This window comes from Lachnotalea glycerini, assembly GCF_003201285.1.
GTDB lineage: Bacteria > Bacillota > Clostridia > Lachnospirales > Lachnospiraceae > Lachnotalea > Lachnotalea glycerini.
The window spans coordinates 255,364-313,034 of the sequence record NZ_QICS01000001.1 but is presented as its reverse complement, the minus strand read 5'-3'; the positions used below and the strand labels follow the sequence as shown (position 1 = coordinate 313,034).

General features: G+C 36.6%; 22 protein-coding genes (2 of these 22 only partly in view). 2 read left to right on the top strand and 20 right to left on the bottom strand.

Annotation, left to right across the window (positions count from 1 at the left end; all coding sequences use genetic code 11):
- Both C8E03_RS01270 and C8E03_RS01260 read left to right on the top strand, forming a co-directional pair.
- Window positions 1-107 carry the 3' end of a TetR/AcrR family transcriptional regulator gene (locus tag C8E03_RS01270; protein ID WP_094376777.1) on the top strand. It extends 472 nt beyond the left edge of the window, so 107 of the gene's 579 nt are visible here — the last part of the coding sequence; the start codon falls outside the window, past its left edge; its stop codon occupies window positions 105-107.
- A gap of 210 nt (window positions 108-317) precedes the next feature.
- On the top strand, window positions 318-740 hold the full coding sequence (locus C8E03_RS01260) for a flavodoxin domain-containing protein (protein ID WP_094376775.1): 423 nt from the start codon (window positions 318-320) through the stop codon (window positions 738-740).
- A gap of 64 nt (window positions 741-804) precedes the next feature.
- On the opposite strand, the gene C8E03_RS01255 is transcribed toward C8E03_RS01260, so the two are convergent.
- From C8E03_RS01255 to C8E03_RS01160, 20 genes are all read right to left on the bottom strand, one after another.
- Complete coding sequence (locus C8E03_RS01255) at window positions 805-1,770, bottom strand: acyltransferase domain-containing protein (protein WP_170122858.1); 966 nt, start codon at window positions 1,768-1,770, stop codon at window positions 805-807.
- A 96-nt stretch (window positions 1,771-1,866) separates the two neighbouring features.
- Window positions 1,867-2,514 (bottom strand): HAD family hydrolase, encoded by a 648-nt coding sequence (locus tag C8E03_RS01250; RefSeq protein WP_094376773.1) that lies wholly within the window; start codon window positions 2,512-2,514, stop codon window positions 1,867-1,869.
- A complete protein-coding gene (locus tag C8E03_RS01245) occupies window positions 2,495-3,751 on the bottom strand; it encodes a 2-phospho-L-lactate transferase CofD family protein (protein WP_094376772.1) in 1,257 nt (418 codons plus the stop codon). Before C8E03_RS01245 ends, C8E03_RS01250 begins: the two co-directional genes overlap by 20 nt.
- 167 nt (window positions 3,752-3,918) lie before the next feature.
- Entirely contained in the window at window positions 3,919-4,776 is an 858-nt protein-coding gene (locus C8E03_RS01240; protein ID WP_110290065.1) for a GDP-D-glucose phosphorylase 1 family protein, read from the bottom strand.
- A gap of 26 nt (window positions 4,777-4,802) precedes the next feature.
- Complete coding sequence (locus C8E03_RS01235; protein ID WP_110290064.1) at window positions 4,803-14,048, bottom strand: SDR family NAD(P)-dependent oxidoreductase; 9,246 nt, start codon at window positions 14,046-14,048, stop codon at window positions 4,803-4,805.
- A 39-nt stretch (window positions 14,049-14,087) separates the two neighbouring features.
- On the bottom strand, window positions 14,088-23,954 hold the full coding sequence (locus tag C8E03_RS01230; protein ID WP_110290063.1) for an SDR family NAD(P)-dependent oxidoreductase: 9,867 nt from the start codon (window positions 23,952-23,954) through the stop codon (window positions 14,088-14,090).
- 13 nt (window positions 23,955-23,967) lie between these two features.
- Entirely contained in the window at window positions 23,968-29,016 is a 5,049-nt protein-coding gene (locus C8E03_RS01225) for an SDR family NAD(P)-dependent oxidoreductase (protein ID WP_110290062.1), read from the bottom strand.
- 20 nt (window positions 29,017-29,036) lie between these two features.
- Window positions 29,037-37,652: an SDR family NAD(P)-dependent oxidoreductase gene (locus C8E03_RS01220; protein ID WP_110290061.1), complete on the bottom strand. Its 8,616-nt coding sequence runs from the start codon at window positions 37,650-37,652 to the stop codon at window positions 29,037-29,039.
- Between the two features lie 140 nt (window positions 37,653-37,792).
- Window positions 37,793-47,905 (bottom strand): SDR family NAD(P)-dependent oxidoreductase, encoded by a 10,113-nt coding sequence (locus C8E03_RS01215; protein ID WP_170122857.1) that lies wholly within the window; start codon window positions 47,903-47,905, stop codon window positions 37,793-37,795.
- 23 nt (window positions 47,906-47,928) lie between these two features.
- Window positions 47,929-49,233 (bottom strand): beta-ketoacyl synthase N-terminal-like domain-containing protein, encoded by a 1,305-nt coding sequence (locus C8E03_RS01210; protein WP_170122856.1) that lies wholly within the window; start codon window positions 49,231-49,233, stop codon window positions 47,929-47,931.
- 1 nt (window position 49,234) lies between these two features.
- Window positions 49,235-49,477 carry a phosphopantetheine-binding protein gene (locus C8E03_RS01205; RefSeq protein ID WP_094376764.1) on the bottom strand — a complete coding sequence of 81 codons (243 nt, stop codon included), beginning with the start codon at window positions 49,475-49,477 and terminating at the stop codon, window positions 49,235-49,237.
- Window positions 49,478-49,562: 85 nt separating this feature from the next.
- Window positions 49,563-51,836: an ACP S-malonyltransferase gene (gene fabD / locus C8E03_RS01200; protein WP_110290058.1), complete on the bottom strand. Its 2,274-nt coding sequence runs from the start codon at window positions 51,834-51,836 to the stop codon at window positions 49,563-49,565.
- A gap of 150 nt (window positions 51,837-51,986) precedes the next feature.
- The gene (locus C8E03_RS01195) at window positions 51,987-53,333 is read right to left on the bottom strand and encodes an acetyl-CoA carboxylase biotin carboxylase subunit (protein WP_110290057.1); all 1,347 of its coding nucleotides are present in this window, start codon (window positions 53,331-53,333) and stop codon (window positions 51,987-51,989) included.
- A complete protein-coding gene (locus tag C8E03_RS01190) occupies window positions 53,326-53,835 on the bottom strand; it encodes an acetyl-CoA carboxylase biotin carboxyl carrier protein (RefSeq protein ID WP_170122855.1) in 510 nt (169 codons plus the stop codon). The genes C8E03_RS01195 and C8E03_RS01190 overlap by 8 nt, the downstream gene beginning before the upstream one ends.
- Before the next feature lie 179 nt (window positions 53,836-54,014).
- Entirely contained in the window at window positions 54,015-54,860 is an 846-nt protein-coding gene (accA, locus tag C8E03_RS01185) for a carboxyltransferase subunit alpha (RefSeq protein WP_110290055.1), read from the bottom strand.
- A gap of 31 nt (window positions 54,861-54,891) precedes the next feature.
- On the bottom strand, window positions 54,892-55,689 hold the full coding sequence (accD, locus tag C8E03_RS01180) for an acetyl-CoA carboxylase, carboxyltransferase subunit beta (protein ID WP_110290054.1): 798 nt from the start codon (window positions 55,687-55,689) through the stop codon (window positions 54,892-54,894).
- 144 nt (window positions 55,690-55,833) lie between these two features.
- Entirely contained in the window at window positions 55,834-56,001 is a 168-nt protein-coding gene (locus tag C8E03_RS01175; protein WP_094376758.1) for a cyclic lactone autoinducer peptide, read from the bottom strand.
- Window positions 56,002-56,430: 429 nt separating this feature from the next.
- Window positions 56,431-56,619 (bottom strand): hypothetical protein, encoded by a 189-nt coding sequence (locus C8E03_RS22910; RefSeq protein ID WP_408609906.1) that lies wholly within the window; start codon window positions 56,617-56,619, stop codon window positions 56,431-56,433.
- A 202-nt stretch (window positions 56,620-56,821) separates the two neighbouring features.
- Window positions 56,822-57,616, bottom strand: a complete 795-nt coding sequence (locus C8E03_RS01165; protein ID WP_110290052.1) for a hypothetical protein — start codon at window positions 57,614-57,616, stop codon at window positions 56,822-56,824.
- Window positions 57,613-57,671, bottom strand: the final stretch of a protein-coding gene (locus C8E03_RS01160; RefSeq protein WP_110290051.1) for a hypothetical protein. The gene runs 196 nt beyond the window's last position; only the last 59 of its 255 coding nucleotides appear in the window; its start codon lies off the right edge, out of view; it ends in the stop codon at window positions 57,613-57,615. The genes C8E03_RS01165 and C8E03_RS01160 overlap by 4 nt, the downstream gene beginning before the upstream one ends.

The window sequence follows — 57,671 nt, the reverse complement described above, 5'->3', positions numbered from 1 at the left end:
CAACAGCTTTTTGTATGTACAGCAGTTTTAATTTGTATGATAAAAAGGCAAGAAATCAATTCATTGACCAGTTGCTTGATAATTTAATTAACGAAAGAAAGGAGTAGATTCAAATGAAGATAGCGACAATTATTAGCTCAATTATTACATTATTACTTTTATTCTCTACTATGATATGTGGTTTATGGATCCATTCAGGTCAACCAGGCTCTATTAATTTCCACATAAATTGTGGTATTGCATCCGTAATTTTCTGCTTTATCACATTCATACTTACAATCATTAGTTTTCGCAGCATAAAGAAAGGGGCTTAAATTATGCAGACACTTATTTTATACGCAACAAAGTCTGGTGCAACCGAAGAATGCGCCAATATTTTAGCAAAAAAATTAGACAATTGTCCCATATACAATCTGAAGCAGAGTACCCCTGACATTTCGGGTTATGATACGATTATTATTGGGGCAGGTGTACATATGGGGAAAATATATAAACCGGTATTCAATTATATCAGGCAGAATTTAAATTTATTATTAACTAAGACAGTGAAGATTTACTTATGTAACGCTTACCCTGATACATTCCAAAAAACAATTGATAAAAATATACCAGTCGAACTGATCAGTCACTCAAGCTGTATCAAATCCTTTGGTGGTAAGCCAGCATTTACTAATCCACCACAAGAAACCTGGCTGAATAAGAAGAATCTAGAGGATTTTATTGAAACGCTTAACAAGTAATGCATATATATAACAGCAAGTAGAAAAGCGGATTGGAAATATCCGCTTTGACTACTATTTCTATCTATTTCTGCATGTCTAATTCCTTATATAATAAATCCAGATGTTTCATCGCCCCTCCATAAGGTGATAAAATAGTATATGGCAATATATTTTCTTCATTAAATATATATTTGCAGGAAGTAGCTAATGTACCGCTTGGACCAAGATCCACCAAAATGTTAATGTAATTTCTATCAATTGCCTTTTTCACTGTATTTTGAAAATCAATTGGCATTCTTACTACTTTCCAGAAATAATCCATTGAAAAATCATCTAATTGATCCACCAAGGCACTTGAATACTGTTTATATCGTATCTTTTCATTCCATGTTATATTCCTCTTGGCAAGGTATTTCTGGTATGGCTCTCTCCCATCGTCTATCAGGGAGGAGTGGAATCCATATTCAACTGCCAGTGGTACGTACGTAATCTGATTCATTTTTAAAAAATTATAAATTACTTTTTCTTTCTCTTCTGGAAATGCTATTGTAAAGTTATCCTTAAAATTATTCGAAACGATTTCAGAATTTAGATATAATTCTTTGGAACAATGATACAATTGTGAATCAGCCAGAATGGATAGCATTCTGGCTTTTGAACATGATTTGGTAATGATATGTGCCTGTTCATAGATCATTTCCATGCATTCTAAAAGACTGATTCGATTGTTTACAGCGGATGCAGTTAATTCACCCAGACTTACACCAACGATAGAGTCCGGATAGATTCCGTGTTTAAATAAAACCTGGGTAACAGCATATTCGACCATAAAAATGGCAAGATGAGTATGTGTTAATGTATTACTTTCTTTTTTTCCTTTATCCCCATACAACAGGTCAAACACGGAACTCCCTATGAATTTAATAAAATATTGATCTAATTGATTCATCCAGTATTGAAAGATGGGTTCCGAATAATATAAATCAAGTCCCATATTTTTATATTGAGAACCTTGTCCCGAATACATAAAGACTATGTTTCTTTTCACTGAGTACATTCCCCCTAAGATTTTTTAAGTTTACGTAACTAATCAGTACTTTCCTAATTTCCGCTGTAATATGGGTACTGATTAGTTACCAATTTATTACAAGTGAATCAGTTCATTTATCAGCTTTGAATAACTGGTAAAATAATAACTTTTTCCCATTTTACGATTATTTACGATTATAACTTCTATGTTTGCACGCTGTGCGGCTAACGCACCGCTTAATGAATCCTCAATCACTACTGCCTCATCTGCCTTTACATTTACAAGTTGTAGTGATTTCAAAAAAATCTCTGGATCAGGTTTAGCCATTTTGACATCATCGCCTGTCAGTATATAATCGAATTGTTCATAGATTCCTAATTTTTTAAGTCCTACACTGACCCCTTCTCTAGATGATGACGTAGCCAAAACTAAAATTTTTCCTTTCTGCTTTAGTAATTTTAAAAAACTAATTGCTCCATCATAGCTTACTAACTGCGTCAGCATTAGTTCTCTTGCTAACGATTGCTTTAGCTTTACCATCTGAACGATTTTGTCTTCAGAATAGTTCAGATTATGTGTATGAAAAAAATCTTTAAAAACCTCTATTGTCTTTCGCCCCATATACTCTTCATAATGAAAATTATCAATATATAATAATTCAAAAACCATTTGAAATGCTTTTGCATGAATGCTGTTTGTATCTGCAATTGTCCCATCGAAATCAAAAATAGCACATTTTTTATTAATACTTATTGGTTTCATTGTAAAAATTCTTATAAAATTTCTTATAATAGGCTTCTTCGATGGTCTTTATTGCTTTATGAGCATCATGCTTTCCCAAATCTGAGTTGGATTCAAAATTTCCACATAAAATCTCAACTGGTAATTCTTCAAGTTTTTGAAAATCATTTTCTACATATCGAAAATCTTCTTTTTGCTGGGAACGGGACGTATTCACTAAGGCTACATGAATAAGCTCTGAAATAGGAATTTTATATTTACAATTCTTTGTTAAATATTTGTATGCGCTTGTTATAAACTCACTGGCTTCATATCCCGGAGTCTCATAATCTTCACCTATATTACATACAAACGCTTTTAAAGCTTTCTTGTTCGAATAGATTGCTTCCGGAATTCCAATTGTTGTGTAACTTGGATATAAGGATGAATGCTGTGTTCCGGGTGCATAAATAATAATATCCGCATTTTCAATTGCTTTGATAGATTCCGGTGTTCCATGTACGTAGCTTTCAATTCTGTGAAGATAATCACTTTTTTCTTCTAGCGTTGTAAATTTCTTTTCAATGAGCGTTGGATCAAGATCTTTATCTAGTAAAAATAAATCTTTAATTCTGTCATTGGAACGCAATTCTACGATAATATCCTCGGTATAGCATATTTCTCCATTTTCACGTATTGCTACCAGTTTTTTATTTTCTAAGTTTGTTGGTATGACATCGCCACGCGTATGTAATAAAACATTAAACAACGCAATTGTTTTGTAAAAGCTTTTATCCAAAAGTTCAAAAGCTCCTGCATACAAACAATTAGACAAGGAACAGTCACTAAAATTAAATTTTCTTCCAATTATTTTTTCATATGTTTTCAGTGAAGTCAAAAATTGTTCTATAATTTTTCTCAACAACTGTACCAAATTAGGCTCATCAATCTGTATTTCCTCTATCATATTGGTTTTACCGTCTGCAAAAGCCTGCATAACAGATATGCAGTGATTATATTGAACATCCTTTGGAAATCGAAATGCAAAAATTTCAGACCACATCTTATATAATTCAAAGTTACTTGACATTAAATTTTCCTGATTTTTTCTTATATCAGATGGGCCAAGCATATTAAAAAATCTTCGGATCTCACCAGTGGATTTCCCATCGTCATAGGAATTAACGATTAATGATAATTTAATTGACTCATCCTTTAGCAATTCTTTCACAAATGCTTTAGAACCTCTTCCACCTGAAAAAATAACAACCTCTAGCATAATATTTTCCTCCTTTTTTCTTATGAGCTCTTGGAATCCTTGGCACCTATTTCATAGAGCCTTGACATTCCTTTATAATTAGAATCCTGTTACCATTATGCCTTACGGCTTTGAAGTAACATTTTTGCACAAAAATGCGGTACTTTGCATTCCTTATGATAAAGTTCTTAGTATAAAAAATTAATATCTTCTTTTTCAAAAGCAACCTCTCTGATAATCTCAATCAGGTACTTCTCATCTACACCTTTAAAAGGATTTTCTCTTGCAAGCGGAGCGGTGATCAGAAAATACCCACTTAATTCTAACCCTCCCACCATTGCCTTCATCCGACTTGAGGTTTCCTGTTTTCGTGGAATCAGAAGAATATTATTCTCCCAAAAAAGCAAGGTAAAGAGCGGCGTTTTGCTTAAATTGCCATCGTCCTTAACTGTAAGTGGAAGTTTTGACTCTGATAGCAGCTTCAGCTTTTCAAATAACAGATCACATCTTTTGGAAAGCTCACCAGTGAAAAGAATATTTCCAACCGGATAATCAGGCAAATAGCCTATATTTTCGTCGATTGATACTTTTACTAAATTTTCTATATGAAACTGATTCCATAACACCTGCGTATGAAAATGTTCTAACGTTGCGGCTGTTCCACGCATATTGAAAAAAGATCGTATCCCAGTCTCTTCTACAATTTTTGATACTGCCATAATCTCATCCTTGGTAAACTCATTTTGTGGTATGAAGGATTTGGAACAAAGGATACTATGGTATTTTTCAACCGGTCTGTTATTGGCTAATAATGCCAATTCTCCAAAATCATAAAGGCAGTCTTCTCTGTTTATTATGTTATCCCCCAAAGGATGCGTGCTTGCCTGATAGCATCCCACACGTTTTGCCCGTTCCGGTACATATTCCATACAAAAGGTCATGGTTTTACCGTTCCATATCATCTCTTTATTCTGTTCCTGATAAAAATGTATGAGTCCTTCTTCCAATAGTTTGTCCCATTTGGCTTTTATCGTATCAATCAGCATATAAAGCCTCCTTATCTGTTTGTGTCTTATGTGTCAAATTGTTCCAGAAATTCTTTTACCGTTTCGTTTACCTTTTTATGGTGTGTTAAATTTATAAAATGCCCCCCGTCCTCAATTTTTATATATTTGGAGTATTCAATCCCTTCATGAATCATTTTGGATTCTTGTGGATCTACAACAGAATCCAGTTCACCTGCCATGATTAACGTTGGCACTTTTATCTGGCTTAAAATATGACTCGTTGTCATGCCCTGTTTCATTAAATCCAGATACTTCATCAGCAAAGCTGTATTTGTTTCCTGACTAATTTTATATAAATTGAGACAATAATCTATGTTCTGTTTGATTTCTTCTGATGTTGTATTTTTTCTAACAATTTCAAAATCATTGGAAACTGTCTCGATAAATGAAAAGTATTTCGTCACTCCCTCAAACTTTGACAGGGTAAAACTTCCTAGTAAGGTAAGTGTTTTTATTCGTTCTGGAAATTCTTTTGCAATACTTTGGGCAATCATGCCACCAAATGAACCGCCAATAACGTGAAATGGTTTTATAATATTGAGCTTGTCCATGACTTGTATCATCATACGGCTCATGCCTTTTAGTGATAAATCTTCAATAATATCACTTTTTGCGTGGCCCGGAAGGTTAATTGAAATCACCTGATAATCCTCTGACAAATCTCTTATCTGATAAATATCGATAACAGAATTTACAGCGAAACCGGGAATGATTAAAACAGGATCTTTCGTTCCTTTCACACTCACTTCTATTTTAGTACCTGAATCCAGTTCCACCATAAAGCTCTCAAGTTCTATCGGAAGGTCTACATTTTTGGGTTTCTCCTTTAAAACTCCAAGTGACTCCTCCTTTTGTAACTCTTCTTGTTTCTTAGTACGATAGGAAAACATATTAATACGATTATTATCCTTCATCGGTTCCATTAATATTTCTTTGACTTTTTCCTTTTTATTCTCTAATAGATATTTGACTAAGGATTTGACATTTGTATGTTCAAAGAGCAGTGAAGTTGGAAGCTCTCCAAAGCTTTTTTCAAGATTTGCATGAAATTCCAATCCTAATAAAGAGTCAATACCCATATCCGAAAAGAGTGTTTCATCCTCAATACTGTCTTTTTCATCTTTTAACAGCGTTGCTATCCTATCTTTTAAAAATTCTTTTAACCGATCCTTTTCAGAACCAACGGTATCTTTGATTGTTAACTCTCTTTCCTGTATGATTGTTTCAGCAGTAGTCATTTGTATCTGATTCTTCTGACTTGGGACTTCATCTACTTCATAGATGCCAAGCTTCTGATAGACGCTTTCCTCTGCTTTTAGTATAAATACCTGATGATAGGAACTATTTAATACCTTTTCCAGTGTCTGAATTCCTTCCTCTACGCTAATCTTATCTATCCCCTGCATCTTAAGATATTTTCCATATTCCTTATCTTCACTAGAACCCAGTCCCCAGTACCCCCAGTAAAATATCTTTACCGGATAAGAGACTCTGGGTTGAATATAAGAAGCAAAGCTGTCTTCAAAATTAAGTCCACTGACATAATTACATTGTCCCGGCATACCTGCAATGGAAGAGGTTGATGAAAAAAATGCCATGAAATCCAACGGCTCCTCTTTCAATATGTGAAACAATACCTCACTTCCTATTACCTTTGGATCAAGTGCTGCACGAAAATTATCTTCTGACATAGTTTGAATGGTTTTATCTTTTGATACAATTGCTGAATGAAACACACCATTCATTCTGCCAAACTGATGTTTTACTTTACTTACAACTTCTCTTATCCCATCTGCATCTGTAACATCTGCCTGATAGTAATAAGCCTTACCGCCTTCTTTCTCAATCTCCATTAATCGTTCTGATTGTTCCATTGTCAGACTGCTTCTGCCTACTAAAATCAAGTTTGCTTTATAGGCATGGCTTAAATATTTGCTTAATACAATCCCGATTCCCCCTGTTCCGCCAATGATCATATAAATACCGTGTTCTTTTAAAACGCTTTTTTCATTACCAGTCAATTTAATTGGCTTCAATGTCCGAACATACCGTTCGTTATTCCGGTATACAACCGTTTCTCCATTTTCATTACTTTCCTCCATAAAAATTGGCTGTATCAATGCATCAAATTCCTCATCTGAAAAAGTATGATATAAGTCTGGCAAGTCGAGATCCACAGAAGTTACTCTTATTTTGGGATACTCTTTTGCAAAAGACTTGACAAATCCTATTATTTGGGCAGCTACCGGCAATACCACATTGCTGCCTGCAACAGGATACACATTATTTGTCACTATTTTTAAATCACCAAGCCCACCAAATTTGGAGCTATTACCTATTTCCTTTATGAAACGGAATAAACTGATTACCCCTTGTTCCTGTTTTTTGGCAACTGCCTGATAGTTGTTTGTATTCTTTGAATCTTTCTGAATTCCACCTAAAAAATATATCCCATTTAATGGAGGCAGACAGTTAACCAGTTGACTGATATCGGATGCATTTTCTACATTTAATTCGTACTGATTGCCTTCTGACTGGCCGCTGCACGTACCTAATTTAATTTCTACCGCATCCTCATATTTTGCTGCTATTCTTTTTGCCAGACATTCACTGTCCCCGGTATACACAATACCGACTTTTCCTTCTATCCTTTGTTCCACCTTTGACGTAAGTGCTTTCTTCTCCCATACCGGTTCATAATAAAGTTTTTCACTTATATTTGTTACTTCCCCTAATGTATAGTCGTTAAATCTTACACATACATTTCCATTCTCATCCAGGATTGTTATATGATATCTATTATGGCCGGATGAGCGTACATAGGCATACATTTCTGGTTGTAATGGTCTGAAAATTTCAATTTTGTCTACGGCAAATGGTACGAATACTTGATTGCCCGACTCTTTTAAACAGCCGATCACCTGCAATGCACTATCCAACAAAGTCGGATGTAAGGAATAGGAATTAAGATCTTGTCCTGAGGTTAAATGAATTTCTCCTAATGCTTCTTCCTTATTTTGATAAACATCTTGGATTCCTTTGAAAAACGAGCCATAGGAAACTCCATTTCTAGCATATTGCTCATAAATTTCCTCGCTGCTAACTTTCTTGTGGCATCTGCTTTTTATCAATTCAATAGAAACCTTTTCTAATTCTTGCGTTTCGCTTTGATTCTCATCGAGTTCACCCTTTGCATATAGTTTCTTTTCTTCTTCATCTGAAATCCAAAAAACTAGCTTCTCATCCTTCTTTGATATGCGCACTAATACCACACATTCTTTTTCATCTAAACTAAGCGGGTTCATCCAATAAATATGCTTGAAGGAGATTCTCTTATGTTTTCTCACAATACAGGCGGCTTGATATACCATTTCAAGGTATCCAACACCCGGAAAAACGGATTTGCCGTTTATAATGTGATCCCTTATCATATCTAACTGGTTATTCATTGCCTTTTTAAATACGATTCCTTCTTTCATGCTTAAATCAAATTCCAAAGAATCAATTAGAGTACCATACTCATTTGCCTGAAATCTACTTCTTTCGCTCCCCTCTTTCGCCAGCCAGAAACGTTCCTTTTTAAATGGATAGGTGGGCAATGAAATTCTAAAGTATGTTTCACCTTTATGTAGATGGTTCCAATCAATTTCGTATCCCAAAACCCATAGTTTCGCCAGTTTATCCAGTTTTTTCTTTTCAATCCATTGCGAAATCATGGCGTATGCATCGTCATCTTGGTCAAACAGATCAAACGTATGTTTTGCTATGTTTTTATAATTGAAATAAACAGGACTTCCCTCCTCGGATTCTCCATCTATAAATGCTTTTAAATATTGTTCCAGCTCATTTTGATTCGATGCCACAATTGCCAGCCGCCATTGCATTGCCTCTCGTCCAAACTGTAGTGTATATGCCAAATCTAAAAAATGAACAGGCTTGTTATTTGCATCGTTCTTGGCCGCAAGAAATTCAAACAAATTTATGGCATACTCTCTTAAGCATTCCTGATTTTTTGCTGAGAGAATAATAATCTGTGGTTCAATCTTAGTATTTTCAGAAAGAGGCTGATTATATTCTTCTAGTACTACATGAGCATTTGCTCCACCAAAACCAAAGGAACTGACTCCGGCTTTACGTGGCAATTCTACGCCGTTTTGATCTCTTGGCTTTTCCCACTTTGTCGGTTCTGTTACAATATAAAATGGCGTATCGGTCAGATTAATATATGGGTTTAAATTATTTAAATGAATGGTCGCAGGTATTTCTTTCTGCTTTAGTGCATAGATTACTTTGATGATTCCCGCTAAACCTGCCGCCGGTTCCAAATGACCGATGTTTGTTTTAACCGCTCCAATCCCACAATAATTTACCTTTTGCTCTGTCATCCCATTTATGTTATATAGCTTTTTAAATGCCTTTTTTAACCCTTCTATTTCGATGGGATCTCCTAATTCTGTTCCCGTACCATGTGCCTCAATATAGCCGATGGTATCTGGCGTAATCTCCGCTTCCTGATAAGCTTTTACCAATACCTTTGCTTGTGCATCTGGATTTGGTGCCGTCAGGGAATTTGCCCTGCCTCCGTGGTTTAGTGCACTGCCTTTAATCACTGCATAGATATTATCTTTGTCTAGTATTGCTTTACTTAAAGGTTTTAACAAAAGAGTTCCTACGCCTTCTCCTCTCACATAGCCATCTGCATCCTTATCAAAGGTTTTGCACCTGTTATTCGGTGACAAAATTCCTAATTTACTGGCACTTAGAAAAGCTCCCGGTGACAGCATCAGGCTGACACCCCCGGCAAATGCCATCTCGCTTTCTCCACTTTGGATGGATTTTACCGCTCTGTGAATTGCTACCAGACTGCTGGAACACGCCGTATCAATGGATTCACTTGGTCCCATAAAATTCATAAAATAGGAAATTCGATTTGCTAACAAAGAATGTGCATTTCCGGTTGCTATTTGTGGTTTTGCTTCTCCTATTTCCATTAATAGTTCCTGATAGTCACTGAACTGAAATCCGATAAAAACTCCTATGTCTTTCCCGGCAAGGTCACACGCTCTATACCCTGCATCTTCTGTTGTACTCCATACTGACTGCAACAATAATCTTTGCTGTGGGTCCATTAATTCCGCTTCCCGGCGTGAAATATTAAAAAATGATGCGTCAAATTTATCAACATCTCTTATGAATCCACCAGAATTAGAAATCGACTTATTTCTTTCTGCTTGATCTTTACTGTAAAATTTGTGCCAGTCCCATCTGTCGGAAGGAATTTCAGTAATTAAATCTTTACTATCCATTAAGTTTGTCCAAAACTCATTCAAGTCCTTAGAACCTGGAAGCATTCCTGTAACACCGATAATTGCAATTGGCTCATATTTTTTATTCTGCTGCACGTTTCGTGTTTCTATTGGAATACGCTGTAAGGATGACATTTGTTCCTTTAATGGTTTTAAATCGCTTTGCTGCTTGTGCCCTTTCACCTCCACTGCTTTTATTTCCTGCTTCTCTTTGTCATAATAGTTGAATATTTTTTCTTTGTACTCATTTAATATGTAACTTGCTAAGTTTTCTATTGTATTTTCAGAAAAGAAAACAGTGGGTAATAACTCTATCTGGAACTGTTCTGATATTTTATCTGCATATACCTTTAGTGATATGGAATCAAAACCATATTCTGCTACATTGGTATCCGTTTCCATTTGCTCCGGACGGATTTTTAAAATAGCTGCAGCAATTTTTCTTATATCCGACTGAAAATTAATTGCCATTGGTTTGTCTTCCTGTATGCAATGGGGCAGACTTTTATCTACTTGATTAAATTTTTCTGTAACTGAATGTGTTAGCTCTCCCTTTTCAATTCCCATGGATGCATCGATTCTATCTTTCTCTCCATATAAAACCATAACCTGTTCCTTTCCAGATTCCATGATTTTTCTGAATGCTTCCAATCCATCTTCTGTCTTAAGATATCCCATCACGGATGTTTTTAGGTAAAGGGTTTCTGTATCCCTTTGAACATGCATTCCACCTTCCTGCCATAAAGGCCAGTTGATTGTGATCGCTTTTCCGTTTCTTTGCTTCTTCTTTACTAATGCATTTCTGTGCTTTGCATAACTATCCAAAAATCGGTTCCCAATCGAATAATCACATTGTCCAAAATCACCGAGTATAGATGATGTGGAGGAAAAGAGCACAAAGAAATCAAGAGGTTCCTCCTTTGTAACTTCGTCTAATACAACAGATCCTTTTATTTTTGCCTGTACTGTTTGTTCAAAATCCTTCTGCTCCTTTTGTATGATTAGTTTATCACTCATAATTCCTGCCGCATGAATGACACCCTGAATTGGCCCAAAGATCTCTGCTGCTTTCTTTATCACCGCTGCCATTTGTTTTGGTTCTGAAACATCAGCTCGATAATACACGGCTTTGGCTCCTTGCTCGTCAAATTCTTCTACTATCTTTTTTTTCTCTTCCGATAACGCAGAACGACCAATTAATATCAGTCTGGCTGAATAATGAACCGCCAAATACCTTGCAAATAGTAATCCAAGACCACCGGCTCCTCCAGTAATCAGATACACCCCATTTTGCTTTAGAATATTTTCGTTTTCTTTTTTTAAAGTAATCGCATCTGTTTTTTGAATCCATCTTGTTCCATTTTGATACCGAACTTCTTTCTTAGCTGACTTATCATATAGCTCTGTCATAACATCATTCACAGAAATATCGCTGCCTATTAAATGGATTGTGGAGAATAAAAGCTCGGGAAACAAATATCCCAGTGACTGGCTATAAGCTCCAATTGCCTCCAAATACGGATTGATCTGCCCATCCTCTGTCTGATATAATACCTTTATTTCTTTTAACTCTCTGCTATATAATGCATGAAGATTTTTCAGTAAATGGAATATAGAATAAGCACATTCTGCAAATGTATTTTCATTTATATCAAATTTCTTCCATGTCCATAAATATATAATTTTCTTAGGATAAAGATTTTGTTCCTTTAACTCATTTAATACAACAGACAGTTCCTTTTCATTATCCTTATGAATTTCATACTCATTATCTCCTAAATACCGATACGCATCACCTGGGTATATCACTACCATGTTTTCGCTTCTTTGTCTGATTTCATCAAGAAGTGCATCCTGCGTTTTATATGCAAATACTAAAACAGGTTCATGGAATGTCAGTGCTTTTTTTAAATCATCCGTCTGATTTACCCATCGCGTTTCATAATAATTTAATCTATATCCAGAAGAAGCTTCAGAATGAATTACGTTTTCATCCATTAATGAATACAACTGGTTTCCGGATAGTATCACTTCTTCCTCCTTTTCAATTTTGGAAATCCAGTAGGATTCTTTGCTAAACGGATATACCGGTAAAGGTATTTTATAGCAGTCCTCCTTTTTGTATAACTGTTCCCATTCAACCGTATGACCGCTCAGGTAATACTCCATTAAACATACGACTTTTTCTTGGTACTCTTGTCTTGAAAGAGATGAACTTTTTAATTCTGTTAGCACCTTCGATAGTTCTACATTGTTTTTTGGGTCAGCCGTTTTTTTAGAATATTTGGCATCTGCTTTCAGAAAATCATCCATCTTCTGTTTTAATTCCTGGTGGTTTTCTACCACAAAACCCGCACGAATTTCCATATGTGCTCTGCAAACATTCAAAGTATAAGAAATGTCCTCTAATTTAGAAATATTCCCATCTTCTTCCAGCCAAATTCCAAATTCTCTTATCCTATGATAGAGAGCTTCACTTGTTTTTGCTGAAAAGGTAATCGGATAAAACATTTTCTTTACATCAGACTGCTTATTTCTTGTATATTCTTCAATTACTAAATGTGCGTTCGTACCTCCCAGACCAAACGAGCTGACTGCTGCCCTTAATGGCTGTCCAAAGCCTTCCCAGTCTGTAAGAGCAGTATTAACATAAAATGCGCTCTGGCTTAAGTCAATATGCTCATTTAACGTTTCAAAATTTAACAATGCGGGTATTTTCTTATATTTTAATGCGAGTAAAACTTTTATAACACTTGCGATGCCTGCTGCAAGGGAAGCATGTCCAATATTTGTTTTTACGGATCCCAGCGCACAAAAATGTTTCCTATTGGTATACTGTTTAAATGCACGGTCTAATGCCTCAACCTCAATCGGATCTCCAAGCTTCGTTCCCGTTCCATGCGTCTCTATGTATGAAATTGTCTCCGGATTAATATCTGCCTTATCATACACTTCCATTTCTAACTTTGTCTGGGACAAGGAACTTGGAGCAGTGATTCCATTTGTTTTGCCATCCTGATTGATTCCAGAGGATTTGATGACTCCAAGTATGTGATCATGGTCTTTGACTGCATCTTTTAAGGATTTTAATACAATTGCTCCCACACATTCCCCGTTTACAATTCCATCTGCTCTGTCATCAAATGTTTTACATTTCCCATCGGGGGAGAGCATCCCTGCATTACTTGTGAGTATATAGTAGTGCTGTGTTGTACAAATCCAAGCCCCCCCGGCAACAGCCATCTTAACATCTCCTGACAAAATTCCCTGACATGCCAGATGCACTGCGACTAAGGAAGAGGAGCAAGCGGTATCCAAAGAAATTGCCGGTCCTTTCAAATTTAAATAGTACGATATTCTGGAAGCTAAGATCGAGCCTGTATTTCCCCAAAATGCCTGCGCGCTCCCTTCAATATTTTTTTCTTCCAAATGAGTCAGATAATCTCTTGGTGCCGCAGCAACATAAACGCCACATTTTTCACCGGATACTTTATCATTGGCATATCCGGCCTGTTCCAGTGCATGATAACTCTCTTCTAAAAACAAGCGCTGTTGCGGATCCATAACCTCTGCTTCCATTCCTGATATATTGAAAAAGAGCGGGTCAAATTTATCAATGTCATTGATAAATCCTCCAAAGCGAGAATTTGTTTTCTTTAAATTTTTTACATCGGGGTCATAATAGGTATCATGATCCCATCGCTCTTTTGGCACTTGTGTGATGCAGTTTTTCCCATTGCTTAAAATATCCCAGAAATCACTGACATTATCTGCACCAGGAAACCTTCCGGACATTCCTATAATAGCTACCCCTTCTGAAAATGAACTTTCTTTTTGATATCTGAGTTTTTCTATCTTTTGCTTTCCTTCCTGGGGAGACATTTTCTTATTTTTTATCAACTTTAAGACTTGTTTTACTTCCTGTTCATAATCTAAATGCATCATCTTTGTTCTCTCCTTATTATTGTCAAAGCGGATATTTTATTAGTCTATTAGATGAAAGACTTCATCAATATCCATTTTTCCCTCTGCTAATTGCTGAAATACATTTTCTTCTGCATCCTGACTGGTATCTAAAGTTAAAACGTTTTCTTCTTTTCCCTGAACCATACACAAAGCAGCCTCTTTATACTCCTTAATTAGATAGTGACAAAAATCATGTAGATTACTATAGTCAAACAACACCGTACTTTTCAAAGTGATTCCAAAGCTCTCATTGATTGCCTTTATGAGTGTAAGTCCGGTAATCGAATCAACACCGCAATCAGAAAATGACATGTTTGAATCAATATCACAGCTTTCTACACCCAATGCCTTGCTTAAGCACTGCATTACTTTTTGCTCCACCTGTTTATATCCACTTGAATTGTTGTTTGCGCTGTGACTTTCATTGTTGTTTGTAATCTGAGTTTCTACTCTGTCGCTATCTGTATCAGGTACCTCTTCAACGTCATGAAACGCAGTCATAATCTCTTCCTTATACTCATTCCATAAATATTCACTCAAGGCATCTATGTTACTATAATCAAACAGTACGGTATTCTTTAAATTGATTTGAAAGGTTTCATTGATGTTTTTAATCAGCTCCATCCCCGTAATCGAATCAACTCCATACTCTGAAAAAGGGATATCGCTGTCTACTTCATTTTTGTCTACCTTTAAAATATCGCCACAGCTTTCCATGATTTTTTCTTTTATCCTTGGTAGTGCGTCCTCTTTGATAGCTGAATGTTTTGGGGCTATTTTTACTGATACTTTTTGCACTTTTGCCTTTTTTGTCTCGATTCCGGACTTTTTCAGCAGGGCTTCCTCTGCTTTAATGACTGCAATATGATCCATATCTGGGTGGGCGACAATTTGTGTTAGTGCTTTCATTCCTTCCTCTGGCATGATAGAGCCTAAGCCGGTTGCCAAAATTTTTTGATTGTAAGCTTTGGAAGATGCAACGCCTACGCTTCCCCAATATCCCCAATTAATCGTCTTGACCTTACTTTTCGTTTGACTTCTTATATAATCTGCAAATGCATCCTTATACGCACAGGCTGCTGCATAATTTCCCTGCCCTAAATTACCGATAAATGTCTGGATTGACGAGAAAAACATAATAAAATCAAGCGTTTCATTTTTCATAACCTGATAAAGATTCAAGCTGCCTTGTACCTTCGGAGCCAATGCTTCCCGTAGATTACTCTCCTCCATATTACGGATGGAGCTATCCTTCATAACAATTGCCGAATGAATGACACCATGAATCGAACCAAAATTAGATTGAATCTCTGTAACTGCATGTCTCATACTTTCCAAATCAACTGCATCCGCTTTTACATATAAAATTTTTCCTCCAAGCCTTTCCACTTCTGCCATTTTTTCTTTCTTTTCTTCTGAAAGCGCAGAACGACCAATTAAAGCTATTTTTGCATGAACCGTTTTGGACAGGTAACGGGCGAACTCCAGTCCAATTCCTCCGGCTCCTCCTAAGATGACATACACACCATCTTTTCGGAACGGATTTTCCTGAATTTCATCTGCAAAAACAGATGAAATACTTCGCTCATAACGCTTTTTGCCACGAATAACCGTTTCATTTCCCCGCGCATTCGGTGGCTCATGAAGCAGCATTTGAAATAGCGCTTCTGTCTTTTCGCCATACAAATCATTGGAATCAAAATCGACACAACTTACCTTCCAATACAAATATTCTTTTGCCATGGTCTTAACAAAACCGAGAATGCTTGCGGAATTTGGTATATTCGTTTCTTTTGGTGCCATTGCGGTAACCTGATTGGTCCAAACATAGAATTGCAGTGGTTTATTATCCAATTCCTTCCTTGTCAAACCTTTTACCAGACGAAACAGCGAAATAATTCCTTTTTCCTGACTCTCTTTTAAAGCATCCCTATTTTCAATGTCCAAAGTTTTTGGCAATAAACCACCCAGAAAATATACAATATCAAGTGTATTTATTTTTTCTAAACAGCCTTCGACCGCATTTTCATCCCATACATTAATTTGATAGCGGTTTTCCTCCAAATGTTTCTTCTCGAAGCCAAGTATCATAATGGTTACTTCATCATCCTTGTGATATTGCAGTAATCGATTTAAAATATCCTCATGATCCTTTGGGATCATAATTAATACGCTTCTTTTGGTCTTTTTATCCAATGGTTTTTCTAAATTCGATGGCAGTTCTACATTTTTCCAGCATTGTTGGTAAAAACATTGTGTGATATCAGTCGTATCTTCTTTGTTATTCTGCTTTTCTTCTTTTACTGATGGCACATGAATTGCCTTTTCACTATCTTTTTCTGCCCATATATGCTTTCGCTCAAATGGGTAGGTCGGCAGCGATACTCTCTTTCGCTTGCAATTTTGATGGAGTATACGAAAATCAACCTCAATTCCTGATACCCAAAGTGCTGCTAATTTGTTATATTCCTGATTTTGAATTAGCATATCTAAAATTTCCTGCCCTAAACTGCCGTCCATTAATAGGAAATCTTTCCCTCCTTCGTTTTTGTCTCCCTCATATACTCCTTCAATGGATTCGTCCCCATTTAGAACCTGATTCACCTTGTTCTTTAACTCAGAAAGACTGTTAACAACAAAGGCAACTCGCCTCGTCATACCTTCTCTACCTACCTGAAGTGTGTATGCCACATCGGATAAGGATATCTGGTTTTTGGCATCCTGATTCAAATACTCGTTCCACTCCTTTAGATACTCCTTCAGGCAATTTCTATTTCTTGCGGAAAGTACAATAATCTGTGGTTTACTATCGTTTGGTGTCAGTTCTTTCTCCTCTTTGTATTCTTCGAGTATCATATGTGCATTAACACCTCCAAATCCAAATGAGCTGATTCCTGCACGCCTTGGAAGTTCATTGCCGTACTCATCGATACGTGTGTTCCAGTCTTTTGTCTCCTTAACCAAATAAAAAGGTGTTTCTTCCAGTTTGATAAATGGATTTTGTTCTTTTAAGTTGACCAGCCCGGGAAGTTTTTTATATTTCATCGCGAGTAACACCTTCAAAACCCCTGCAATGCCGGCTGCTGTTTCCAAATGTCCGATATTCGTCTTTACTGAGCCAATTCCGCAATATTCTTTTTGATTGAACAAAATGTCATGCTTTTTGCTCAATTCTTTAAATGACTTGATTAAAGAATTAATTTCAATCGGGTCCCCGAGCTTTGTGCCTGTTCCGTGTGCCTCGATATAGCTTATGGTATCTGGTGCAATACCTGATTTTTCAATCACCTTTTTAATCAGGTCTGCTTGTGCACTTGGGTTTGGAGCAGTGAGTGAGGAAGCGTGTCCGCCATGATTAATTCCTGTTCCCTTAATCAGTCCATAAATATGGTCACCATCTTTTTTCGCCTTGCTCAATGGTTTTAAGAAAATTGCTCCTGCACCTTCGCCTCTGACATATCCATTTGCACTTTCATCAAAGGTTTTACATCTTCCGTCCACAGATAACATGCCGGCTTTCCCAAAGCTGATATGAAGAGTTGGGCTTGCAATTACATTGACACCTCCAACCAGTGCCATTTCACAGTCTCCATTGTAAATCGATTCCACACCACGATGAATGGCTACCAAAGAGGAAGAGCATGCGGTATCAATCGGTTCACTGGGTCCATGAATATTTAATAAAAACGAAATACGGTTTGCCAGAATACAATGGGAATTTCCTGTTGACGTAACGGCCTCAATTTCTCTGTCACTGATTACGTCACGGTAATCTGTCGTAGATACGCCTACAAACAAACCGGTTTGGGTTCCTGATAAATCGGAAGGTTTATATCCGGCATCCTCTATTGTTTTCCATATCACTTCCATGAATATTCTTTGCTGCGGGTCCATCAGTTGTGCTTCCATTGGTGAAATTCCAAAAAATAACGGGTCAAATTTATCAATTTCATTTAGAAAGCCGCCCCATTTTGGAATGTTTTCTGCTACTTCATCCATCTTCCATCGATTAGATGGAACCTCTGAAATTAAATCCTTGGAATTCTCCAGATTTCTCCAGAAAATCTCAAGATTCTCAGATTGAGGCATTACACCATTCATTCCTACTATGGCAATAGGTTCTCTCTCTGTCTGATTTACTTTGACCAAATCTTCAACGACGTTCCTTTCCGGTATACGAAATCTGCTGCTTTTGGCTATATTCGGTTTTTCTTCTTCCCTATGCTCTGGTATTTCTTCTGCCTTTGGTGAAAAGCTCTTTTCTTCTTTTACTTGGCTTCCCCTGTAATATGCAGATATTTCAGCCTGAAATTCCTCATTCAGATAGGATGCCAATAAAGAAATCGTTGAATACTCATATAAAGCACTTGGATTTAATTCTATTTGATAAAAATCATTCATTTTATTTGCAAAATCTACGAGAGTTAAGGAGTTAAATCCGTAATCTCCCAATTCCTTTTCTAAATAAATATCTTTTTTCTTCAGCCTTAAAATCTCACAAACCATATTGCTCAGTTGCTGTTGGATTTGTTCCTGATCATCTGCTAGTTCTACACTATTCTTATTTTCTGTCTTGCGCTCTGCCCCCTGATTCATTTTTAAAAATTTTCGAATCTTCTTTTGATCACCACAAAAAATAATCATCTGATTTAAATCTGATTTCAGGGAATCTTCAAATGCCTGTAGACCCATGGATGTTTTTAGCGCCTGAATTCCCATCGTATGAAACAGCTTCTCTGTTTCTTTATCAACCTGCATGCCGCCCTCTTTCCATAACGGCCAGTTCAGTGATAAGGATTTTCCTGAGCGTAACCCCTTTTGTCGCAATTGCTCACGGTTCAAAACAAAATAATCCATAAAGCTATTTGCATAAGCATAATCTGTCTGTCCCATATTTCCGGTAATTGCTGCTGTTGAAGAAAACGTCATAAAAAAATCTAATGCTTCGTTTTGTGTCAGCAAATCGAAATGAATCATTCCTGCAATCTTTGGAGTAATCACCTGTTTGATTTCTTCGATTGTCTTGTTTTTCAGAAAATTATCGTGAATCATTCCCGCGCAATGGATGACTCCATTTATTTTATGGAAGTGATCTTTTGCTGCTTCATATAATTTCTTTGCATCATTTAGGTTAGAACTATCTGCCTGTACAAACCGTACCTCTCCACCTAAGGCTTCTAGTTTTGAAATCATTCTTCTCTTTTCATCATTAAGTGAACCACGGCTTGACAAGCAAATTTTTGCATGATATTCTTTGGCAAGATATTTGGCAAATAGATAGCCAAGCTTACCAAATCCTCCGGTTATCACATAGCTGCCACCCCTTACAAGCTTCGTTGTTTGCATTTCAGCCTTACTTGCGTCAAACTCTTTGATTTGTTTGATATAACGTATTTCTTCTCTATATAAGACATCGAAATCATTCTCTCTACTGTCTGCAAATTCTCTTAAAATCCATTTGCTTTTTTCATATAAGGATACCGTATTTTCAAATTTTATGGACTTATAAATCCATTTGTTGTTTTCCAGATGAAGTGCTCTTGCAAAAGCACCAAAAGCAGCCTCAAACGGATGATAAGAATCATTCTTTCCATCATACACATAATTAAAATGAATTTTCCCAACACCCTGCTCCTCTAGCGCTTGTGTCAAATAGATAACCGGAAATAAGCTTCGATTTAGCTCATCCATTGTAAACGGCTCTGCCAATTCAAGGGGATCGTTCGCCCATGCATACACAATATGATCCGGTAATTTTCTGACTTGCAAAATTTTTTTCAACATACGAACATAATGTTCTTTCTGCTCCTTATTTATCTCAAATCTTGTTCCATCCCCGGATTCTGAATAATCAGAAGATGGTTTTACTATAATAGCCGTTTCTTGGCTCAATGTCTGAAGAGAATCAGATAGCTTTTCTTCTGTATCAAAAATCAATAGGCTTTGCTTGTAATCATCACTGTTTTCTGGGACTTCTTCTTTTTGCTCCCAAATTGTCTGGTAATACATCATTGGATTGTCCGTTTCATCGTTGTCTTGCAAATTTTTCCCTATTTCCCACAAAGAAAAATTCTTAATCTTAATCAGTACAGTTCCTGCTTCATCTAAAATAAACACATCAAAACATTCTGTTTCCTGTAAATTAATTTTCTTTTTTCCAATGTATCTGGCATAAGAATAACAGCATTGCGTTAATTCTCCCAGAATTTCAACCTCTCCTATATAAAATGGCAAACGTATTTTGTCTGACTTTACTCTCATACTTAGCATACCAATCACTGCTTCGAGTGCGCCGTCCATAAGAATCGGGTGAAGCTTAAATTGCTTCCAGGAAGCTTTTAAATGCTTTGGTAATTCTAACTTAGCCAGCACTTCATTCTCACTAAACTGTAATTCTTGAATAGACTGATAGCTTTGTAAAAGATTGAGTCCTGCCATGTGAAACATTTGATAGCATTCCTCTTTGGATACTTTTTCATGGCAACGCTCTTTTATTGGAGGAAGGGATATATTTTCTTTCTTAGCTTCACTTTCCTCCCATCCAAAGGTAATCTCTCCCTTTCCATGAAGAATTACATTTTTATCCTTATCCTGACTTACAACCTCATAGGAAACAACCGTTTCATCCTCTTTTTCCGGTATGAAATGAATTTCAACCTTCTTCGGGTCTTCTAAAACCTTAATTGCATTTAACCAGTAATTATTGGATAGTTTGATTACTTTTCGTTTTCTGTCTGCCAAGTCTCCGGCTATTCTAGCCATCTCAAGATAGGCCACAGCCGGTAGTACTTTGGTATCTCCCACCAAATGATCGTTCAGGAAAAATTCTTCTCCGGTAAAGGTTTTTTGAAAACATTGTTCCTGCAAAGTTGATATGTTTTCATCAAGCATCGGATGAAGAGCGCATCTTTTCCCAATGAAGCAAGACTCTTGCTTCGCCGACTCATCAATCCAATATTCCTCTTCTGCAAAAGGATAGACGGGCAAATGAAGAAGCTGATAGGACTTGTCTGTAAAAATTTTCTTACAGTCTGTCAAAAATCCCATTGTATAATACTTTGCCACCGATAAAAGTCCCTGTCTGTATTCTGGCTCATTGCTCTTTTCAGTGCTGCAAATCTTTGCAAAAAGAGCCTCTATTTGATCCTTTGTTTCCTCATCTGCACGTATATTTTTTCCATTTTCCTGCTGAAAAAAATACTCTTTGGTTGTTTTGTAATCCACTAGTTCTTTCAACTTATTCTGTAATTCTGATATACTTCTTGCAATCAATGCTCCTCGAACATGATAATGGCTTCTTCCGACATTCAGCGTATAGGCGATATCCTTCAGACAATATTTTGTTTTGTTCCCTTCTAACCATTGATGTAAATCTTCTATTTTTTTCTCATAACAATCTATGTCTTTGGCTGATATGGTGATTAAGTAGTATGGAAGTATACCTTTTGTCTGTATGTTTGTATTTTCTTTGTATTCTTCCACGACCACATGTGCATTGGTTCCACTAAATCCAAACGCACTGATGGCAGCCATTCTATTTTTTCCTTGAGCAAGATTCCAGCTCATCGGTTTGGCATTTACATAAAATGGTGTTGTTTCAAACAAAATATGCTCATTGGCTTTCTTAAAATGCAGCGTGGCAGGTATTGTCCCATGCTGCATGGCCAATAAAACTTTGATTAAACTGATGATTCCTGCCGCATTCGTCGTATGGCCAATATTGGTTTTTACAGATCCAAGGGCACAATATTGGTTTTTATCGGTGTAATCACGAAACGTATTGGTCAGCGCTTTGACTTCTATTGGATCTCCTAATTTGGTACCAGTTCCATGTGCTTCCACATAGCTGATTTCTTCTGGATTTATATTGGCTGCCTTATATACGGATGTTTCAAGCCGATACTGTGACTGAGCGCTGGGTGCTGTAATCCCATTTGTTTTACCATCTTGATTAATTCCTGAACCTTTTATGATGCCATAAATGGAATGTCCTTCTTTCTGTGCCTTTTTCAACGGCATAAGTAACGCTACGCCAACTCCCTCACTCATAATGGTTCCATCTGCTTCTTGGTCAAATGCGCTGCATTTCCCCTTGTGTGACAACATTTCTAATTTGCTCGTAGCAATATGTAAATCGGAGACGATGTTTAACCGAATTCCTCCCGCCAATGCCATACTGCTATCACCACTTTGTATGCTCTGACACGCTAAATGGAGGGCTACCAGTGAACTAGAGCATGCTGTATCCATTGTTACAGTTGGTCCGGTAAGATTTAAGAAGTAAGCGATTCTGGCAGCAAACATAGATGGCTCATTTCCTGTAAATGCCTCGCCACTTGTATCTTCTTGGTTCTTCATCAATAATTTCCAATAATCTCCCTGCGTTGCACCGACAAAGACCCCGCATTTTTCATTGGCTAGATTTCGATCACTAAAACCTGCATCTTCCAGTGCTTTCCATGCTTCTTCCATAAAAATTCTTTGCTGAGGGTCCATATAAACTGCTTCGAGTGGCGGAATATTGAAAAATATGGAATCAAACTTCTTAATATTTGATAAAAATCCTCCTACCTTACTATATGATTTGTGAGGTGCTCTTGAATCTGCACTGAAAATTTCATCCGCATCCCATCGGTCTTTGGGAACTTCAATTACACTGTCTTTTTCTTCTATCAAATTCATCCAGAAGTCCTCTACATTGTCTGCACCGGGAAAGCGGCCGGATATCCCTACAATTGCAATATCCTCTTTTGAATGGAATTCTTCTGCTATTGGTTTTTTTTGTTTTTTCTCAGTTATTGAAGAATCAAACGCCTGACTTTGTTTTAGGTCTGACAATTTTACTTTAGGTTGGTAAGCTGACTGGTCATATCCTGATTCTAACTGTTTTTGAATATCCGTCGGATTTTGAAGCAAAACCGTCCCATTGTTGGTTCTCCTTGATCCTACTTTTTCGCTTTGAACTACATTTTCTCTTGGAACTAATGTTTGATTCGTATTTATTTTTCTTTCCAGAACTACTTTTTCAATCGGTTCTTTTTCCTTTTTCAATTGAAGTGATTCAAACTGAGATACAAAATCTGGTTCCATCTCCTTTAATGTAGTTTCTTTCTGTGTCAATTTCTCTGAAATCATTTTGGTTAACGAAGAGATTGCTGAATAATCATAAAGCACTACGGCATCTAAACTTAAGCCAAATTTAGCATTCATATCTCGGATAATTTCAATCCCATTAATCGAATCGATTCCTAAATCTTTAAAACTCATATCATAATCCAATTCCTCTTCTGACAGATGAAGATTATCCGATACAATTTTTACTATTGCTGAAACAATCGTAAGGTCCGATTCTTTTTTTTCCTTGCTTACTGCTTTTGCGTTTGGCATTTCTTTCGATTTCGTTACTTTCTTTGATTCTGTTATTTCCTTTGATTCTGTTATTTCCTTTGATTCTGTTATTTCCTTTGGTTCTGGCATTCCCGTATGAATAAAATCGGAATGTTTGCTTCGTTGTTCCAGCACATATTCACTAAGCTTTGTCACGGTTTCATAGTCATACAAAACAACTGCATCCAGATTGAGCGCGTACTTTTGATTGATGTCACGAATCATTTCAATTCCATTAATGGAATCTACTCCTAAATCCTTAAAGTTTTCATCATAGGAAAGTTCCCCCTCCAAAAGATGAAGATTATCCGATACAATTGCTGCAATCTCTGTTAATATCACATCGATTGAACTATTTTTCTTCTCAGTCGGCTCCTTTGAAACAGGAGCTTTCTTCTCGAACAAATCTATCAACAATTGTTTTGCCTCTTCCTTCGTTATTTCTTTTTTGGATAACCTAGTATATATCTCTAACTCTAACCTATTATTGTCTGACATTTCGTAAGCCTCCTCAAAATTTAATGTTGTTCAAACAAAACTGCTTCGCCTCATCCGGTGACATATTTCCTGACTCTAATGCATCTAGCATTTCGTTTAAAGGTTGTGGTTCTTCATTTACTGTCTTGGAAACACTGTTTTGGTTTTCACCAAATTCGTGTCCGTCCAAATAATAATGCCTGATTCGTTCTTTCACTTCCTGCGTGGTAAAGGTTTTATCATGCATAATATCTTCCCGCTCAATGTATTTAGGTAATTGCTCTAACATTCTTCCCGCCAGTTCTTTCTTTAAGGTAGTTAAGGAAAGCTTTGACTTTTCAGATAAAAGCTTTGCTATTCTCATAGCCTCCATTAACACTTCTTCTCTTTTTTTTACGATTACAGGTGCTCCACGCTTTGCAAGTTCTTCCCCCGTAAACGATTTCGCAGTAAACATCATTTCTGTTGCAAGAGTCTCACCAAATCTTTTTTCTAATATGTAAGTTGCTCCCATACCGGGAGTAAAACCATATTTCATAAATACAGCGGTATAAATTCCCTCATTTGACATCACCACCATATCGCTATACAGTCCAAACAACAAGCCGCCGCCCGATGCATGTCCCTGAATGGCAGCGATTACAGGAATCGGACACTCAAGTAATCCTCGATATAAAAACGGTGCATCTGTAAAACGTCTCTCTTTATTAGAAATTTCCAATAACTGTTCCTGGGTTCCACCCATACTGAAAATATTCTCATATCCAGTTAAAATAATGGCCTTAATAGTTTGGTTTTGTGAAACCTCTTGAAATTTTGCCATAAGACCAATAACTAAATCCTCATGAAACATATTACGGTGTTTTTTATCCTGCATGGATATAATTGCGATGGAATCTTCAACGATTTGAACTAAAACCTCATCTCCATGATAATTTTTAATCGCATCCTCATAGCCAGCCGTTAAGTAATTGTTTGTTTGATCCAATAACGGTTTTTGCTCTTTCCTTACTAATGGTTCCTCTTTCGTTTCACTCTTTTTCTCATAACTGTCATACCAGTAACGTTTTCGTTCAAATGGATAACCCGGCAATGAGATTCGTCTTGGCTTTTGCTTGAAATACAATTGATTCCAATCTATTTTTGAGCCTGAAACCCAAAGCTTTGCCAATTGTTTCATATCCTTATTTTGTAAACACTGCTCAATCTGCTGCTCACCGCTTTCCTGATTATCTTCTATCTGATTGATGCTCTTTTTGCCGAAATAAGTAAATTCATTTGCCTTATCTTCCAAATAGTACTTGAGCGCTTGTTCTAATTCCTCCCATGTTGTAACAACAAAGGCTGCTCTTTCTTCTTTTTCTTCCCTGCCAACCTGCAAGGTATAAGCAATTTGTTCTAATTTGAAAGCAGTGTAGCTCTTTTTGTTTTGCTCATCACCAATCTGACCTCGATTCATTTCCTCACTAGATTCGCTACAGATAAATTCTGCCATTTCATTGATTGAAAAATGTTCCAGTAAGTTTTCTACAGATAAACCAATCTTCCATTCTTCATTTATTTTCTCAGCTAGATTTGACCATTCAACAAGACTAAAATTCATTTCATCTAATGAACTTTCTGTATCAAGTTCCGTGATAGAAATATGTTTTAAAAATGCTACGGATTCGATTAAAAATGCTCTGACTTTCTCTATTCTGTCTGCTGGTTTAATTGTCTGATTCCATCCAATCGTCCTATTTTTATCAAGATACTCTAACAGTCTTTTCGCACATTCCTTTAATTTGTTCTGATTTCTTGCCGATAATAAAATGACCTGCTGACTGTTATTTAATATCTCTTTTTCCTTATTTTTTTCGCTGTATTCCTTAACTATCATATGTGCATTCGAGCCTCCCGCACCAAACGCACTGATGGCAGCAATTCTAGGAAATTCAACTGTTTTTCCCTGTCTTGTTACGATCGGCTGTTTCCAGTCAGACAGTGATTTTTGTACATAAAACGGTGTACTTTTAAAGGAAATGTTTTGATTCAACACTTCACAATGAATGGAGGGAACCAGTTGCTTATGCTGCATTTGTAAAATTATTTTCGTGATTGCTGCAATCCCAGCTGCTGATTCCAAATGCCCGATATTTGATTTTACCGAACCGATTGCACAATACTGTTTGTCTTTGGTAAATTGCGTGTATGCTTTGGTCAATCCTGTAATTTCAATCGGGTCGCCCAAAGAGGTTCCTGTTCCATGTGCCTCTATGTAACTGATTGCTCTTGGAGTAATGTCCGCCTTCTTTAGAGCCTTTATAATCAAATCCGCCTGTTTATTTGGATTTGGTACGGTATAGCCGTTTGTTCTTCCACCATGGTTAATTGTACTGGCTTTTATCACCGCATAAATATGATCGTGATCTGCTTCTGCCTGTTTGAGCGATTTTAAAATAACGGCTCCTACGCCTTCCCCAGGAACATAACCGTCTCCACCTTCTCCAAAACTATGGCAGCGTCCGTCACTGGATGCAAAATTATTTTCACATAAATAAAGATATTTACTTGGATGAATGGATAAATTTACACCCCCCGCAACTGCCATGTCACATTCCCCATCCCGGATGCTCTGACACGCCAGATGAACCGATGTCAATGAAGACGAACACATGGTATCAACTGCAATACTTGGGCCTGTAAGATGAAAGGTATAAGAAACACGATTTGCAATGGAGGAAAACGAAGAACTTAATGCCATTGCATTTCCTCTTTCTAATTCCTGACTGGCAAACAGCTCATAATGTCCATACATAACCCCCACATAGACACCAACTTCATGGTGACTTAACTCATCAAAATTATAGCCGGCATCTTCTAGCGCATGAAATGCAGTTTCTAAAAACAATCTCTCCTGTGGATCCATTTGTTCTGCATTCTTTGGTGTAATACCAAAAAACATCGGATCAAACTTATCATAGTTCTTGAGAAAACCTCCCCATTTTGCATATATGTTTCCTTTTTCATCTTTTTTTTCTGATTCATACTTGTGATAATCCCAACGTTTCAATGGAATTTCAGTAATGCAATCTTTTCCTGCTTTCAGGTTTTCCCAATATTCTTCCAAATTCTCTGCTTCCGGATAGCTTCCACTGATGCCGATAATGGCAATATCCGTATCTGTTCGATTTTGGCTAACCACATATTCTTTTCGTTCCTCTTTTTTAGAATCTTCCTTTTTTGTTATAAATCTGTTGTTTTCCTTTGTTCGTTTCTTTTGTTCCAAAAGATCTGTTGTTTCTGCTTTTTCACCCGTGGCAACGAGTTCTTTTTGAATTATATCTGCATAATTCTCAACAAAAAAATCAGATAGCTCATTGATATTTAAATATTCAAAGAATAGTGTTTTGGACAATTCTTTGAACTTTTTTTCCATTTCATTTGTCATCCGCACAATCGACATAGAATCGATTCCATATTGTTCCCACGGTTCACTCAATTTAATTTTGGCAATTGGAATTCCTAACTGATTTGAAAGAATCTGTTTTAAATATTCTTCCATCTGCCTTTTTAATTGACTTTTTGATTCTAAAGGAATCGGATTTTTATTTGGAATGTTATCTCTTCTTTCTTCCTGCATCATAGATTGAATCACTTCTTTCTTTTCTGAATTTATTCGAACCACAATAATTTGTGAGTAATCGTGTTGCAACGCATTGTTAACAACCAAAATTCCATATTGGTTATCTATTGTCTCTAGCCCGGTCATTTCTCTCAACTGTTCCTTTATCTGCGAATCAATGTTCATTCCGCCGTTTTCCCATAATGGCCAGTTGATTGAAATGATCCGGGTACATTTTAATTCACTTTTTAAATAGAAAGACATATGATCTAAATATGCATTGGCATAAGAATAATCAATTTGTCCAACGTTTCCTGCTACCGATGCCAGTCCTGAAAAAAGTATGATAAAGTCAAGTGGCTTATTTATGAATTGTTTCATTAAATAGGTCGTTCCATAAATTTTTGGTCCAAATACCTTTTCTACCTCAGCTTTTTCCTTAAACAACAACAAGGAATCTTGAATCATACCGGCGCAATGAAGGATTCCGTCAATCTTTTTAAAATATCCATATGCCGCTCTCAGTAAGTACGCTGCCTCCTCCTCTACACTAAGATTGGCCTGAATATATTTAACATTTGCACCCATTTGGACTAATTCATCTATTTGTTTTTGCTTTCTGTCATTTAAAACGGAGCTTCCTGACAAAATCAAATTAGCTTGATATTCGGATGCCAGATATCTTGCAAAAATCATTCCAATTCCGCCCGTTCCACCTGTAATCAGATACGTTTTGTTTTTCTGAAATCTGACTGGATTTGTGCTTGGCTTTTGAAGGTCTACATCACGGATGCACGGAACAAATCTTGATTTTCCCTGAAAGAATACCTGTGTATCCTCCTTTGGATTATTCAGTTCTTGTAATATGAAATCAGCAATTTTATTTTCCTCCAAAGCAAAATCTTCCTGAATTTTTACAATTTCATACGAATAATTTGGTTGTTCTAAATGTATTGTTTTGCAAAATCCGCTAACCGCCTCATGTAGCGGTTCTATCTCTTCTGCCACAAAAACGTACAATAACTTTATTTTGTATGAAATCTTTTGTTTTATCATTGCCTGACTCAGGTATAAAAGAGAATAAAATCCTTCTTCCAATTGATTTTTTATCGCCATTTGATCCATCTGAAATCTTTTCTTGGTCCACCTGTATATGATTTGATTCATCTGTACATGACAGGCTTTTAGTTCCTCAATCAGTTGAATAAAATCACCTTTCTCCCCCGGTGCAACTTCAAAAGTGGTTTCGTCAAGTTTCCTGTAATGATCCGATTGTTTTATCAGGATAATATGACTGGGATTCCCCTTATACTGATCCATTAAGCAATTACGAAATTCGTCCTTCGTGTCAAATAAAATGATATACTCTGATTTTTCGGTTTCTTTTATGGGAACCGTGTCTCTTTCTTCCCACTCTACACTATATGTTTTTTCTAAAATTACCCCATCTTTTTCTACATCAGGTTCCTTATCATTCATATTATCCCTCCGTTATTGACTTAGTCTTCCCATGCCGACAAACTCTCTGCTTCCGGTATCTGTGAGGTATCATTGATTATTTCATATGTATCATTGATTATTTCATATGTATCATCTGCTCTATCATACGTTTCATCTGTTTTCTGCACGACACGTTTTTGCGAATATTCTCGAATCACATATTTTTTTACATATGCAAGTACTTCGCCATCCATATTAGTTACGGTAACATGAAACATAAATCCGTTTGTCCTTTGAGCCTGTTTGGATGCAAATGTTACGTAAACGATACATTCCTTTGTTAATGGTTTCACCAAGTCAATCTCCTCAATTAAAAAAGGTAGGTAGATGGATGAAGAACGATTCTTATCGTTTCTCACCAGTCCAATCGCTGCTTGTAATGCACCATCCATAATCGATGGATGAATTTGTAATGTTTCAAACTCCTCAGACAAACCTTGAGGAAGCTTCAAATAGGCCAATACCTCTGTTTCATTGCTATACATCGTATGAATCGCCTGAAAATTCTTATCATAATGAAATCCCATTGACTCAAACATTTCATAACAGTCTTCTCCCGTAAAATGGGCATTGCACCGTTTTCTTATTTCCAAGGTATCCAGAGTAAATGTATGCTCCTTGGTCTTGTCATTCTCATATAACAGAATTCCCTTTGCATGTGCTTTTCTTTCCTCTGCATCTTCTGTGTAAATAGTAAATGCTACCTCGTCCTCGTCCTTTGGTTCTAAGCTGATGTTTACCTCTTTCGTATCTTCTATCGTAATCGGACTTCCCCAAATCACATCTTTTAATGCTTTTACATTCTCTTCTGCTGCCAGCGTTCCTGCTGCGCGAGCCATTTCCAGATAAACAACACCCGGCATAACTTTTTCGTTTTCAATCTGATGCCCTTGTATATAAAATTCATTTTTAGAAAAATAAGTTGTATATTTTTGCTCTTTCAAGGTTGCTGTATTCGCTCCAACCAACGGATGAAGCCGGGTTGGTTTAGAAGATGTTTTATCTTGCTGTTTCTTGTAATTTTGAATCCAATAGCTATCTTTGGAAAACGGATAGGCAGGCAGGGAAATCTTTTTATAATCATTGGTATTGTAAATACCCATCCAGTCAAATAAATATCCTTTTACATAGAGCTTTGCAACATCCACTAAGGATTCATAATACTCAATCTGTGTGTATCGCCCTTGTGCCATGCCATCGATAAGCGCCTGCCCATATTGTTTTGTCTTTACATCTGCACGAAACGTGTTACTTATAAAATCTCCGGTCATCAGGCGTTCATCTGCTTCCTTATTGATTGCCTTTTCAAGCTTGACAAAAAGCTCCTGTAAAGAATTAACAATCAACGCCATGCGGTAACTGAAATGACATCTTCCTGTCATTAATGTATTTGCAATGTCGCCTAGTGAATGGGTTTTACTTTCCTTAGGAAGCCATTTCTGTAAATCCAATGCTTTTTTATCTAACTGTTCCTTGGTCTTGGCAGACAATGCAATCAGATAATACGGTTCTTCTTTTGTGATTGTTTGTTTCATCTCGTCATACTCTTTCACAACAACATGACAGTTCGTTCCACTAATGCCAAATGCACTTATGGCAGCCATTCTAGGTGCCCCTTCTGTAGGAATCCAGTCCTTATATTCGGTATTTACATAAACCGGACTGTCCTTAAATGGAATCAGTTCATTTTCGGTTTGGAAATGAATCGAAGGAACCAGTTTTTTATATTTCATGCACAATAAAACTTTTGCCAGACTCGCCGAACCCGCTGCCTGCAATGCGTGACCTATATTGGATTTCACAGAACCAATTGCACAAAATTGCTTCTTGTCGGTAAACTTAGAAAACGATTCTCTAAGTGCTTCAATTTCAATGGGATCTCCTAATCTTGTTCCTGTTCCATGTGCTTCAATGTAACTGATATGCGCAGGATTTATCTTATATTTTTCATAAACTTCGCACTCAAGAGCTGCCTGTGATGGTGCACTTGGTGCTGTAATTCCATTGCTCTTTCCGTCCTGATTAATACCTGTTCCGACAATCACCCCATAGATATGATCCCCATCTTTTTTGGCTTTCTCTAGCGGTTTTAGCACAAAAGCTCCACAGCCCTCGGCCGGTATAAAACCATCTGCTTCATTATCAAATGGCTTCATTTCATTTGTATAAGAAAACATTCCGGTGCTGCTTCCAAGAATATGAAACATTGGTGTCGCTAATACATTGACTCCTCCTGCAATGGCAATTTCTGATGTCTTGTTTATAATGCTTTCACATGCAAGGTGAAGCGCTACAAGGGCAGAGGAACAAGCGGTACTTACTACAATACTTGGTCCACGTAAATTTAAAAAATATGAAATTCTGGCGGACAAAATCGGAATGGTAATGCCATTAAATATATAGTTACTCTGATCTGCTCCACTTTCCTCAATAAGCCGTTCATAGTAGTCCTCCATACATCCTACAAAAACACCGCATTTTCTTTCATCCAAATATTTATCGTTATATCCTGCATCTTCTAACGCATTCCATGCAGCTTCCAAAAACAGCCGTTGCTGAGGGTCCATAAATTCTGCTTCTTTCGGAGATATATTGAAAAACAAAGGATCAAATTCCTTCATACCTCGCACCATACCGGAACGATTGATGTAACTCTTATTCGCTACATCTTTATCTGGGTCAAAATAATCTTTTTCATTGAAGCGGTCAATGGTTGTGACTGAATCTACTCCATGAGTCAGATTATCCCAGTACTCTTCTAACGTATCCGCACCCGGAAATACTCCTGACATACCAACAATTGCAATATCCATAGAACCATTTTGTAACTCGTTTCCTATGACAGACTTTGTCTCTCTTGTAGTGATACTAATATTGTCATTCATACCTGAATTTGTTACTTGCTCCGTATTCAGAAATCCGACTGACTCATACTGCCTATTTGGCTCACCCTGCTTATCCACCTTATCCTGCACATCTGCCGCAGCCTGCATAGCTGCATCAACCTGCTCAACCGTTTTGACCTGCTCATCTGCATTGACTAGTTCATCCGCATTGACCTGTTCAACTGCTTTGACCTGCTCATCTGCATTGACCTGCTCATCTGCATTGACTTGTTCCTCCTGCTTTCTCATAAATTGCAGCATTTTCTCTTGAAAGCTACTCAATATATAATCCCGTAATTTAGAAGTATTTGGATAATTAAACAGTGCAGTAGAATTTATTTCTATCTTTAACTTATCATGAATCATATTCGTTACCTGACCAGATAAAATTGAATCCATTCCGTATTCTGTATAAGGCATTTCAATATCTAATTCATTTTTATCAACCTGCAATACAAACGATAAACTATCTAAAATGGCTTCTTCTACTGCAAATGCAATCTCTTCTTCTTTAAACGAATCTTTTATTATATGTTCCTTTGCCGAACGTACTTCTTTTACTTTTGGCTGCTCTGTTTTTTTAGACTGCTTGGTTATAACTGTCCGATTTGGCTCCCCACTTAAGCTTATTTCTCCATTGCTTTCTGCAACAATAATACTTTGCATCAGGCTGATTTGAGAATCCTTTTTCTGACCAAATGTTTTTACATTTTGGTATCCCTCTTTTGTAAGTGCTTCTGCCCATAACTGATTGCTAAGGATTGGCGAATTGCTTATCCTGTTGCTCTCATCTTCATAAAGCCACCAGCCATCTAACAGACCAAATGTTAAAGTAAGGAAATCTTCAAGCGTTGTAATTTCATTCATGACAATCCAACCGTTCTTACGTAACAATACTTTGGTATTTTGAATTGTATTTCTAATATTTCGTGTTGCATGCAATACATTGGTAGCAATCACTATGTCATATGTTTTGCTTTCATAAGATTGCGCAACCGGATCCTTTTCTACATTAAAAAGTCTATAATTAACATATGGATTTTCTGCACCATACATTGATTTTCCATATTTCATAAATGCTTCTGAAATATCTGTATAATCATATGTAACAATGTCTTTGTATTGTTTTAAATCTCGAAATACAACACTGCTTGTTCCACCGGTTCCTGCTCCAATTTCCAAAATCTTAATTTTTTCATTTTCTTTCAAATCCTCTTTACGTCTGTTAACGTAAGAAACGATTGTCCAAGCTACCACTTCGTTCATGTAATCGGATAATTGATTCTCTTTATATATTTTTTCAACCAGCTTCATAGAAGAATTCGGGAATATAATTTCCGTAGCCAGTCTTACCCCTCTAAAGATATCCCAGCTATAGGACATGCAGGTCCATAAAAATTCCACATGAGGTGTAATAGACGGATATTTCTGAATCATCCAATTCTTTTTCTTTGCAAGGTTTCTTAATTGTTCTTTCGTTTCCTGGCTTTCTACTATTTCATTACTGATGTACTGACTCTTCGTAATCTTTTGTATAAAACCGGCATTCTCCAAAATAGTAAGCATCGCTCCAAATAAACGATCATATTTTTGCAGTATCGCTAAGGATGTGAATAATTCCTGCTTTTCGCAGCGTTCCTTTGCTTTAAGAAATCTACCTGCTGTTTGAAATACATTTAAGGTCACTAATTGCGTAAATTTTCTTAACTGCAAAAAAGCATCCTCTAGATGATTGAAGCTGATCGTGTCCAATGCTGGCATTTTTTCATACGAAAGTGCATGTTCTATGAAGCTTTCCTGTTCATCACTTATCTCTAATCGATTACTGCTAAAATCTGCACCCATTTTTTCCATTGTACTTTCGTCTGCCTTAATCGTCAGAACCTGTACCCCATTATAATTTAAGATGCTTTCAATTGCTTTCATACCATCTGCTGTCTTGAGACTGTAAATGCCCATTGCCTTTAATCGATTATTATATTCTTCACTTGCCACAACACCGACTTCACCCCAGTATCCCCAGTTAATTAAGCTGACACGATAGCCTGCATTTTCTTCTTCATATAAAGCAAAGGCATCTTTAAACGTGCATCCGGCAGCATAATTGCTTTGTCCTGCATTCCCGGCAAAACTTTGAACCGAAGAAAAATACAATTTAAAGTCTAGTGGCTCATCTTTGAATACTTGATACAATACAATACTGCCTCTCATTTTCGGGTCCAATACCTTTGAAAATGTTTCTTCCTCCATATTTAATATTGCCTGATCTTTCAGTACAATGGCGGAATGAATGACACCATTTACTTTACCAAAAGCCTTTTTTGCTTTTTTAACCGCTTGTAACATGCTCTGCTCATCTGTTGCATCTGCACTAATATAGAGAACTTCTGAACCAGACTGTTGAATTTCGTTTATCTTACTCTTTGGAATATCTGCTGCGTCTCTTCTGCCGACCAGTACAAATTTGCAATGGATTTGTTTTGCAAGGTAGAGGCATAGCTCTAAGCCAATGCCACCTGCTCCGCCTAAAATGAAATAAACGCCACCCTCTTTAAACTGTGTTTTCTCTTGTACCGGCATATCCAGCTTATATAATTTTTGAACATAGCGAACTCCTTTACGGATTGCTGTTGTTCCAAGGCTTAGAGAAGTAGTTTCAATCTGAATCATTTTTGCCAGTCGTTGTAAGTCTTGTACTTTCTCACTTCCTGTAAAGTCAACATCGATTCCTGTTACATGACAGCCTCGAAATTCCTTTTCAATTGATTTTCCCAACCCGAAAAGCCCTGCTGCAAAAGGCCTCAATTGATCTGCTTCTTCTACCTTATATACATGATTGGTAACTATCTTTAATTTTGTATTGTTTCGTATATGACCACATTTCGCATAAGCCTTTATCAAACGAAACAGCCCGATTACACTTTGCTCTTTAAACGCATCGAGATAAGTCAAATCCATGGAATCTTTTTGTCTTGTCTCGATGCCGCCTAAGTAATACACCACATCAATCGAATCGATTTCTTCCATTGGATTTTGGTAGGCATCTTTCGCTGCCCTGTCTATTTCATAACAATCATCTGCTGTTTTTTGTTCTATGTTAACTTGCTTAACCTTTATCACCCTATCACCGGAATGCGCCAGTGCAATCGCCTGACTCAGTCTTTCTGCTTCCACGGGATAAATGATTATAACATTACGGCCTTGTTTTTCTTCTATCTTTGCTAGTGCCGTATCCTTAACTTGTTTCCATTTTGGTACATAAAAATAATCTGCTCTTGCTTGCTCTATCACATCGATGGCCTGCTCGCTTATCCTATCCATCTGCTTTATCTGCGTGATTTTTGGAAAATATTTTTCCGTGGCAAAGGAATATCCGGGCAGCGAAATCCGGTAAGGTTGATATTCTGCCTCATCCTGATAAAGAAGTTCCCAGTCAATATCAATCCCTGAAACCCACAACAAAGCGATTTTATCAAATTCTTTTTCTCGCATTAGTGTCTTTAAAAACACAGTACTTGCCTGTCCTTCAAAAACTTTCTTGAATACTGCTGTTTTCACATTATTATAATAAACACCTGAAATATATTCTTCGTCATTAACAAACAGCTTTAATTTACTGCTTAGCTCTTCCAAATCAGAAGCTACGACTGAAAGCCTTTCTGTCATTGCTTCTCTTCCTATCTGTAACGTATAGGCCATATTGGAAAACAATGCTCCTCCTGCTTGATCACTGATTGCTTGATCAACGTATTGAATCAGCCTTTGAACATTTTCTTTTAATCTTTTCTGATTCTTGCCATTTATTACAAATAACTGTTTTGAGTATGGAATATCTTCCTGGACTTCTTCTTTTGATGGTTGTACATATTCCTCTACAATAATATGCGCATTAGAACCTCCGGCTCCAAACGAAGAAATTCCTGCCATACGAGGATACTCCTTTTCCTCTCCATCTAAATTTAGTACCGGTCGGTTCCAGTCTTCTAATTCTCTTTGAACCACAAATGGCGTATCCTCAAAATCGATATTGGGATTTAGAACTTGTGAATGAATCGACGGCACAAGTTTTTGATGTTTCATTTGTAACAACACTTTTGTCAAAGAGGCTATACCGGATGCACTTTCCAAATGTCCTATATTGGATTTTACAGAACCGATTTTGCAAAAATGGGAATCCTTTGTATACTCTCTGAACGTCTTATTTAATCCGGTCATTTCGATTGGATCTCCTAATGAGGTTCCGGTTCCATGTGCCTCTATATAACTTACCAAGCGCGGATTCAGATTGGCTTCACCATAAGCACGTTTTATGACCTGTGCTTGTGCATTCGGATTTGGAACTGTAAAGCCGTTTGTTTTTCCGCCATGATTAATGCAAGTGCCCTTCAAAATACCATAAATCATGTCTCCATCTTCAATCGCCTTTTCCAATGGTTTTAAAAGAACGGCTCCAACTCCTTCTCCCGGTACATAACCATCTCCGTTTTCTCCAAAGCTTTCACACTTGCCTTTGCTTGACATAAATTTATTTTTACCAAGCAGCAAATATTTATTGGGATGAATGGATACATTTACGCCACCTGCGATGGCCATTTCACATTCAAAACGTAATAAGCTTTGATACGCCAGATGAATGGCTGTCAAAGATGAGGAACACATGGTATCCACTGCCATGCATGGACCGTGAAAATCAAAATAGTAGGAAACACGATTTGCAATGGACGAAGGATTGCCATAAACCGATATCATATTTCCCCGTGCCTGTTCTTGTGCCGCATACAATTGGTATTCTTCATACATCACTCCAACAAATACACCGATATTACCCTCCAAGCCATAATTCTTATATTTTCTGCATGCCTCTTTGGTATAACCGGCATCCTCTAATGTCTGATATACGCACTCTAGAAACAGACGCTCTTGTGGATCCATCTGCACCGCTTCTCTTGGGGATATTTGAAAGAAAAGAGGGTCAAAATTGTAAACTCCATCCAGAAAACCGCCCCATTTTGAACAAGTTTTTCCTTCTTTGTTTTTATCCGGATCAAAATACTGACTGTAGTCCCAGCGTTCTTTTGGAATTTTTGTAACGCAATCCATTCCGGCTTTTAGATTTTCCCAAAACTGATCTAAATCATTTGCTTTTGGATATTTTCCTGCTAAACCGATGATAGCAATATCCATCGGTTTATTGAAATCGGACGTCTTAGAACGCTGTCTATCCTCATGACTGATTACTTTCTTTACAGAAACTTCTGGTTCTTTGGTTGTCTTTGCTGCTTTCTTTGTTTCTTTTTCACTAAAATCCACTCCCAGAAGTTCACCTAGCTTGTTGGAATGCTTTTCGATAAAATAGTTTGTTAACTCACCAATGGTTTGGTATTCAAAAAACAGTGTTTTTGGCAATGAACCAAATACTTTCTCCAGACTCTGCGTCAAATTCAGAACCATAACAGAATCAATTCCATATCGTTCCATCGGTGCATCTTCCTCTATTTTATATGCTGCAAGTTTGATTTTGGATGATAATGTTTCTTTAAAATAGGCGAGTGCAGCATCATAATCAATAATCTTTTTTTCAGAGAATTCAGTTTTTTCGCATTCTAAGTCCTTGGTATCGTCAGAAGCTGCTTTCATGCGTCTTAACTCATTGATTCTTTGCATTAGTGCAGTTGACGTTATTTTTTTATCTTTAATTTCTTCATAAAGTTCTTTTACCTGTCTATCCATTCTCTAATATCCCCTTTATCATTTTAGTCAAGCGGATGTTTGCAATCCGCTTCGCTACATAGCTCTATCCTTATTGCCACTTCGTGGTATTTTTGTAAAAGCTTAGACTCCTGCTAAAACAAGCAAGTCCATACACCCTTTTAAGAAACAGGTAACTTTCTTGATAAGATTAAATTACTGAATTGCTTCTCAGATATTTTTCCCTCTACAATTTCCTTGCAAAGCTGTGCAAAAAATTGCTGCTCTGAAAATGTTTCCTTTCTTTTGGACTCTTCTTGAGCTTCCTGTTTTCTATTTCCCAATCTATATTTTTTGAACTTCTTTTTATTTCCTGCAAATACAATTACTTGCGGCTGTTCTAAAGAAAATGCGTTGTAAAATGCGTTGATACCATCTTCTGTATCCATTTCCGTTAAGCCTGTATGATACGAAAATACCTCCATTTGCTGATTGTTCATGCGCATTCCCCCACTTTTCCAGAGTGGCCAGTTAATTGATACGGTATTACCATTTCGTTTACCACGCTCTTTTAGACGATTGCGATAACCAGAAAAAGCATCCATATATGCATTTGCCGTGGCATAATCTGCCTGCCCGGCATTTCCTATCACTGCGACTAATGAAGAAAATAATACAAAAAAGTCAAGTTTTACGCTGCTTGTTGCTTCATCTAAATAAATCATTCCATCCAATTTAGATTTTATAACCTGTGTAACTTCTTGTTTGGACTTTCTTAATAGGTATTGATCCCGGTTAATCCCCGCAAAATGTAAAATGCCATTTAGCTTTCCATGTTGTTCCAGCACCTCTTGAATCAGGTTATTTACTTCCTCTGATTTACTTACATCCACCTGCTTAAAATGTACCTCTGCTCCCCAATTTTGGATGTCTTTTAATTTACGTTTTTTCTCATCACCAAGCTCACTTCGTCCGGCTAGGATAATCACCGGATGAGCCGCTTTCTTTGCAATTTCTTTTGCAAACAAGAAACCTAATTCTCCTGTACCGCCAGTCAATAGATAAACACCATCCTCACGCCAACAATCCCAGTCTGTTCTATCCACATTGGATACTTCCTTTAATTGTTTGACAAATCGTTTGTTATCCGCGTATAAAATTTCTTGATCCTCTATGCACAATCGGTTTTCCAGTATTTTTTGTCTGACCTCAAAGAGAGATTCGTCACTGTCAACCAAAATCACCTGCCCATGAAAATCCGGATTTTCCTGCTCTGCGGTTTTCAACAATCCAAAAAGTCCGTTGTTAATCTGTGCAATCCCCTCATTCCTTATAAAAATTTGCATCAGTACTTCTGCCTCGTTCTTTGATGTCATCCTATCTTTTACCTGTTCAAATACCTGGAGTACATAATCATGTATCCTCTTTGTTACCATGACTTCTTTTGATGTAACGATGAAACATTCTGTCTCACCTATGTCATATTTCAATTCTTCTTTCAGGTTTTCAGCGGTAAAACCTTGCTCCTCTAAAAAAAGCACGCAATGTCTGCCTGAAAATGCCACCCTGTTTAAATCAGGCTTTTTTTCTACCCACTCTGGTACAAAGAGCACGTTCTCTGCTTCTTCTATGACAGACGTTTTGTCTGTTTCATATTTCTTAAGCGTAAGTCCCTTTAGAGAAGCGCAAATCGTTTCATTTTTGTTATACAAATCGATATCATACTTTTTAATCTTGGAACCTGTTTTTACATTGCCGCCAGTATGTATGGATACCCACGCAAAGTCTGGGGCTTCCTCATATACAGTAAGCTCTTCCAAAGCAAAAGGGATGAATACTTCTGCCTTTTTTTCTGTCAGCATCAGCCCATATATGGACTGTATTGCTGAATCCAGTAAGCTTGGATGAAGAAAATAGTGATCCTTTGTAGACTCAATGATTTTTGGTAAAGCAAGCTTTGCAAGGATTGTTTCCTCGCCAACATATAACATCTCAATTCCCTGCTGTGCCTCACCATATTGGAATCCAATGCTTTCTAGCTCATCATATATTTGTTTTTTAGAAAAGGTTTTCTGATTGCATTGTTCTTTTACATAATCCAGTTCTAATTTGGTATGTATTGCATTCTCCTGTAATAGTACCCTGCCCTCATTATAAATTTTACGCTGATCCGCCTTATCACATATTACATAGGTTACGCTACCATCCTCTTCTAACGCTAACTTTGTCTGGACGGTAACCAAATCCTGCTTTACTACAATGGGCATTGCCCATGCAACATGATTTAAGGAAATGAGCCGCTGTTCTTTTTTACTGAGCTCTAGCATCTCTTTTACTGCTGTATATGCCATTTCCAAGTATGCAGCTCCCGGTAATATTCTTTTTCCATTGATTACGTGAGCACTTAAGAAAAATTCCTCTCCTGTAAACGTGCTGCTATATTTTATTTCCCGTAAATTTGATTCATTTTTTTGTATCAGCGGATGAATATTTAGGTTACTTGGTCTAGATGGCAGCGAATTATTACTGTTGCTTTCGCCAAATACCCAATACCTCTCTTTATCAAAAGCGTAGGAGGGAAGACTGATACGTTTTCTGATGCCTGCCCGCTGATATAAATCAGCCCAATTAAGATTCAGCCCTTTTACCCAATCACCAAGAAGCTTCTCATAGCTGCCCGTCTGCAACCACCTATTTTGTCGTTCTTTTTGTTCCTCATTATTTGAAAATGTTTCTATGCTATCATAAGTTTTTTTTGCTTTCCCAGTGTAACAATCTTCTATCCCATTGGAGCCAAGTAATAGATAGGTCCTTAGCTTGTCCTTTAATTCTTCAATGGAACCGACCACCACAGCCAGTCTCTCTTCCATCGCCTTACGTCCCACCTGCAATGTATATGCCATATCTGCTAACATGGTATCTTGAAACGCTTTCTTTTCCATGACATCCAAAAGATCTTCTACTCTTTTCTTAAGCATACTTTCACTTTTTGCAGATAAAACAATAATTTCTCTGTCTGTCCTCTTTTGGTTCTTTTCCATCCTCTGATTCAAATCAGAAATGTACTCTTCTATTACAACATGGGAATTTACGCCCCCAAATCCAAATGAACTTATGCCGGCACGTCTTGGAATATCCTGATTTGATTCATCCTTTAAGGCATTCCATGTTTGCTTTTGTGTCACAATATAAAATGGACTTTTTTCCAATTGTATATATGGATTCAAGGTGTCACAGTAGAGTGACTTTGCTAATGTTTTATGTTGAAGCTGTAATAGTATTTTAATCACTCCAACAATACCTGCTGCAAATTCCGAATGTCCAATGTTAGTTTTTACTGAGCCAATTCCACAGTATTGTTTCGTCGCGTCTTCATCATCTTCAATTCCCCATTCCTGATATAGCTGTTTATATGCCATTTTCAGTCCATTGATCTCGATGGGATCTCCCAATTTGGTTCCTGTTCCATGTGCTTCTATATAGGTTACTGTCCTTGGATCAATTCCGGAACGTCTCATTGCCCTTTTAATGACCTCTGCTTGTGCTTTCGGGTTCGGAGCTGTCAATGAGTTGGCATATCCTCCATGATTTTCTGCGGTTCCTCTTATGACTGCGTAAATATGATCTCGATCTTTTTCTGCCTCTGAAAGCTTCTTAATTACAATCATGCCAACACTTTCACTGCGAACATAACCATCTGCATTTGCAGAAAAGGTTTTACAATGACCATCTTGACATAGCATCCCTGCCTTATTAAAGCTGATGTGTCTGTCCGGTGAGACAATTGTATTGATACCTCCCGCAATTGCCAGGGAACACGTTCCCTCTTCGATTGCTTTTACCGCCCTGTGGATTGCAACCAGTGCACTGGAACATGCTGTTTCAATTGGCTCACTTGGTCCATGTATGTTAAGAAAAAAACTCATCCGATTAGGGCCAATCGAAGGAATTGCGGCGGCGGCGCTAAATCCTTCAATCGGAACACCCGCTTTACGAAGAAGGTCCTGATATCCGCTTTCTATCGTACCTACAAATATACCGGCATCACTATCTGAAATGCTGTCAGTTGAGTAACCGGCATCCTCAATTGCTTTCCATACATACATCATTAATAAACGCTGCTGCGGATCCATGCTTTCTGCTTCACGAGGTGAAATTCCAAAAAACAGAGGGTCAAACTGATCGGTATCTTCTATAAATCCCCCCCATTTTATGTTGGTTTTATTTTCCTCTTTGCCAGGGTCTCCATCATATTTTTTCCAGTCCCATCTACTTTTTGGTACTTCTGAGATTCCGTCTGTTTCTGCGTCCAGATTTTCCCAAAACTCATCCAAATCCTTTGCCTTTGGAAATGTACCACTCATCCCAATGATAGCCATTGGCTCTTGTATATCACTTTTTGCTACAGGTGGTACTGTTACCATATCTTCGTCTTTTACGACCTGATTTGAGTCAGAAGCTTCACTAAATAGTGATTCCAAGCTTTCCACTTTCTGCGTCTGATCCGTTTTTGAATTTATGGTATTTTGCTTTCTATTCTTCTTCTGACTCATTTCTGTCTTACATTCTTTTTGTAAATAATTTGCTATCTCCTCAATCGTAGAGTACTCAAACAGCAAGGTGGAATTAATGTTTGTACCTAAATTTTGATTGATTCTATCGGTAAACTCATTAAACGAGATGGAATCCAGACCCCATTCCCTTATATCTGTCTTTTCATCTATATCACTTTCATCCACTCCCAGAAGCGTTGAAAGCATTGTGGAAAGCAATTCAATTAAATCATTCTCACTTTCTTCCTGCTTAACAGCTACAGTTGGCACTTCCTCTACTATCTGCATTAATTTCTCGTGTTTCAAAGGGGCACAGTAAGCCTCTATTCTTTCTTTATATTCTGCCAACAAATATTCACTGATTTCTTTCATCGTGGGATATTCAAACAGCAAGGTGGAATTAATGTCAATATTTAATTTTTGATTCATCATTTCGGCAAACTCATTGAGTGTTATGGAATCCAATCCAAATTCCCGCAAGTCTGTCTTATCACCTATTTCGCTTTGATCCACTCCTAACAGTTCCCCTAGCATTGTGATAAGTTCGTTTACTAAAATCTGTGCCTCCATTTCATTTGACATGACTATCCTCCCTTGCTCCTTTGGAGTTATATTAGAATGCTCCAGTATATGAATTCCGATTTTTTCAGAATAATTTAAGAATGCTTTTTCATCAGCAATCACAATCACCTGTCCCACTGCGTTTTCAATAAGCTTCAAAAAAGTTTTTACACCTTGAATATACGTAATAATTCCTGTCTTATTCTGAAACAGAGATACCGCATTATCATTTTTGCCCATTCCGGTCTGATCCCATAATGTCCAATTTATCGTGATGGATTTACCATGAAATCCATTTCTTCTACGGTATTCCATAAAGGTATCTACAAAACCATTGGCTGTTGCATAATCAGACTGTCCGATATTTCCAAGTACCGATACAATGGAGGAGCAAACAACAAAGAAATCAAGTGGTTCTTTGGCTGTTAATTTATTTAACAGATAAGTTCCCTTTGTCTTTGGAGAAAGCACTTCTTTAAATTCTGTCCACTCTTTTCCTATGATTAGCTTATCCTGATTGATACCGCCACAATGTATCACACCATTAATCTGCTTATACTTTTGTTTGATTTCTAATAATACTGACTTCAAATTCTGCTCATCTGCAATATCACATTGATAATATTTAACTGCTGCTCTATCTTTATTTACCACTTCCAGCTTCTTACTTCGTTTCACATCCAAGGCAGAAGAACCGATTATAATAATTGTTGCATTTACATTTTTACTAATCTCTTCAATCAAGCGATATCCAATTCCACCCATTCCACCAATAATCAGATAAATTCCACACTCTCTTAAGATAGTAATCTCACTTCTATTTGGAATTTCTTCTTTTTGCATTCCACATAGCAGCCGATCATGATGTCGATATGCAATCCTGTTTTCTCTATTACTGCTGCATTGTTCTCTCCACAGTAGCATTGCTATGTTAGAATTGGTGTTTTCATTCTTTTTGATATCTACTACCTGTATGGATATACGAGGACATTCCGACATCATTGTTTTAGCCAGACCTGAAATACCACCGCACAGATAATTTGATACCGTATCTTTTTTATCTGCCGCAAAACAGTCATTTACAAGAATGATTAAATTTACTTTGCTATTTACTCTTATCTTTGCCAGAGATTTACACAAATAGAAAATCGGGCTAAGAATTCTGTCTTGTGCCTGTTCCAAATCATTTTGATCAATCTGCTCATATGACCACAGATAATAGAAATCAAAATCTTGCCTTTTCCCTTCGTTTTGTAAATTAAGCTCTTTCCAAAAATCTTCGTAATCTTTCTCATAGGCAGCGCGAATTACAATACGATCGTGCACTGTTGAAAAAGCATTTCCCTCATATAGATAGGTTACTTTCTCATATCTATTTTGAATGAGCTTTTGCAGCTCGCCACCCAATACTGAATCCATAAAAATCACGGCATGGTTCATACGGTGATCCATTGCATTTGGTATCTCTTGTTTCATCCAAACAGGCTGAAAAAGCGATAAAGGTACATTTTCTGTCTCTAAACGTACTGTATTTTGTTTGTGATAAAACAGTAAAAAATCTTTCTTGCATAATATCATCTGTAAATCTTTTATCTCTATAACCAGTCTGCCATTTTTGTCATAAACGCATATCGAAGCTACTATACTTTTTTTATTCATGCAGATAAGCGCTTTTTCTAATACAACAAAGCAGGCATCCTTTAATTCGCCATAGAAATATATATCCTTTATTTGGTATGGTATATACAAGCTTTCCCCATTCATGCGTTTTCCTTGTAAATAGCAAGCTGCCAAAACAGATTGAATCACACCATCTAAAAGATAGGGACTGCACATTCCTTTGGAATATGGTTCTTTTTCATTGAGATATGCCAGATAATTATGGTTCACTTCATATATTTTTTTAATGACCTGAAATGCAGCTTTATATTGATATCCCATTTTATAAAAGTAATGGTACAGTTCCTGCAAATCAGCTCTTGGATACGTATCAATTTCACGAAAGCTAACCTGCGATAATTTCGGTTCTATTTCTTTATAGCTGCCTTTACTTATTTCTACCTTTTCACTTTTTAGTGAGTAAATATCGTCATCATACTTTAAAAAATCTATTTTTAATTCACTTTTTACAATAGCAGGCTTGGAAATCGTGATGCCTGAAAAATGAATCGCCGTCTGATCTGTTTTTTTTGTTAACTGCTCAAGAGCAAATGTGATTAAAGCAGCACCCGGAAGCAAATTAACCCCTGTAATGATATGATCCTTTACCACATCGTCCTCAATATGAAACACACTTTGTGTCCCACTGTTTAACTCTGTTTTAGGATTTTCTATCTTTTCAAAAGCTGTTAACGTGTCACCTGCCGCTGGCAGTAAATATGCTTTTTGGTCAAATTCATATACCGGTAACGAAACTTTAGTAAAGGTATCTTCCGGGCAATATAATGTCCAATTTACATTTTCTCCGTATAACCATAATTGAAAGATACACTCTGAAAGCATATCTTGCAGTTTTCCATTTACCTGTATCAATGAACCACCATGGATTTGAAATCCCTCACAGGTTCCAATTTTCAATATGCCGTCAGAATCTTTCAAGTCAAGCTCTAATGGCTTTGCATTCAAGTCCTCAATCCATTGGAATAAATCTGGAATTTCGCATAACTGCTCATTGAATTTTCTTAATATTTCATATGGTTTCTTTCTGTCTAGCTTAGAAAGATTTTCATTCAGTTGGCTGATCTGTTGAGGGGCTAACGCTACCGATCGATTGGAAAGTAACAATTCAACCACAATTTCCTTTGGGGCAACCTTATCAAGAATTAAATCAATGAATTCAATCAATTGCACACTCCCACAGATTGCATGATCTGTAATATCCCATTTCATATAAAGTCTACGCAACGAACTGACAACAATGACAAGAAGAATCAAGGAATCCTCTGTTACTTTTTCATCGGTTGCCGACTCACTGTTTTGCAATAATTCATGCACATTTCGATGATACTGTCCTAATGCTTCATTCCATTCTTCCATAAATTTTTGAAACGTATAATTGATTTTATATAGAACCTTTGCTTTCTGCACATATTGGTTCAAATAAGCTGGTTCTACCCAAAGGTTTGTTGTCAGACTGGTTAAATAGGACTGGGCAATCACAAAAGGGGCAATCATTTGTCTGTGCACCGGATCATAAAAAGGTGTGATTGGTCTTGAAAGGGTTATCTGATTGAAACTAATTTTATCGGATAAATATGCAAGTACTTGTTCTACTTTTACCACTTCACTTAATGCAAGAAAAACCCATACTCCAATTCCTTCAAATAAATTTTCCTTTCCTTGAAAGCCATACTCTTTTATTACTTTTGCAAACGCATAATAAACAATAAAGGTATTTCTTTTTTGCTCTTTATCCTTCCACTCTTTAAGAAATAACCCCTTCCACTCTTCCTCTGTTAGCATGTCATGAAAGAATAAGAGCTGATTTTTATAATTACAATCTGAATCATATAATGTTTTAAAATCCTCAACCCCGTATAATTTTAAATCACCGAGTACCAGATACCATTCATCACATTCATTTTTTCTGTAGCTGCCATCACTTTCTTTGATTGCCTGTTTTAACTGATCTTTATCAATAACCTCGCACCCAAAACGGTATGGCATATCAAAACGGCTTAGCATACTTGTCCGACAAATATCAGGAAGATTTGCATGAGCAAACCTTTCACTTTCTACAAAGCTTTTCCACTCTTTTAATATCATGTTTAAACTATTTATGCTTTTAGCCGATAAGGTTAAATATAATTTTTTCGTGTCTTGTTTTGTTTCTTTTTTCTCTTTTTCTTCATATTCCTCCAGTAAAATGTGCGAACAAGAACCACCAAATCCAAAGGCACTGACTCCGGCACGAAGCGGTATTGCATTTTCAATTCGATTCCACTCTTGTGTTTTCTCGGCAGGAATAAATGGTGAATTTTTAAATTCTATAATGGGATTATGACGGTTTATATTTAACGTTTTCGGAATCGAACGATTGCTTAACATTAAAACTGTTTTGATAAAACCTGCCATTCCGGATGCACCCTCTAAATGTCCAATATTCGTTTTGACTGAACCAATTCTACAAAACTGCTTCTTATCCGTATTTTGTTTAAAAACATTGCTTAAGGCTTCCACTTCAATTGGATCTCCCAAAACTGTTCCTGTCCCATGGGCTTCAATATAGCCTACCGTAGCTGCATCCATTTTGGCATCATGAAGAGCAGACGATAACAGATTCATTTGGGATTTCATACTGGGTACTGTGATAGACGTATGTTTTCCTATATGATTACTACTCGATCCTTTTATTACCGCATAAATGTGATTTTTTTCTCTGATTGCATCTTCTAATGGCTGCAAAAGTACAACTCCTACCCCTTCGCCGGGAACAAAGCCATTTGCTGCTTCATCAAAAGTTTTGCATTGCCCATCTTTACTAAGCATCCTTGCTTTTGAATACGATATATATCTTTTGGCATCCATAATAATGTTTGCACTTCCGGCAAGTACATAATTACTCTCACCACACTGCAAACTTTTTTTGGCTTCATGTATCACTGTAATACCAGATGCACAGGCTGTTGTAATTGCATAACTTTGACCGCAAAATCCCAGTGAAAAAGATATCCTATTTGCCAGACTGCTCTCATAATTCCCAATATTGGTATAACTATCGATCGTTCTGTTAACAGAATAAGCTCTCTGTTTATAATCACTATTGGATTCACTCATGATTACAGAGGTATTCCGATTCTGTAATCTTTTTATGGGAATTCCCGCATCTTCCACACATTGCCATGAAACCTCAAGGAGCTGACGCTGATGCGGATCCATTTCTAATGCCTCTCTAGGCGAAATATTAAAAAACTTATTATCAAAATATTCAAACTTATCTAAACAACCAGACCACTTGCAGTAACTTTTGTTTTTCTCTGATTGATCTTTCGAATAATATTTATGAACGTCCCAGCGTTCTTTTGTAATTTCCTGAATTGAGTTAACACCATTTTTTAAATTTTCCCAAAATTCATGGTAATTTCTAGCATCAGGAAAACGGCAGGCTATACCAATCACGGCAATATCCATATTTTTCTTGTTTGAATTAGTTTTTAAATTTATATTCCGTCTATTCTTCATCGTTCTACTCCTCATTCGTAGCCTTACTCAGATTTATATTGACTGCAATATTTTAAAACAATGCTTGTATTGATTCCTCCAAAACCAAATGAATTACTCATGGCTATATCAATTTGTTTTTCCTCTCTATCATTTCCTACAAAACGAAATCCTTTCGAAATCGGATGATCCAGATTTTTATTCGGATGTAAAAATCCTTCTTTCATCTGGATAATGGATGCAATTGCTTCCATCACACCCGCTGCATAGAAGCAATGCCCGATTAGACCTTTCGTTGAATTAATCCAGACATTCTTCACCTGATCTTTCCATACCTGTTTAATTGCTTTTAGTTCTGTCTCATCTCCTAATGGTGAAGAGGTTCCATGTGTATTAATATAATCAATATCCTCTGGCACTAAACCACATCTGTCCAATACCAGTTCCATTACTCTTGCTTCACCCTGTACGCTTGGATTGCTCAGCCTGTTGCCATCTAACAGTATAGCTCCTCCCATGATTTCAGCTAATATACCTGCATTACGTTTCGCAATGGATTCTTGTGATTCGAGTATGAAACACCCACATCCCTGTCCATAAATAAATCCTTCATGCTCCATATCAAAAGGACGACAGGCCTTTTGTGGTTCTGTCCCAAACCGTCTGCCCCCTAATGCACCAACATTATAAAAACCATACATTTCTGCATCAGATAATTCTGCCATTGCTCCAACCACAATGCAGATGTCTGCAATTTCAAGCTGAAGCATTTCGTAAGCTTTTATTATGCCAACATTTCCACTTGCAGAGGCTCCTCCAATGGTACATCCTTCTCCAAATATTCCAAATATTTCACTCAAAGTCCCAATATGATCCGTATCCATAAATTGAAGTGCATAGGAAGGGGACATATATTCTAAATCATTTTTGCATTTATCCATATAAGCGTTCTTCACTACATTTGTTAAGTTATTACCTGCAACAATAATACCAATTCTCTCTCCGCTAACTTGCTTCTGAAACAGGTCTGCTTGAACATAGGCTTCTAAAACTGCCGCTACCGCTGTCTGAATTACGAAAGGCGAACGCCTTGCAACCTTTCTGGCTTTATTTAGTATCGTTTGAGGTACGTTTTCTTTCAGAGAATAATCATCAATTCTTTTATTAAGTGAAAAATTTCTAATCTCAGCACCTATTTTAATCGGCCCTTTTTGTTTGCTTTCCTTATAAAAGTCAATTCCCTGCCTGCCCTCTCTTAGCGCCTGTTCAAATTCGGCCGCTGATTCGGCAATCGAATTCACACATCCCATACCACTTACAAAAACTCTTTTACTATTTTCTTTTTTCAACCTATACATACTCTTCACATAATATATCTATAATTTCTTTTATATTTTTTGCATTTGCAAATTTAGTGATTGATACTTTTACTCCAAGCTCCTCCATAATATCTACTATAATATCCATTCGATCTACTGAATTTGCTCCAAGTTCATGTAGACTATCTTCCATTGTAAACGTAACGCCGTTTAATTCCGGTATGTACTCAATCATGATCTCACTTAATTTTTCAAAAACCTCTTCTCTGTTCATATCATTTTGTCCTTTCTTATCGATACCAATTTATTTTAGTAACAATTCAGTACGTCCTGGTTACTGCAACCCGATGCATCGGTACCTAGTTACTTTGTTCATAGAAATCATTTAAATAATCTGCCGTAGCCTCTAATAACATCTTTCCAATCTCATCCACATGGCGTTTTCTCCAATCCTTTAATTCACTGTTTAGAACCCATTGGTTAAATGCCCCCAAAGCAGGCCCGGTGTATACCTGATAGTCCACTTTACTCTCTGTATTTCCTGATATGGCCAGTTGATTTGCATAATGAAAATACCATTTAAAAATCAATGCCATTTTGTACTTTGGATTGCTATCTGCTTTCTCAATCATTGCTTCATTATAATGTTGTTTTAATTCAAGAAATAAACTTTCAAAACTTCGTTTAAAATACTTCTCCTGAATTTGATTTTTTGTCTTTTCATCGATTTCATCGATGGAATTATGATGTATATATAAATCGTATAATTTATTGGCACGTGCCGGGAAAAATACACCTTTTTTCAACACCTGAACCTTTGCACCATATTCAAACATATCTCCTGCCGGTGAATATTCTGTATCCTGTACATTCATTTGTGCAAGAATATCTTTTACCACATCACTTGTGCCCGCTTCTAGACTGCACTGATTGATAGAGCCTGTTACAATAAAATCAGCCCCCAGAGCCAAAGATGCTGCTGCTGCCTCAGGTGTGCCAATTCCACCGGCAGCTCCAATGCTGATTTTTTCTGTAAAATTATATTGTTCCATCATGTTGTCTCTTAATCTTCTGATCGATGGAATCAATGCAAATGCAACACCACAATCGGTATGTCCTCCCGAATCTGATTCAATACAAATATCATCAGCCATAGGAATTCTTTTCAGCTCTTGTGCCTGTTTTATCGTTATTTTCTCTTCCTCTAATAATTTCTTTACCATTCTTTCAGGCGCAGGACTAAGAAAAGCCTCTGCTACCTCTGGTCTGGAAACCTTGGCAATGATTCGATTCAAACACTTCATTGTTCCAAATGAATCTTCAACGATACCCGCTGCTTTGTATAAAATCAGTGCCGGCGTTATCCCCATAAATGCAGATGCCTCTATTACCGAAACTCTGTTTTTTATCAACAGCCTTGCAAGTTTTTCTTCTTTTTGAGGATAATTTGGATTGTGAAGAAAATTGCATCCATAGGCTCCTTTGCCGGAAAGCTCATGCTTTATAAATTGTAAGTCTTGCTCTATCGTGTCAAGCGTTAATCCTCCGCTTCCATAAAATGCCAGCATTCCTGCCTTTCCTGCCTTAACCACCAATTCTTTTGAACTGATACCGCGATACATCGCTCCGGCTATATATGCATATTTCAAATGATATCTGCTTCTAAAAGCCTCACTGCCTAATGTGTCTGCCAAAAATCTTACCTCTTTTGGGGGCTTAGAGTTTTCTGTGAATTCTGAGGTTTTTGAGGTTTCTACGTCTTCTTTCTTAATCATCAAAGGGGTAGCCTCACTTTGTATTTTTTTAATCATTCCCGTCAAAACGCGTCCTGCTCCGACTTCTTCAAAGGTCATTTCTCCAAGTCCCATAAGGTATCGGATCGTATCTACCCATTGCACCGAATGATTCATCTGCCAAATTAAATTTTTCTTTATATCAGCCTGTTTATATGTTCTGGCATTGACGTTAGCAATAACCGGAATTTTTATTTCAGAAAAGGAATTCGTATCAAGCATTGTTCCAAATTCTATGCTTGCCTCTTCCATATATCTGGAATGGAACGCTCCGCTTACCGTTAGCAATGAGACCATTTTTACTTTTTCAATTGATTCAAAAATGGACTTCGCCTTCCCTACTTCTTCTTTTGGTCCTGCTATTACCACCTGAAAAGGTGAATTGTAATTAGCTATATCAATTTTATTTAAATTTTTTTCTTTTAATACCGAGAAAACTTCCTCTCCCGTCAGACCAATCACCGCAGCCATTCCTCCACCGGTTACTTGTCCCATCAGTTCCCCACGCTTTTTCACAAGTTTTACTCCGGTTTCAAAATCAAATGCTTTGGCTGCAAACAAAGCATTATATTCTCCCAGACTATGACCTGCAACAAAATCCGGAGTCACACCGGTCTCTTTACACTTTTTTAGATATAACAAAGCATTTACAATAAATATTGCGGGTTGTGTATACTGAGTAAGACTTAATTTCCCTTCCGGGTTCTCTAAACAAATTTCTTTTATTGAGTATCCCAATACCCGGTCTGCAATCGCAATTAATTCGGGAAATTCATCAAATACCTCTGCTCCCATTCCCTTTTTCTGGACGCCCTGCCCAGGAAACACATATGTAATCATTTTTCCCCTTCTTTCTTATGTAAATATAAATATCTGATTTTTGAAGTTTATTTGTTGCCGTTTCGCTATAAATCCCATGAGGTTCTTTGCGAGCGAAAGTCACAGAATGCCTGGTTTTTATGTATGAAAGGATGCCTGGTATAGAAACGACTAATTGAATGTATCTAAAAAAGTTGTTGCATAATCTCCTGCTAAGAATCTTGTATCCTTAAGTATGTTCATCAATACTTCTTTGTTCGTAGAAATACCCTCTACCCGCATTTCTTCTAGGCATCGAAGCATTTTATTTATAGCCTTTCCTTTCGTTTGATCATGGCAGCATATCTTACACAAAAGGGAATCATAATAGGGCGTTACTATATTATCCGCTTCATAGGCCGAGTCTACTCTTACACCAAATCCTCCCGGCATATCAAATCTTGTAATTATACCAAAATCAGGCACAAAATCATCTTTGAAATATTCTGCTAATATTCTGCATTGAATCGCATATCCTTGAAACAGTACATCCTCTTGCTTTATTTGAAGCGATTCTCCTTGTGCAATCTGAATCTGCTCTTTGACTAAATCAATTCCGGTTATCAACTCAGAAATGGTGTGTTCGACTTGAAGTCTGGTATTCATTTCCATAAAATAGAAGGTTTTATTATCTTCTAAAATATATTCAATTGTGCCCACTCCTACATATCCAATATTCTTGCAGATATCAATTGCACCTTCATACATTCTTCTTCTTGTCTCTTCGTCAAGTGTGGTGCATCTGGATTCCTCGATAAGCTTTTGATTTTTTCTTTGTATCGTACACTCTCGGTCCCCTAAATGTATTACATTTCCAAATTGATCTGCTAATACCTGAACCTCTATGTGCTTTGCATCCTCTATATATCGTTCCACTAAAATACAGCCGGAATCAAATACCTTTTCTGCTTCTTTTATACATAACTCAAGTGCCCGAAATAAATCTTCTTCTTTGTATACGATACGAATGCCTTTTCCTCCGCCGCCTTTCGCTGCTTTCAGTATAATAGGATATCCCATTTGCTTTGCATACTGATAACACTCCTCATATGAATTTATTTCAACACTGTCATCTCCAATAACAGGAATATTCGATTCTTTTGCAACCCTTTTCGCTCTTACCTTGTCACCCATCAAAGCAATGTTAGAACTACCCGGCCCAATGTAATCTATCTTACATTCTTCACATAATTCACAAAAATCCGGATTTTCTGCAAAATATCCTATCCCGGGGTGAATTGCATCCACCTTATAATCAGTTGCGGCGGCTAGTACGTTATACGCATTTAAATAGGAATCCTTACTTTGAACATCTCCGATACAGATTGCGTAATCGGCAAGCCTGGTATGCAAGGCTCCTCTGTCTCCCTTGGAAAAAACACCAACTGTCTCTATCCCCATCTCTCTACAGGCACGAATCACTCGAACTGCACTGTCACCGCGATTTGCAACTAATATCCTTTTATATTTTTTACTCATTTTTATCAGCTCTTATCTTTAATATTGGTTGTTCATATTCAACTAAATGACCATCTTGTACAAAGATCTCAAAAATAGTTCCTGAAACCGGAGACTTGATATCATTTAGTAACTTCATGGCCTCAACAGAACAAATGACATCTCCTTTGTTTATATGTTTATTATTATCATCCAGTTTGATTTGATCAATAAATTCAACAGTACCAACAAACGGAGATACAATTGTGACTATATCTTTGGCTTGCTTATCCTCGCTTTGCAAAATTTCTGTGATAGCACATTGATCCGACAACTCTAGCTCTCTGTGTTCTTTCCTTAAATCAAAATCATTTTCCGTCTTTTCTTTTTGATATGAATTTGAATTACTATTTATTTTCCCATTTGCCTGACTAAATTCTATGGAAAACAATGAATCCTGATATGCAAAAGATATTAATTTTGATTGTTCACATTCTTTAATTATCTTATTAATTACATTTAATTTGTTATCTAAATCATCCATCCTATTCTTTTCCCTCATTCAACTATTATTATGATGTAGAGGTCAAAATGTATTTTAACCCCAGATACCTACGTATTGTTACGCACTGCTGCCACAATCCTAAAAACATTCAAAATCCGCCCTGCTCGGGCTACTTAATGTTTTATGGGTTCCCAAGTTATGTTTTTTCATGCAAGAAACTATGACTTTTTGACCCTCGTATCATATTGTGTAAATGTGATTTCACTTCCGATTTTTCTAAATTTTTCTATTCTTTCCTTTCTTACTTCTTCCCCGTTTAGTTGACTGCAACGAAGAAGTTCTTTGTTTATATTCTGTTTAATTCGATTAAATATGACTTCATTCGTTCCCTCTTCACTTATGATTTCGTCTATCACTCCATAATTTTTCAAATCACGTGCTGTGACCTTTAAATTCCCTGCCATATCTGGAGCTTTTCGGGAATCCTTGCATAAAATACTTGCACAGCCTTCTGGTGAAACAACAGAATAGACTGCGTTTTCCATCATAAACACACGATTGGCAACTCCTAGTGCAAGTGCACCTCCACTGCCACCTTCCCCGATAATAATGGATACGATGGGAACTGTAAAATTTGCCATTTCATACAAATTCCTCGCAATTGCCTCTGCTTGTCCGTTTTCTTCTGCCAAAACGCCAGGAAATGCTCCTGGGGTATCAATCAAACATATGATTGGACGTCTGAATTTTTCAGCCTGCCGCATCAAACGTAATGACTTTCTATACCCCTCTGGCTTTGTCATTCCATATTGATGGTATTCCATTTCTCTTGGTGTATTCCCTTTTTGCTGTCCAATTATAGTTACCGCTTGATGATTTAATAAGGCAATTCCTCCAATGATAGACTTATCGTCTCCAATACCCCGATCCCCATGTAATGGAATAAAAGAATCAAACACATTCTTTATCATCTCCAACGATCGAAATCTGGTGATTTTTCTTGCCAACAAAACTTTGCTCCATGCATTATTGTTCTCTAATTCCTCATTACTACTGCTTTTCAACGTAACACCTGCCTTTTACAGAATTAAAAACTTATTGAAATATTTGGTTCTCTTCCTGACTATGAATCTTTAGTATTTGACCAAGAGTATCCTTTAACGTTTTTCGCTCTACAATCATATCAATGTAACCGTGTTCAAATAAATATTCTGAGGTTTGAAAATTAGGAGGAAGTACTTCGTTGATTGTCTGTTCAATGACTCGTTTTCCTGCAAATCCTATTAATGCCCCTGGTTCTGCCACTATGATATCTCCTAAAAATGCAAAGCTTGCACTGACTCCACCGGTAGTAGGGTTTGTCAATACACTAATATACAATCCTCCTGATTCACCAAAGCTTGAAACAGCCGCAGCTGTTTTTGCCATTTGCATCAATGAAAAAATTCCTTCCTGCATTCTGGCACCGCCGGAAGCGGTAAAAATGATAACCGGATATTTCAGCTCTTTAGCATCCTCAAACAATCTGGTTACTTTTTCTCCAACAATGATTCCCATGCTCCCCATCATATATCTGGTGTCCATAATTCCAATCATAACTTTTTGTTCATTAATACATGCTTTACCAGTAACAATTGCCTCTGTTAAACCAGTTTTACTTTTTATTTTTTCGTGCTTTTCCAAATATCCGGGAAAATCAATCGGGTTATAAAAGCCAGTATGTATATTTGTTTCTTCGAAAGTATCATGGTCTATTACCATAGCAAGCCTTTTCTTATAATCCAATGTTCCATAAGAATCACATACGTTACAGACATCATTGTTTTCTGCATATTTTTTTCTCTCTATAATTGTTCCGCATTCTTTACACTTTACAAATAAATTCTGCGCCATAAACGACCTCCTATCTAAGCCTCAACAAACTTTAATATGAACTCTTATACATTTGTTTAAAATAATATCGTATACTTCCTCCTTTGCTGCCTGTTTATGAACGACGAAGCATTTCATGTAACAAAATAATGAATCGTAATAGATTCAAATTAATCCGTCATGATACTTTTTAAATTTGCTAGCTTCTTCTGGAAATTCCGGCTGATGAAACACCCAGGCACAGGATGCATTTGCTGTCTGTTTTACTAATAAAAGCGCCAAAAAGTTAATAGGTTTTATAATTTTTTGACAAATTGTTATTTTATTATCCATTTAGTTTCAACTCCATTTTTATCTTTATATAGTGTATTATTTATAGTTTTTACCTTTTGTTTTCTATTAATTAATTATATAACTTTGTCAAACTTTGACAATAATATAGGAAATTTTTGCAATTTAGAGGGAAATTTTTGCATACGAAGGGGATTGTTGCAAAATTGTTTCTATTATCTTATACAGAGTTACTTATGTTATTTAATTCACTTATATTAATTTTTATTTACGAAAGCCATATACTCTTTTTCCTTGACTTATTCCTTATTCACATTTGTCAATACTTTCTCTAATACGTCTTGCTAAAATTGATGGCTTCTTCATTGAGAAGACAAAAATAGCACCCAAGCTATTAAAGCTCGAATGCTATTCCTAAATTATATTCAAGGTCTTCTTTATAATCTTTGTCTTCTTTTTTAATTATCTTTCTTAATCTTCGTCTGAATTTTTATCAGTTAATTCTTTGTTTTTTTTCTTATACTTATAATAGAAGTAAGTTGATAAAGCATTTAATGGCATAATTGCTGCAACTATTAAAAACAACACTTCGCCTTTCGTAAAATAAAGGACAATCCAAATAACAAAACAAATAAATTGTAATATAAAAGAAAAATACATCATTGACATTTTCCTCGCTTTCTAATTAGCTAATATGAAATGAGTATTTCGGGTGTACAGTTTTCTTTGCTCTTTCAATACTATTTCTGAATTTTATAACATGATTTTGATAATGAACTTATTTCATTCTATTCATACGATATGTATTATCAATGAAGCTGACCGGCCAATCCCCTTATTCTCTTTTATTGTTAAGATACCATCATTCCATACTTTTAACAATTCTTTCTAATACTTTTTTTTCCAAAGCAATTATGATTTTTAATTCCTTTATATAATCATTTAATAATTGATATTGATTGGATAGTATGCTTTTTAAAGCAATATGTTTAAATTTATCAAAAAATTTGACTACGCTTTCGTATTCTGTAAGTGTTTTTTCTTCAATATCGTAACCTCTTTCCTTTAAATAGTGTATTCGTTTTAACATTAAATTCTTATGCTCACAAAGACCACATACTCCTTGAAACAGAAAGCGATTGGAATATTTACCTTGTAAGCAGGCAAATAGAGTTTCATATACATTAACACCCCAATCATTGTCCTTTAATATTTCATATGATAATAAATTTTTTTTACTTGAATTGATTCCATTTAAATACTCATAAAGATATTGTTGAATATACACAATTGTGTTTGAATCCGTATAATTATAATCAATTACGTCTTGTTTGACTTTTCTTAATTGGATTAAATACGAATCAAATCCTTTTTCATCGAGCGACTTAATCAATTCCTCTGATTCAAATGATCTAATTAAATTCTTAAAATCAACATCTATAATTCTGTAATTCATTTTAGTGTCAAAGTTTAACATTTTCATCTTGCATTTTACAATGTCATATCCAAAATAAAATCCCTGATGGTTATGAAAAATTTTACTTTGATACCCTGCTGTGTCAGGAAGCATTCTTTCATCCGAATTAATCGTTACATAATATCCATTATTAATCCATTCGATTACTTTGTCAATAATATCTCTATTACTTATTTTCATAATATTCCAGATATTATATGGCTTTCCATAATATTATCTAACGGATATTCACCAT

What these genes read in the sequence shown, in the direction of transcription:
- C8E03_RS01165 (WP_110290052.1), bottom strand. Translation starts at nt 57,616, where the DNA reads ATGAAAATAAGTAATAGAGATATTATTGACAAAGTAATCGAATGGATT.
- accD (WP_110290054.1), bottom strand. Translation starts at nt 55,689, where the DNA reads ATGGCGCAGAATTTATTTGTAAAGTGTAAAGAATGCGGAACAATTATA.
- C8E03_RS01250 (WP_094376773.1), bottom strand. Translation starts at nt 2,514, where the DNA reads ATGAAACCAATAAGTATTAATAAAAAATGTGCTATTTTTGATTTCGAT.
- C8E03_RS01260 (WP_094376775.1), top strand. Translation starts at nt 318, where the DNA reads ATGCAGACACTTATTTTATACGCAACAAAGTCTGGTGCAACCGAAGAA.
- fabD (WP_110290058.1), bottom strand. Translation starts at nt 51,836, where the DNA reads ATGATTACATATGTGTTTCCTGGGCAGGGCGTCCAGAAAAAGGGAATG.
- C8E03_RS01190 (WP_170122855.1), bottom strand. Translation starts at nt 53,835, where the DNA reads ATGGATGATTTAGATAACAAATTAAATGTAATTAATAAGATAATTAAA.
- C8E03_RS01205 (WP_094376764.1), bottom strand. Translation starts at nt 49,477, where the DNA reads ATGAACAGAGAAGAGGTTTTTGAAAAATTAAGTGAGATCATGATTGAG.
- C8E03_RS22910 (WP_408609906.1), bottom strand. Translation starts at nt 56,619, where the DNA reads ATGTATTTTTCTTTTATATTACAATTTATTTGTTTTGTTATTTGGATT.
- C8E03_RS01195 (WP_110290057.1), bottom strand. Translation starts at nt 53,333, where the DNA reads ATGAGTAAAAAATATAAAAGGATATTAGTTGCAAATCGCGGTGACAGT.
- C8E03_RS01230 (WP_110290063.1), bottom strand. Translation starts at nt 23,954, where the DNA reads ATGTCAGACAATAATAGGTTAGAGTTAGAGATATATACTAGGTTATCC.
- C8E03_RS01225 (WP_110290062.1), bottom strand. Translation starts at nt 29,016, where the DNA reads ATGAATGATAAGGAACCTGATGTAGAAAAAGATGGGGTAATTTTAGAA.
- C8E03_RS01220 (WP_110290061.1), bottom strand. Translation starts at nt 37,652, where the DNA reads ATGGATAGACAGGTAAAAGAACTTTATGAAGAAATTAAAGATAAAAAA.
- C8E03_RS01235 (WP_110290064.1), bottom strand. Translation starts at nt 14,048, where the DNA reads ATGATGCATTTAGATTATGAACAGGAAGTAAAACAAGTCTTAAAGTTG.
- C8E03_RS01215 (WP_170122857.1), bottom strand. Translation starts at nt 47,905, where the DNA reads ATGAAGAATAGACGGAATATAAATTTAAAAACTAATTCAAACAAGAAA.
- C8E03_RS01175 (WP_094376758.1), bottom strand. Translation starts at nt 56,001, where the DNA reads ATGGATAATAAAATAACAATTTGTCAAAAAATTATAAAACCTATTAAC.
- C8E03_RS01240 (WP_110290065.1), bottom strand. Translation starts at nt 4,776, where the DNA reads ATGCTGATTGATACGATAAAAGCCAAATGGGACAAACTATTGGAAGAA.
- C8E03_RS01245 (WP_094376772.1), bottom strand. Translation starts at nt 3,751, where the DNA reads ATGCTAGAGGTTGTTATTTTTTCAGGTGGAAGAGGTTCTAAAGCATTT.